The 57,671-nt window shown below is 44.5% G+C and carries 50 protein-coding genes (2 of these 50 cut by a window edge); 30 read left to right on the top strand and 20 right to left on the bottom strand.

All coding sequences use genetic code 11. The features are described 5' to 3' along the window. Window positions 1–198 carry the 5' end (the start) of a ferric reductase-like transmembrane domain-containing protein gene (locus MSMTP_RS14735; protein ID WP_231582807.1) on the bottom strand. It extends 288 nt beyond the left edge of the window, so only the first 198 of its 486 coding nucleotides appear in the window; it begins with the start codon at window positions 196–198; the stop codon falls past the left edge of the window. 578 nt (window positions 199–776) lie between these two features. On the opposite strand from MSMTP_RS14735, the gene MSMTP_RS14725 reads away from it, so the two are divergent. Next, window positions 777–965 (top strand): hypothetical protein, encoded by a 189-nt coding sequence (locus MSMTP_RS14725; RefSeq protein ID WP_048180925.1) that lies wholly within the window; start codon window positions 777–779, stop codon window positions 963–965. A 123-nt stretch (window positions 966–1,088) separates the two neighbouring features. On the opposite strand, the gene MSMTP_RS19455 is transcribed toward MSMTP_RS14725, so the two are convergent. Further along, window positions 1,089–1,250 (bottom strand): hypothetical protein, encoded by a 162-nt coding sequence (locus MSMTP_RS19455; protein ID WP_156153856.1) that lies wholly within the window; start codon window positions 1,248–1,250, stop codon window positions 1,089–1,091. A 111-nt stretch (window positions 1,251–1,361) separates the two neighbouring features. Then, entirely contained in the window at window positions 1,362–2,120 is a 759-nt protein-coding gene (locus MSMTP_RS14720) for a hypothetical protein (protein WP_156153855.1), read from the bottom strand. A 337-nt stretch (window positions 2,121–2,457) separates the two neighbouring features. On the opposite strand from MSMTP_RS14720, the gene MSMTP_RS18145 reads away from it, so the two are divergent. Both MSMTP_RS18145 and MSMTP_RS14710 read left to right on the top strand, forming a co-directional pair. After that, a complete protein-coding gene (locus MSMTP_RS18145; protein WP_052718421.1) occupies window positions 2,458–3,183 on the top strand; it encodes an isoprenylcysteine carboxylmethyltransferase family protein in 726 nt (241 codons plus the stop codon). Window positions 3,184–3,263: 80 nt separating this feature from the next. Then, a complete protein-coding gene (locus MSMTP_RS14710; RefSeq protein WP_048180918.1) occupies window positions 3,264–3,461 on the top strand; it encodes a hypothetical protein in 198 nt (65 codons plus the stop codon). A 50-nt stretch (window positions 3,462–3,511) separates the two neighbouring features. On the opposite strand, the gene MSMTP_RS14705 is transcribed toward MSMTP_RS14710, so the two are convergent. Continuing rightward, the gene (locus MSMTP_RS14705; protein WP_048180916.1) at window positions 3,512–4,336 is read right to left on the bottom strand and encodes a winged helix-turn-helix domain-containing protein; all 825 of its coding nucleotides are present in this window, start codon (window positions 4,334–4,336) and stop codon (window positions 3,512–3,514) included. Window positions 4,337–4,532: 196 nt separating this feature from the next. On the opposite strand from MSMTP_RS14705, the gene MSMTP_RS20255 reads away from it, so the two are divergent. The 10 genes from MSMTP_RS20255 to MSMTP_RS14655 all read left to right on the top strand — a co-directional run bounded on the left by MSMTP_RS20255 (window position 4,533) and on the right by MSMTP_RS14655 (window position 19,066). Continuing rightward, window positions 4,533–4,655, top strand: a complete 123-nt coding sequence (locus MSMTP_RS20255) for a hypothetical protein (RefSeq protein ID WP_255350986.1) — start codon at window positions 4,533–4,535, stop codon at window positions 4,653–4,655. 334 nt (window positions 4,656–4,989) lie between these two features. Next, entirely contained in the window at window positions 4,990–5,337 is a 348-nt protein-coding gene (locus MSMTP_RS14700; RefSeq protein ID WP_231582806.1) for a rhodanese-like domain-containing protein, read from the top strand. A gap of 481 nt (window positions 5,338–5,818) precedes the next feature. Continuing rightward, window positions 5,819–6,316: a hypothetical protein gene (locus MSMTP_RS14695; protein WP_048180913.1), complete on the top strand. Its 498-nt coding sequence runs from the start codon at window positions 5,819–5,821 to the stop codon at window positions 6,314–6,316. A gap of 110 nt (window positions 6,317–6,426) precedes the next feature. Further along, complete coding sequence (locus MSMTP_RS14690) at window positions 6,427–7,014, top strand: Maf family nucleotide pyrophosphatase (protein WP_048180910.1); 588 nt, start codon at window positions 6,427–6,429, stop codon at window positions 7,012–7,014. A 220-nt stretch (window positions 7,015–7,234) separates the two neighbouring features. Further along, window positions 7,235–8,653, top strand: coding sequence for a cysteine--tRNA ligase (gene cysS / locus MSMTP_RS14685; protein ID WP_048180904.1), 1,419 nt, complete (start codon window positions 7,235–7,237; stop codon window positions 8,651–8,653). A gap of 272 nt (window positions 8,654–8,925) precedes the next feature. Further along, entirely contained in the window at window positions 8,926–9,300 is a 375-nt protein-coding gene (locus MSMTP_RS14680; RefSeq protein ID WP_048180901.1) for a CU044_2847 family protein, read from the top strand. A gap of 415 nt (window positions 9,301–9,715) precedes the next feature. Continuing rightward, the gene (locus MSMTP_RS14675) at window positions 9,716–10,114 is read left to right on the top strand and encodes a hypothetical protein (protein ID WP_231582805.1); all 399 of its coding nucleotides are present in this window, start codon (window positions 9,716–9,718) and stop codon (window positions 10,112–10,114) included. Between the two features lie 74 nt (window positions 10,115–10,188). Further along, a complete protein-coding gene (locus MSMTP_RS14670; RefSeq protein ID WP_048180898.1) occupies window positions 10,189–11,046 on the top strand; it encodes a metallophosphoesterase in 858 nt (285 codons plus the stop codon). A 734-nt stretch (window positions 11,047–11,780) separates the two neighbouring features. After that, complete coding sequence (locus MSMTP_RS18140; RefSeq protein ID WP_369799645.1) at window positions 11,781–15,896, top strand: PAS domain S-box protein; 4,116 nt, start codon at window positions 11,781–11,783, stop codon at window positions 15,894–15,896. A 257-nt stretch (window positions 15,897–16,153) separates the two neighbouring features. Then, window positions 16,154–19,066 (top strand): DEAD/DEAH box helicase, encoded by a 2,913-nt coding sequence (locus MSMTP_RS14655; protein WP_048180896.1) that lies wholly within the window; start codon window positions 16,154–16,156, stop codon window positions 19,064–19,066. 110 nt (window positions 19,067–19,176) lie between these two features. On the opposite strand, the gene MSMTP_RS14650 is transcribed toward MSMTP_RS14655, so the two are convergent. From MSMTP_RS14650 to MSMTP_RS14620, 7 genes are all read right to left on the bottom strand, one after another. Next, window positions 19,177–20,628 (bottom strand): P-loop ATPase, Sll1717 family, encoded by a 1,452-nt coding sequence (locus tag MSMTP_RS14650; protein WP_048180893.1) that lies wholly within the window; start codon window positions 20,626–20,628, stop codon window positions 19,177–19,179. Between the two features lie 446 nt (window positions 20,629–21,074). Continuing rightward, on the bottom strand, window positions 21,075–21,866 hold the full coding sequence (locus MSMTP_RS14645) for a hypothetical protein (protein WP_048180891.1): 792 nt from the start codon (window positions 21,864–21,866) through the stop codon (window positions 21,075–21,077). Window positions 21,867–22,366: 500 nt separating this feature from the next. Next, window positions 22,367–22,657 carry a hypothetical protein gene (locus MSMTP_RS14640; RefSeq protein ID WP_048180888.1) on the bottom strand — a complete coding sequence of 97 codons (291 nt, stop codon included), beginning with the start codon at window positions 22,655–22,657 and terminating at the stop codon, window positions 22,367–22,369. After that, window positions 22,657–22,905, bottom strand: a complete 249-nt coding sequence (locus MSMTP_RS14635) for a hypothetical protein (protein ID WP_048180884.1) — start codon at window positions 22,903–22,905, stop codon at window positions 22,657–22,659. Before MSMTP_RS14635 ends, MSMTP_RS14640 begins: the two co-directional genes overlap by 1 nt. 1,180 nt (window positions 22,906–24,085) lie before the next feature. Continuing rightward, the gene (locus MSMTP_RS14630; protein WP_052718420.1) at window positions 24,086–24,574 is read right to left on the bottom strand and encodes a hypothetical protein; all 489 of its coding nucleotides are present in this window, start codon (window positions 24,572–24,574) and stop codon (window positions 24,086–24,088) included. A 429-nt stretch (window positions 24,575–25,003) separates the two neighbouring features. Next, the gene (locus tag MSMTP_RS14625) at window positions 25,004–26,476 is read right to left on the bottom strand and encodes an RNA-binding domain-containing protein (protein ID WP_048180880.1); all 1,473 of its coding nucleotides are present in this window, start codon (window positions 26,474–26,476) and stop codon (window positions 25,004–25,006) included. A 387-nt stretch (window positions 26,477–26,863) separates the two neighbouring features. Continuing rightward, a complete protein-coding gene (locus tag MSMTP_RS14620; protein ID WP_197076098.1) occupies window positions 26,864–27,133 on the bottom strand; it encodes a winged helix-turn-helix transcriptional regulator in 270 nt (89 codons plus the stop codon). Between MSMTP_RS14620 and MSMTP_RS18675 the strand changes: the two genes are divergently transcribed. The 3 genes from MSMTP_RS18675 to MSMTP_RS14605 all read left to right on the top strand — a co-directional run bounded on the left by MSMTP_RS18675 (window position 27,123) and on the right by MSMTP_RS14605 (window position 30,476). Continuing rightward, window positions 27,123–27,290, top strand: coding sequence for a type II toxin-antitoxin system HicB family antitoxin (locus tag MSMTP_RS18675; protein WP_082090645.1), 168 nt, complete (start codon window positions 27,123–27,125; stop codon window positions 27,288–27,290). The genes MSMTP_RS14620 and MSMTP_RS18675 overlap by 11 nt on opposite strands. A gap of 415 nt (window positions 27,291–27,705) precedes the next feature. Further along, on the top strand, window positions 27,706–28,896 hold the full coding sequence (locus tag MSMTP_RS14610) for a hypothetical protein (RefSeq protein WP_156153853.1): 1,191 nt from the start codon (window positions 27,706–27,708) through the stop codon (window positions 28,894–28,896). A 506-nt stretch (window positions 28,897–29,402) separates the two neighbouring features. Beyond that, window positions 29,403–30,476, top strand: a complete 1,074-nt coding sequence (locus tag MSMTP_RS14605; protein ID WP_048180871.1) for a hypothetical protein — start codon at window positions 29,403–29,405, stop codon at window positions 30,474–30,476. A 201-nt stretch (window positions 30,477–30,677) separates the two neighbouring features. Here MSMTP_RS14605 and MSMTP_RS14600 read toward each other — a convergent pair whose 3' ends face one another. Further along, the gene (locus tag MSMTP_RS14600; protein WP_048180870.1) at window positions 30,678–30,917 is read right to left on the bottom strand and encodes a hypothetical protein; all 240 of its coding nucleotides are present in this window, start codon (window positions 30,915–30,917) and stop codon (window positions 30,678–30,680) included. Between the two features lie 499 nt (window positions 30,918–31,416). Between MSMTP_RS14600 and MSMTP_RS14595 the strand changes: the two genes are divergently transcribed. Next, entirely contained in the window at window positions 31,417–33,225 is a 1,809-nt protein-coding gene (locus MSMTP_RS14595) for a histidine kinase N-terminal 7TM domain-containing protein (protein WP_231582804.1), read from the top strand. A 528-nt stretch (window positions 33,226–33,753) separates the two neighbouring features. Here MSMTP_RS14595 and MSMTP_RS14590 read toward each other — a convergent pair. Then, window positions 33,754–34,350 carry a class I SAM-dependent methyltransferase gene (locus tag MSMTP_RS14590; protein WP_048180868.1) on the bottom strand — a complete coding sequence of 199 codons (597 nt, stop codon included), beginning with the start codon at window positions 34,348–34,350 and terminating at the stop codon, window positions 33,754–33,756. Window positions 34,351–34,762: 412 nt separating this feature from the next. On the opposite strand from MSMTP_RS14590, the gene MSMTP_RS14585 reads away from it, so the two are divergent. From MSMTP_RS14585 to MSMTP_RS14565, 5 genes are all read left to right on the top strand, one after another. After that, entirely contained in the window at window positions 34,763–35,311 is a 549-nt protein-coding gene (locus MSMTP_RS14585; protein WP_082090644.1) for a cohesin domain-containing protein, read from the top strand. Between the two features lie 457 nt (window positions 35,312–35,768). Then, window positions 35,769–37,433 carry a hypothetical protein gene (locus tag MSMTP_RS14580; protein ID WP_156153852.1) on the top strand — a complete coding sequence of 555 codons (1,665 nt, stop codon included), beginning with the start codon at window positions 35,769–35,771 and terminating at the stop codon, window positions 37,431–37,433. 162 nt (window positions 37,434–37,595) lie between these two features. Then, entirely contained in the window at window positions 37,596–38,369 is a 774-nt protein-coding gene (zupT, locus tag MSMTP_RS14575) for a zinc transporter ZupT (protein ID WP_048180861.1), read from the top strand. 529 nt (window positions 38,370–38,898) lie between these two features. Beyond that, on the top strand, window positions 38,899–40,272 hold the full coding sequence (locus tag MSMTP_RS14570) for a tetratricopeptide repeat protein (RefSeq protein WP_197076097.1): 1,374 nt from the start codon (window positions 38,899–38,901) through the stop codon (window positions 40,270–40,272). Between the two features lie 356 nt (window positions 40,273–40,628). Further along, window positions 40,629–42,377, top strand: coding sequence for a histidine kinase N-terminal 7TM domain-containing protein (locus MSMTP_RS14565; RefSeq protein ID WP_048180857.1), 1,749 nt, complete (start codon window positions 40,629–40,631; stop codon window positions 42,375–42,377). Between the two features lie 47 nt (window positions 42,378–42,424). Here MSMTP_RS14565 and MSMTP_RS14560 read toward each other — a convergent pair whose 3' ends face one another. Further along, the gene (locus MSMTP_RS14560; protein WP_048180854.1) at window positions 42,425–42,730 is read right to left on the bottom strand and encodes a hypothetical protein; all 306 of its coding nucleotides are present in this window, start codon (window positions 42,728–42,730) and stop codon (window positions 42,425–42,427) included. 186 nt (window positions 42,731–42,916) lie between these two features. On the opposite strand from MSMTP_RS14560, the gene mtaA reads away from it, so the two are divergent. Next, a complete protein-coding gene (gene mtaA, locus MSMTP_RS14555) occupies window positions 42,917–43,942 on the top strand; it encodes a methylcobamide:CoM methyltransferase MtaA (protein WP_048180852.1) in 1,026 nt (341 codons plus the stop codon). Window positions 43,943–44,069: 127 nt separating this feature from the next. Here mtaA and MSMTP_RS14550 read toward each other — a convergent pair whose 3' ends face one another. From MSMTP_RS14550 to MSMTP_RS14535, 3 genes are all read right to left on the bottom strand, one after another. After that, a complete protein-coding gene (locus MSMTP_RS14550; protein ID WP_231582803.1) occupies window positions 44,070–44,987 on the bottom strand; it encodes a DMT family transporter in 918 nt (305 codons plus the stop codon). Window positions 44,988–45,580: 593 nt separating this feature from the next. Further along, window positions 45,581–46,696, bottom strand: coding sequence for a hypothetical protein (locus MSMTP_RS14540; RefSeq protein WP_156153851.1), 1,116 nt, complete (start codon window positions 46,694–46,696; stop codon window positions 45,581–45,583). 249 nt (window positions 46,697–46,945) lie between these two features. After that, window positions 46,946–47,548 (bottom strand): YigZ family protein, encoded by a 603-nt coding sequence (locus MSMTP_RS14535; RefSeq protein WP_048183723.1) that lies wholly within the window; start codon window positions 47,546–47,548, stop codon window positions 46,946–46,948. Between the two features lie 395 nt (window positions 47,549–47,943). Here MSMTP_RS14535 and MSMTP_RS18135 point away from each other — a divergent pair, with 395 nt between their 5' ends. The 5 genes from MSMTP_RS18135 (at window position 47,944) to MSMTP_RS14510 (ending at window position 52,723) form a co-directional block, all read left to right on the top strand. Next, window positions 47,944–48,240 (top strand): hypothetical protein, encoded by a 297-nt coding sequence (locus tag MSMTP_RS18135; protein ID WP_052718419.1) that lies wholly within the window; start codon window positions 47,944–47,946, stop codon window positions 48,238–48,240. A gap of 735 nt (window positions 48,241–48,975) precedes the next feature. Further along, window positions 48,976–49,824 (top strand): basic amino acid ABC transporter substrate-binding protein, encoded by an 849-nt coding sequence (locus MSMTP_RS14525; protein WP_082090640.1) that lies wholly within the window; start codon window positions 48,976–48,978, stop codon window positions 49,822–49,824. A 550-nt stretch (window positions 49,825–50,374) separates the two neighbouring features. Beyond that, a complete protein-coding gene (locus MSMTP_RS14520) occupies window positions 50,375–51,070 on the top strand; it encodes an amino acid ABC transporter permease (RefSeq protein WP_048180842.1) in 696 nt (231 codons plus the stop codon). Beyond that, window positions 51,054–51,776, top strand: coding sequence for an amino acid ABC transporter ATP-binding protein (locus tag MSMTP_RS14515; RefSeq protein ID WP_048180839.1), 723 nt, complete (start codon window positions 51,054–51,056; stop codon window positions 51,774–51,776). Before MSMTP_RS14520 ends, MSMTP_RS14515 begins: the two co-directional genes overlap by 17 nt. 53 nt (window positions 51,777–51,829) lie before the next feature. Next, window positions 51,830–52,723 (top strand): prenyltransferase, encoded by an 894-nt coding sequence (locus tag MSMTP_RS14510; RefSeq protein WP_048180835.1) that lies wholly within the window; start codon window positions 51,830–51,832, stop codon window positions 52,721–52,723. Between the two features lie 41 nt (window positions 52,724–52,764). On the opposite strand, the gene MSMTP_RS14505 is transcribed toward MSMTP_RS14510, so the two are convergent. The 3 genes from MSMTP_RS14505 to MSMTP_RS14495 all read right to left on the bottom strand — a co-directional run bounded on the left by MSMTP_RS14505 (window position 52,765) and on the right by MSMTP_RS14495 (window position 56,164). Beyond that, window positions 52,765–53,736: a dimethylarginine dimethylaminohydrolase family protein gene (locus MSMTP_RS14505; protein ID WP_048180833.1), complete on the bottom strand. Its 972-nt coding sequence runs from the start codon at window positions 53,734–53,736 to the stop codon at window positions 52,765–52,767. 128 nt (window positions 53,737–53,864) lie between these two features. After that, on the bottom strand, window positions 53,865–54,923 hold the full coding sequence (locus MSMTP_RS14500) for an L-histidine N(alpha)-methyltransferase (RefSeq protein ID WP_048180830.1): 1,059 nt from the start codon (window positions 54,921–54,923) through the stop codon (window positions 53,865–53,867). A gap of 158 nt (window positions 54,924–55,081) precedes the next feature. After that, the gene (locus MSMTP_RS14495; protein WP_231582802.1) at window positions 55,082–56,164 is read right to left on the bottom strand and encodes a radical SAM protein; all 1,083 of its coding nucleotides are present in this window, start codon (window positions 56,162–56,164) and stop codon (window positions 55,082–55,084) included. A gap of 366 nt (window positions 56,165–56,530) precedes the next feature. Here MSMTP_RS14495 and MSMTP_RS14490 point away from each other — a divergent pair, with 366 nt between their 5' ends. Then, window positions 56,531–57,157: a hypothetical protein gene (locus MSMTP_RS14490; protein ID WP_048180824.1), complete on the top strand. Its 627-nt coding sequence runs from the start codon at window positions 56,531–56,533 to the stop codon at window positions 57,155–57,157. A gap of 152 nt (window positions 57,158–57,309) precedes the next feature. Next, on the top strand, window positions 57,310–57,671 hold the 5' portion of the coding sequence (locus MSMTP_RS14485) for a DMT family transporter (protein WP_048180822.1). 538 nt of this gene lie beyond the right edge of the window; the window shows 362 of its 900 coding nt (coding positions 1–362); it begins with the start codon at window positions 57,310–57,312; the stop codon falls past the right edge of the window.

Below are 57,671 nucleotides of genomic sequence, written 5' to 3'. Positions count from 1 at the left end.
CAAAGGGTAAAAAACAGGCAGGAAAACCAGGATACTCTGTTCCTCGACTGCAAATGCCAGCGGATGAATGATTATCAAAAGGACCCCCAGCCTGGCCAGGGAATGGTGAGCTTTTATGAACCCCACTCCGAGCAGCTTATTCGCCCGGACAATGTACTCAGATGACAGGCTTGCCAGAAATATGAATAGGTAACCCAATGTGCCTGCAGCCCGGTCTATTATTTTTGTAGGGTCTTCAGGCTTTTGAAACAGAGCGTATAAAATTAAAGCAACAATGGAAGCAATTACGATATAGCTTATGTAATACTGTTTGTCTGAAGCTTTTTTATCTGAAATTTCCTCTCCCCCAAATTTATCCCCAAAAACTCATTTGGCATGAAAGTAGATGTGTACTTTCATTCTTTGTGTCTGTTATTCAAAGAATATCATGTACGTTTATTAGATGGTCTCAACCTATTAATATCATATTCTGTATATAATAATTGTCTTAAGTTCACCTGTATACCGTATTCAAGAGTATAAGGGTTTTTTTGCTTGCGGCAAACAAATGATATGCGCAGGGGGTCAGCCAGAGTGCACAGTTCTTTTTTCCATTATGCTCCTTGCAGCAAAATTCGGACTCTGGAAGGTGTATATAATCCCGAATTCCCATGGGCAGTCCTGAAAACAGCCTGTTTCTCCGATTTTTCAAAACGTTGAAAGGATATTTATTTTCGGGGGCAGACTGTTCTGATTTCATGCAAACTCTTATATTTTGAACAGATCAATTTCATATAATGGATTTTCTAATAGTCGTTTCAATAATTGCAGCCCTTCTGATTGTCATCGGAATTGGGGTTTTTCTGTATTTTAACCGGAACTTGCCCGAAGAAGAAATAAGGCTGAAGAAGAGGCTGGCTCTCGTTACTTTAAAACTTTTGATTATAGGTATCCTGATCTTCCTGGCTCTGGTCTTTCACAGATAAGTGGGCAGGCTGGGATTCAGGATTTTTTACTCCCTTTACTCTCAGTTTTTTATTTCCTTTCCTTTCCTGATTTTCCTTTTTTTCCCTTTTGATTTGCTTATTTCCGGACAGGATCCCTATTTTTTACATATCTACTTCGCCTTCGTGTCCCAGATGCTCTTTGTTGGTCTTTTTTTGCCTATTTATATCTCCTTGCGATGCTCCGTTCACGGTCATGTCGTCAATTATCTTGTCAGCGATTTGCTTGCGCTTTTTGTCCATTTCCTTCTCTTTATTTCCGGTCATTTTATTCCTCCTTTATTTCTCGGTATTGTTGTGGGTATCGTTTCGGCTATCGTTTCGGCTATCGTTGCAGCCATCGTTGCGGATTTCTTTTGTTTATCGTTGTAGATTTTCTTACGGTACGTACTTTTCCAGATTCCACCGGGAAACTGCCTGGTCCTTAAAGCCTTTGTAAGCTTTACGAAATTCATCATGTGTAAAGACCGTTACTTTGTGTTTGGAAGAAGAAGCCCAGATCCAGTACGGCGTATTGTCCCCCGTTTTTTTCCTGTAGCGGCCAAGAAAAATAGTGGTGTGAGGCAGATTTTTTATTATGCACATATCCCCCGTCTTCAGTTCGAGGCAGGGGTCTGTCATATCGGAGGGTCTGACCGATGTTTTGACCCTTTCGGTGTACGGGTATTTTCCCGTGTATTTTCCAAGGTTAAGGGCGTTTGTATCCGGAATCAGGGTGTTATCGTGATAGATGATTTCCAGGGCGTCCCGTATAGCCTCAATCGAAAGGGCGGAACAGTCTATAGCGTTTCCTTTCATCCAGACATTCCAGCCTTTTTCGAAGCCGTCGTTGTAGATGATATGAAGCATGTCATCGATCCCGGTGCGCTTGCCCTGAGCGCCCATTACGAAGTCCGTGCCGTCATACATGAGCAGGCGGTTTATGTATGCCTCCATTACCAGTGAATAAATCACGGCTTTATCGGGATGATGATAGGAACAGACCGGTGCAAAGCCTCCGCTTCCGTCTTCTATAAGGAAATACCGGCCTTTTGAGGGGCATACGGGTACTGACCTGAGGTAAGCCGGGACCAGTACGTGGACTGATTGCCAGCCTGTCGACTGGTAGTCGTCGAGTGCCCCCTCTAAATCGGCCATAACTAAAGCCGTCTCAATTGAACGCATATTTCGAGAGCAGATAGGTTTTGAAATGTCCATTGTGCTTCGACATCCTGGTATTTTGATTTCTTACGGTGGGGGAATTTTCACTTAGGGAATTAATGATAAAAAACGAATCCAACATTCTTCTTTTTTTAGAACACTATTCTTCTTTCATTTATTACAATATATTTATTTCTATTAAGTCTCTTAACCCTGGTGTCATCCGTACATTAATACTTTTTATATTCAGTATGACTTGCTGGTATTGTTAAAAGTGTGCCGAATATTTTTCAAAAAAGTTAATAAAGCCCCTATGTAAAATATAGGGATGGAAATGACAGTCCCGGGGCAGGAACCAGAAAAAGAATCCGGAAGAAAATCCGCCAGAGATAACGAAGGCTGGGTTTACCGGAGCATAGGTCTCCTGATACTTTTACTGTTCTTTAAAACCTGGAGAATCCTGGACGAAAGCTGGAATTCCCTTAACCAGCTGCCTCTCTACATTTACTTTGGAGTTCTTGCCGTCTACCTGCTGGCAGAAAGAATCTCATACCGGGGATTGGGTAATGGGCCAGACAATACGGGAAAACAGACGAAGAAATGGACCAGATACCTGCTTTTACTTTTCTGGTGGCCGCTGTTAATTCTGCCGGTTCTGGAATACAGTCTGGTTCCGGAATACGGTTTCTATCCGGGTTACAATTTTTCCATTGTTACCCTCGGTCTGGCACTGACCCTATTTGGGACGGGCCTGAGAGCCTGGGGCTTATGGTCCCTGGGAACGTATTTCTCAGCCCACATCGAGATCCGTGACGGTCACGAACTGGTCGAAACAGGACCTTACAGGTTCATAAGGCATCCCGCTTATGCAGGCAACATTTTGCAGGCTGCGGGGATACCCCTTATCCTGAACGCTTACTTCTCCCTTTCAATCTCTGCTGTCCTTATTTTCCTGTTCTTATACCGGCTTAAACTTGAAGAGGAGGTTTTGAGTCGGGAAGTAAAAGGTTACGAGGATTACTTAAAAAGAACGTACAGGCTCATACCTAAAATATGGTAACCAGTACCCGGTAATTCGGAGCTTGATTCTCGGTCAGTTGCAGGTCACGTTTATAACGTATCAACTTCATAAAAAAGTCTGTGACTGAAAACATAAACACCCTGGCAATAACGATTTCTTTGATGGGAATTGCTTTTACGCTGTACTTTTCCGCCACGAAGTATTATTTTTTCGGCCAGGACCCAACAGGCTTCAGCATGGGGACTCTGGGCATTATTTTTACTTTGCTAGCTGTCCTGTTAAGCGCTTATAACGTGATTTCGGGAAAAAAGGAATAAGTTTTTGTGAAAGCTTTTTATTTCTCTGCTATGTGTGCAAAACAATTCTTTCACTCTTTTTCTGCTGGAGTGAGTTTTTCAGCCGTTACCAGCAGGGCAGAAGAAATGTCGTTCAAGCCTTTCAGGATTTTGTACCCTTTCTCGGTAATCATGTAATCTCCCCTTTCGTGCTGCTGCAGGATAAGTCCGCTTTCCGTCAGCTTCTGGAGGTGGAAGAGGAGGTTTCCGCCCCGCAGGCCGGTAAGTTCGGAGAAGGCTGAAAAGCTCTTTGTTCCGAAGGCCACGGCTTTCAGGATTTCAAGGCGCTGGTTGTTGGCGACGGGTTCGACGATCTGGTTGATGACTGTGTCCGTTTCCAGGGTTGAAATATCCTGTTTCTGTTCCTGGTTATCCTCATAGATCCGCATGGAGCGCATCAGGTTTACCTGTTTTATAAAGAGACCCGATACTTCGGAAAAGCAGCGTTCGCATTTGCTGTAAGGAGCTCCGGTCCTCATTTCCTCAATCTGCTTCCTTGTTTTCGAAACAAGGGTTTCGTCCACACTCTTCTGTTTTATGAGCCCTGCGTTGTTCTGAAGGAGGGCTGTGAAAGAGGATCTGCAGTCCCCGTTTTCAGGGCATTTTTTGACCATGCCGCGGTCAAGCCCCGTATCAATATCTTCGAAAAGGTGGCTGAGAAGGACGTTGGAGTATTCGTTCCTGGAACTTTCCAGAGCTGACTCGAGGGTAACCCTGTTAGAGTGTTCCATAACTTTTTTTATGTCGTTGTGCATCTCGGAAAGTTTTGTCCTGATAGCTTTCATTTCAGCTATTTCGGAACCTTCTAAGGTTCCGGGAGCTTCGGAGTGGGCCTTTACCTTGCTGCTGTTTCCCATGTTATAACAATTCCCTGTTTTATTTGATATAGTTTTTGTTGTAACCTTCAAGGTCATTTCTTTACTTAAATCTCTCAGGGGCACGGGACTGTATTAAGTATATTTTTGTGCCGATTAAGTATATATCAATAACTGACTAATAGATGACATGAGGCATCTACTGCCTCTTAAGGCACGTAAAAGGGAGGTGAAATGAATGGTAAAGTGCGGAATTTGTGGTGGAGAAGCTCCGAAACAGCCCTGTATCACTGAAGAAGGGAAGTGCGACCTCTGCGGTAAAAAAGTAAAGCTTGCGGAAGAAGAAGAGAAGAAAGAATAAGGTAAATAGGAATAAGAGAAGGTAAAATAAGAGAAATTAAATTCCTTCTTTTTAGCAACCAAACCACAAGGAACTATGGATCTTCGAGCAGTACCTATCCCTCCAATAGTGAATTAATGACTTTTTACAAGTTGGGGGTGACTGCTCGCTTTTTCGGAAAAACCGGAACAAAACCTGTTTTGATTAACAAACATTTTTTGATTTATTAACATTTTTTAATAGAAACCCTTTTTGATAAAAGAAACACCGGTAAAAAGATAGCTTCAGATAAAAAGATAGCTTCAGATAAAAAGATAGCTTTTCATGTCTCAAACGTAGCAATGGGGGGTCTAGTTTGAACAAACAGAATTTGACGTACCTCGTCCTTTTTTTCGTGATTTTGGGTGTAGTATTGATTTTTGTATCAAAGCCGGAAACCAGTCCGCCAGGATTTGAAACTGTGAATGTGGACGAAGCCAGGGAAATGCTTGAAAAAGACGACTTTTTCCTGCTTGACGTCCGCACGCCTGTCGAGTTCAACGAATCGCATATCGAAGGGGCAGTTCTGATCCCGCTTGAAAATGGCTATGGGTCAAATCTGGGTCCTGACCAGCTTTTAGAAGCCCGGATAAACGAAGTTCCCAAAGGTGAAAAGATACTTGTCTACTGCAGGACCGGACGCAGAAGTGCTGTTGCGAGCTAGATGCTGGCAGATGCCGGCTACACTGATGTTTATAACATGGGGGGCGGCATCAATGAATGGATAGCAGCAGGGTATCCTGTCGTAAGCGGTCCTTGAAGGTTATATATGCAGGCGATATTGAAGAAAGTCTCCGCCGTCACAATTCTTCTGTGGAAAAGAGTTCTCCGTATGTGAAAATCTTCAGTCGGAAATTGCTCTTGGATAACTATGCAAAGGTATTAATTGGAGAAGTATGAGTTATATTATGTGGGTTATTTGATTACAGCAGGTCCTGATAAATCCCGAGGTAATAATTATGTGTAGTGTTGGAGATTCTTTTGATATCGAGTTGGAAGGTAAGCTGGCGCCTAAAAATTATGTGTGCAAAGACTGTGACAATAAATTCAAAGGTATTGGCAAGAATGTGAAGTGTCCTTCCTGCCAGTCTGCAAATGTAGAAGAATCCAAATAATCAACTGGATTTTTTAGATATTTTTTTACGATGAATAAATCGAGCTCTTCTAAAGACATTTCTAAAGACATTTCACTGAAGGAGAGTGAAATGCTTCTCCTGCGCGGTAGAGCAGGAACAGTGGTTATTGTAAAAGCAGGTTCGAATGGACAGTTTTTTCTGGAAACCGATAGCGAAGAGATTGTACTCGGACTGGAACCCCATGACCTGATTGTGGCTTCTGCATTTTCGGTGGATGAAAGAACCGAGAAAGGGCTTAAATGCGTTCTCTTCATGATTAGGGAAATCAGGTCCCCATTAATAGTTCTTCCGAAGAACCATCCTGCATCACCAAGGCTTCCGATTGTAGTGTCAGCTGGTAATAAGACTGTTTTAAGCTGCAATATCACACCTGGTACGCACCCGAATCAGGACGTACTATGCGGTTCAAATGAATTTAATGGCCTGGAGCTAACAGGAACACTGGAAGGCGTACAAATTAAAAATATGCCACAGTGTGAGGTATTAAAGGTTAACTTTGATATCTGACCGGCACATCCCTATCAGGGTTGGAACTGCGGTTAAGAACCGCGTTTAATTTTATTATCCTGGTGCCCGCCTCCATTAAGGTTAAATCTACCTTTCCCTGAGATCTTCTCATGCGCCGAATCATTCTCGCCTCTGAATCCCCCCGAAGAAAGGAGTTGTTAAACCAGCTTATCGGGGACAATTTTGAGGTATATGTCAGTTCTTATGAGGAAACCCCAATCCCTGAAATATCCCCCGAATCTCTTCTCATACGTCATTCCCTTGAAAAAGCCAGGGATGTGGCGAAATATTTCGAATCAGGGATAATTATCGCGGCGGATACTTCCGTAATCTGCAACGGGGAAGTCCTGGGTAAGCCCCACACCCCCGAAAGAGCTAAAGAGATGTTGGAAAAGTTAAGCGGGAAAACTGTGCAGGTCATTACTGGACTCACGGTGCTGGATATTGACCGGGGAGAGGAAATCAGTGAATCCGAAGTCACGGATGTCCGGATGAAGAAAATGAGTGAAAAGGAAATCGAGGCTTACATCGGGACAGGTGAACCTCTTGATAAGGCGGGAGCCTTCGGAATCCAGGACAAGGGGGCGGTGCTTGTGGAAAGGGTCGAAGGGGATTTCTTCAATGTGGTAGGGTTGCCCCTGTTCAAGCTGGGGAAGATTCTGGAAAGGCTTGGAGTGTCAGTTTTCGGGGAAGAATAATCACATCATATCACTTCATTTGGAGCGTTAATCCTCTGTGTACGTTGAACCGCTCTATTTACCTACAATTACCTTCTTTTCCTTTATTTGCAACCAGATGGTCTATTCGGGGCCTGCTTCGTTTTCTTTATATCATAGGGGTTTTATCTTAATTATAGAGTCATAAAATCAATTCAATTCGTAATCTCAACTCTATTCAAATTTTCATGTGGTGTTCGGAATGCTGCAAGTGTACAATACCCTTTCCAGAAAAAAAGAGTCTTTCAAGCCCCTGAAAGCAGGGGAAGTCTCGATTTATGCGTGCGGGCCTACGGTTTACAATTTTCCCCATATCGGGAATTACCGAACTTTTTTGATGACCGACAACATCGTGAGGACTCTTGAATACCTGGGCTATAAAGTAACACTTGTTATGAACATCACGGACATCGATGACAAGACCATCCGGGACTCGGGAGTTGCGGGGGTTTCCCTGAAGGATTTCACGGAGAAGTACACGCAGGAGTTCTTCCGGGGGCTTGACATGCTGAACATCCGGAAAGCCTCGTTTTATCCCAGGGCTACGGACAATGTTGACGGGATGATCGAGCTTGCCCGGAAACTGATCGAAAAGGGTCTGGCCTACGAAAAGGGTGGGTCGGTCTATTACCGGATCTCGGCGTTTCCGGAGTATGGGAAGCTTTCGAAAATCGATTTCGATGAGATCAAAATCGGGGCTTCGGTTGATGTGGACGAATATGATAAGGACAACCCCCGGGACTTTGCCCTCCTGAAAGCCTCAACGCCGGAGGAAATCGAGCGGGGGATTTTCTACGAAAGCTCCTGGGGCAAGATCCGTCCGGGCTGGCACACGGAATGCTCGGTTATGTCCATGAAAGAATTCGGGGTCACGCTGGACATCCACACCGGAGGTGTGGACCTTATCTTCCCGCACCACGAAAACGAGATTGCCCAGTCCGAGGGAGCTACTGGAAAACCCTTTGTCCGCTACTGGATGCATGGGGAACACCTGATAGTGGAAGGGGAGAAGATGAGCAAGTCGAAAGGAAACGTTTTCACCCTTCCCGAAATTGTCGAAAAGTACGGGGGGGAGGTTGTGCGCTTCATGTTCCTCTCGGTCCACTACCGCAAAAAGCTGGACTACTCGGAACAGTTTGCCGAAAACGCGAAAAACAATTATCTCCGGCTAAAAGAAACCCTGGATAACCTGGAATTTGCCCTCCGAAGCGCCGATGGAGGCGAATATCCCGGGAACAGGGAAATTCTTGAAACTCTCCCCGAACTGGAAACGCAGTTTAAGGAAGCCCTCGAAGACGATATCAACACCCCAAAAGCCATAACGGTCTTCCGGGAACTCTCCAGAAACGCTAACAGGTACCTCGAAAGCGGGAAAAACAGGGAGGTCCTGGAAAAATCCCGTGCCCTTTACCGCAGGTTTGCGGATGTCCTGGGGCTTTTCGCCTCTGCCGGGGAGGAAGAAAAGGTCCCTGACGCTGTCCTGAAACTTATCGAAGAACGTGAAGAAGCCCGGAAGAGAAAAGACTGGGCAACTGCGGATGCCCTCAGGGATGATATAAAGGCATCCGGCTATATCATCCAGGATACAAAGGAAGGGCCGAATCTCAAGAAAGTTGAGTGATTTTGATTTCAGATCTTTTCACGTGATTTTCAGATTATTTTCACGTGATTTTCAGATTGTTAGTTGAGTTATTAATTGGGTGAGTTATTGGGTTGTTAATCGAAAGTGTGTTTCAGGCTTCATTGAATATATCCTGATGAATGGTTCTTATAATTATTTATTTAATTATATGCAATTTTATTCATATAAATTTTATTTATTTCCACATGGGAATATTTTAACGCCGTATCTTTTTTGTTTGATACGTTTGTTGGGTCACTTTTGAGGGGGTTTTGTTCACGTATGGACTTAAGGCTAAAGAGGAAAAACCTGCTGTGATTGACGAAGATGACGAAGATGAAGACGAAATGCCAATTATGGTAGATCTGAGCCATGCTGACAGTCCGGTAAAGGTAGTGCTGGTATCTCCAAAGTCTGTTGAAGAAAAATCCAGGGAAGCTCTTAAAGATGCAATGCGTATTATTCATCAGGTCTCCAGAAGAGTTGTAGACACGGTGGAGGAACTCGATGCTGAGCATAGACCTTCCCAGGTTCAGGTAAATTTCGGGCTTAAACTTACAGCCGAAGGAAGGGCAGTAATGACCAGAGTTAAAAATGAAAAGGATACCAACATGAAAATAATACTAACCTGGAAGGGTGAGGAGTAAGCAAGCTCCCTTAAAATAATTAAAAAAGGTAATGAGGTTTTAAACTACCTGGAAACCATCATAACGCACTATATCCTTTCAATGCACTATATCCTTTCAATGCGCTGTAATCCTTTTAAATGCTCTAAAAAAACCCTGGTTTTTTTGTTGTGCATTGGCCGCCACTGTCTACTTTTTACAAATCCGTTTGAGGTTTTTTTGCAGGAAAAAATGTAATTTTTCAGCTTTACTTTTTGGTCCTGAAACTGTTTTCCTGAAATCGGACTGCTTGCCTGAAGAACTGGAAAGAGATATTCTTGTAAAAGTTGTCTTTTCTGTCCTACATATTTTAATATTATTAAAATGCCATAAAATTAATATCATAGAAGAGGCATTTCCGATAAACGGCTAAAATAAATACTGAAAGGTTACAATCGTGTTTTCCCGCATCATCCCCAAACAGCGCAAAATGTCCACCAGGGTCGGCGGTTTCCTGATCCTCATAAGTGAGACCATGTTCCTCTTTTCGATCCTGAACTTCCTCATGATCAGTCGCCTGCAGTACTACAGTTCGGGAGACTCTTACATCAGGGCTGTCTTCCCGCACTACCTTTTTTTCCTGGGAGCCATGGGCTTTGTCGGGCTGACTGCGATGTTTTTTATTTATACTTACATCCTGCCGAGCAAGCAGCGCTTTTCCCAGGAACAGGCGGTCAAGGATTCCCGGAGCCCGACCTATAACAAGCTACTTGAAGTACAGGAGGAGCTTTCCGAGATGCGAATGATGATGGCAGACCTGTCGGAGAAGGTAGAGAAGCTGTCGAAAGAAAAATAAAACCCTCAGACAATAAACCCTCAGACAACAAATTGCAAACTGCTAAATCCTGAAGCGAATCTTCCCCGGAAACCATGGCTCTCGAAATCACCCCAATCCTCAACGAACCCGCCCTCACCGTCACAAACACCGAAACCGCGCTGGTCATAGCCGATATCCACCTCGGGATCGAGTGGGACCTGTACAGGAGCGGGATAACCCTTCCCAGCCGGATGAAAGAGCGGCTGATAAGAATTGAGGGCTATATCGAAGAAACCGCTCCTGACCGGATCGTGCTCCTCGGCGACATCAAACACAACGTCCCGCAGGTCTCCTGGCAGGAGAGGGATGAAATCCCGCGCTTTCTGGAAGCCCTGGCAGCGCATGCTCCTGTGGATATTTTGCCCGGGAACCATGACGGAGGTATTGAGCTCCTTTTCAACAGAAATGCTAGGATAAGGGTCCATTCGGCAAAAGGCGCGGTCCTGGATGGGGTCGGCTACTTCCATGGGCATACCTGGCCTGCTCCGGAACTTCTAGGTGCAGGGTCCGTTGTCACAGCCCACAACCACCCGACGGTCCGGTTTACGGACTCCTTCGGCTATTCTACAAGCGACCCCGCCTGGATCAGGACGCGCTTCAATCCCGAAGTTCTCAGGGAACATTTCAAAAACCTGAATTTTGATGACGAAACGATCTGGACTGATCCCGAGGTTTTCATTGTGCCCGCTTTTAATGAACTCTGCGGAGGTGTGCCTTTTAACGAATCGACCCGGGAAGACCTGCTTGGTCCCGTGTTTTCCTCCGGCGGGGTCAAACTTGAGGATGCCGAACTCTATTTGCTGGACGGGACAAGGCTCGGGGTGATAAGGAACCTCCGGAAACTGGAGCACACAAGAGTTAGAAACAGGTCCGGGGGCAGAAGACGTAGAAATCCTGAAAGCCCGAAATGAGACGATCAGATGAAGATCTGATGTGAAGCAAGAGAAACTTCATTCAGAACCTCAAGCTTCAGTCGGCAAATAGTATTGTTTTCAACTCTCTATTCTAACTTTTCTTTTCGGAGTCTCCGTAGTTAAAATTTTTGTATCGGATCCAAATGTTTTTATGACGTCGGAGGTGTATTATTTACATTAGTATAAAATTTTTAATGGTTCCAGGAGAATATCTGAAAATAGAAAATAACAAAGGGTCTCAGAAACGTTAATATATATTTATTTTAATACTCTCATAATATTCATCTTCCATACAGATTGAATCTGTTTTTCCTGAAAAGCGATCAAATGATTACTCTGGTTAATGTCAATGCAATGGAGGAGTCCAAAAAAGTTCCGGGTCTCACACAATGATGACTTGCAGACGATTCGAATAAGTGAGCTTTTAATAATCAAGCTTTTAAATTATTTTTGGTGACTTGAGGGGATGGAATGAGGGAAAAACTGAAAAGTCCTGTTATCGGTCCATTGGAGATGTGCCATGGAGCGCACTTTTGCCGGTCCTATCCAATGAAAAAAGGATCTGGAGGACATACTGTTTCTTTTCTCTGGAGCAGGGCTGGAGAATTATGACTTCTAAGAGTCTGAGTGAGGACGAACTGGAGGTTCGTGTGCGGGAGCGGACTGCTGAGCTTGAAAAAGCCAATCAGGCTTTACGTGCCGAGATTCTCGAGAGAAAGCTGGCTGAGGAGATGTGGTGCCGGAGTGAGCATCAAGGCAGGGCTAAGCCGGGAAATGTTCTCTCGCCTGCCCCGGAAGTGACCAGGCTGGAGCTTGCTGATATCATTGATGCCCCGGCTATCCAGTCCCTCATGGATGATTTCTATAAGTTTTCAAACATTTCCATGGCCCTGATCGATCTCAAAGGCAATGTTCTGGTGGGCGTTGGATGGCGGGATATATGTACCAGATTCCACAGGATTCACCCTGAAGCCCGTAAACACTGCATAGAAAGTGACACACAGTTATCTGCGGGTGTTTCCCCGGGAGAGTTTAAGCTGTACAGGTGCAAGAACAATATGTGGGACCTCGCGACCCCAATCATGGTGGGCAACCAGCACGTAGGCAATCTCTTTTTAGGGCAGTTCTTTTTTGAAGACGAGCCTCTGGACTATGAGCTTTTCCGGTCCCAGGCCAGGAAATATGGCTTCGATGAGGAGGAATACATGGCAGCTTTTGAAAAAGTTCCACGCTTGAGCAGGGAGACTGTGGACACAAGCATGGCCTTCTTAACGAAGCTTGCTCACATGATTTCACAGCTGAGCTACAGCAATATCATGCTTGCCCGGTCGCTGGTGGAACGTGATGCCCTGGTTGATGCGCTGCAAGTGAGCGAAAAGAGGTGTCGAATGCTATTCGACCATAGCATGGACGCTCTTATCCTGAGTGACCCCAGGGATGGGGGGAAAATTCTCTCAGCCAATCCAGCTGCCTGCCGGATGCTTGGATGGGCGGAAGAAGAATTGATAGGAAGGGGGCGCGATGTGATGTTTAACCTTGAAGACCCGGCGGTATCCGACGTACTGGATGAACTTATGCGTACCGGATCAACAAAAGCCCAGCTCACTTACACCCGCAAGGACGGAACTACGTTCCCCGGAGAGATCAGCAGCGCCTTTTTTACGGATGGCAATGGAGAGCCTCGGGCAGTCATCATTATCAGGGATATTACGGAGCGCAAAAAAGTGGAAGAAGCTCTCAGGTTATCATATATTTATAACCGCAACCTTATTGAAGCAAACCTGGATCCATTAGTAACCATTGGGCGTGATGGTAAGATTAAGGATGTGAATAGTGCTTCTGAACAGATTACCGGATGTTCCAGAGATGAGTTGATAGGGACTGATTTTTCAGATTATTTCACTGAGCCTGAGAAAGCTGGTGCAGGATATCAGCAAGCATTTATAAATGGTGAAGTTCGAGACTATCCTCTTGAAATTCGGCATAGGGATGAGCATATAACCCCTGTTTTGTATAATGCTTCAGTTTATAAAGACGAAAATGGCAAAGTTATTGGTGTATTTGCTGCAGCACGTGACATCACCGAGCGCAAGCGGGCGGAGCACCAGCTCAGCAACGAACTGGCGCGAGCGACCGGCTTATACGAACTCTATACCCGATCATCGAACCTATCAGACCGCGAACTCTACGATTTCGCACTCAATCAAGCCATCAAGATAACCGATAGCACGATCGGCTTCTTCCACCTCGTCTCCGAGGACGAAAAAGAGATCATCCTCACCACCTGGAACCAGGAAGCATTGAGGTCATGCACGGCAGGGAAGGAAGGGCACTACCCTATTGAAAAGGCAGGTAACTGGGTCGATTGCGCCCGGCTCAAGCGCCCGGTGGTCTACAACGACTTTCCTTCCTCACCGAACCAAAAAGGGCTGCCGTCCGGACACGTTACAGTGAAGCGATTCATGAGCGTGCCGGTCACCGAGAACGGCAAGGTGAAGATCATCCTGGGTGTGGGCAACAAGGTGGATGAGTACGACGACCGCGATGTCATGCAGCTCCAATTGGTGGCTAATGAGCTTCACAAGATTATGAAGCTGCGTCGCATCGAGAATGAGGTCCGGGAGAGCGAGGCATTCCTCCGAGACATCATGGAAAACGTCTCAGACGCCATCTTCGTCAGGGATAGAGATGCCCGGATGATCCTGGCAAACCCAGCTTACTATAGGCTTATGGGCAAATCCCCTGAAGAGGTCCTCAATAAGACCGTTGCCGATTTTCACCCTCCTGAGATGGCCAGGAAGCTAGCGGAGGATGACAAACGAGTCATGGAGACTGGAAAAGGGACAACCTTGGAGGAGAGAATATTTACATCACATGGATTGCGCGTCCTCCAGACCGTAAAAGCACCTTACTACGATGGAAAGGGCAACATCATAGGATTGATAGGAGCGGCGAGGGACATCACTGAGCGCAAAAAAGCAGAAGAAGCTCTAAAAAGAGCACATGAAAATCTTGAGGGAATAGTTAAAGTACGTACAGCAGAGCTTGAGAAGGCTTATCACTCTTTAAAAGACAGTGAAAAAGGGCTTGCTGAAGCTCAAAAAATGGCTCATATTGGTAATTGGGAGTGGGATATTGCAACTGATGAAGCATACTGGTCCGAGGAAATGTATCGTATTTTCGGACGTGACCCCCGAGAATTGGCACCTTCTTACAATGAATATTTGTCTTACATACATCCCGATGATCGGGATTACTATTGTAATGCCACTAAAAAAGCCGTAACCGGAAGTCCCTTTGGTATTGATTACAGGATTTTCCGGGATAACGGGGAAGTACGCACAGTTCACCTGGAATCGGAATTTATTTTGAATAATAAAAAAATCCCTGTTCGAATAAAGGGAATAGTTCAGGATATTACTGAGCGTAAAAAATCAGAAGAGAAAATTCAGGTCTTAGCTAATATTGTGAAATCGTCAAATGATGCTATTGGCACTATATCCCTTGACGACATTATTACAAGTTGCAATGAAGAAGTAGAGCAAGTTTATGGTTATTCCGCGGAAGAACTTATTGGGAATCACACATCAATCGTGGCTCCACCCCATTTAGATAAAGAAACAAAAAAATTAAGTGAATTGATTAAACAGGGGAAAAAGATCCACCACCATGAGACTTCACGGTTAAGAAAGGACGGGCAGATAATAGATGTTTCAATAACTCTTTCTCCGGTTTTTGATAGTCATGGAAAGCTGACTGCGATCTCGTTCATTTCCAGGGATATAACCGAAAGAAAAAGAGTAGAAGAAAAACTTCGGGAGAGTGAGGAAAAGTACCGCAACATTGTAGAGACCGCCAACGAAGGTATATTCATAATTGATGCTGAATCCAGAGTCACTTACGCTAATGAGAAAATGACGGATATGCTCGGATACACTCTGGAAGAAGTTATTGGCATAGCGATATGGGACTTCGTCAGTGAAGATTGCAAGGCTATTGTCAAACTGAACCTGGAAAGGAGGAGGCAGGGTATCAATGAGATCTACGAATTGAAATTAATATGTAAGGGTGGATCATCCTTATGGGTGCTCATAAGTGCTAAATCCCTTTTTGATATGGATGGCAGGTTTATGGGCTCGATAAGCATGCTAACTGACATCACCAAGCGAAAAGAAGCTGAAGAAGCTCTGTCAAATATCGAAATTGCCCGCAAACAGGAAATTCATCATAGAATCAAGAATAATCTGCAGGTAATCTCCTCACTGCTGGATCTTGAGGCTGAAAAGTTCAATAACAGAGAGGATATTAAGGATTCGGAAGTTCTGGAAGCCTTCAGGGAAAGTCAGGACAGAGTAATATCAATGGCTCTTATCCATGAGGAACTGTATAAGGGTGGAGGGTTCGACACACTGAACTTTTCATCGTATATTGAGAAACTCGTTGAGAACCTTTTTCAGACATACAGCCTTGGAAATGCTGATCTCAGCTTAAACATGGGCCTTGAGGAAAATACATTCTTTGATATGGATGTTGCTGTCCCGTTAGGAATAATTGTTAATGAACTTGTTTCAAACTCTCTCAAACATGCATTTACTGAAAAAGAAGGGGAAATTCTAATCCGATTTTGCAGGGAAGAAAAGAATAAGGAAAGAGACAAATCTCTTTTTAGCCTGACAATTTCAGATAATGGAAAAGGAATTCCTGAAAGTATAGGCATGGAGAGGGTTGAATCCCTGGGGTTGCAGTTAGTAAATATCCTTATTGACCAGCTGGAAGGAAATATCGAGCTTAAGCGAAACCATGGGACAGAATTCAGAATCACTTTCAGTGTAGAGGAAAGCCCATAAACCCTGTGAATTAATAAGCAGAGCTTACTTCTGCGGCAAGGCTTGCGGGAGCAATTTTTCTTCGAAAACAATTCTATTTTTATTAATATCTACTCTTTTTCACTGTTTCATTTCTTTATTTGTACCCTTTGCTTTCAACTCCTGAATACAAGCATTTTGAATACAAGCATTTATATTTGTGCTTACGAACAAAACAAGCAGAAACAACAGGAATATTCTATCCTAAATATTCTAACCAAAAACCAGATCCCTGAAAAATGACGTTCAACAACACCTTCGACTCCTTCCACCCCAGGATTCAGGAAGCCCTTAAGACCCTGGGTTTCACCAAACCCACCGAACCGCAGGAACGGGCTTTTCCTTTCATCCTTGACGGAAAGAACACTCTCCTGATTGCACCCACTGGCTCCGGGAAAACCGAATCGGCTGTCCTGCCGGTCTTCCACGCGATTCTCAAGAAAAAGCAGAAAAAGCGGAGCGGGATTTCCGCCCTCTACATCACTCCTCTCCGGGCTCTCAACCGGGATATGCTCTCCCGGATTGAGGTACTGGGAAAGCTGCTCGATATCAAAGTGCAGGTCAGGCACGGGGATACCCCGCAGAGCGAGCGCCAGCGGCAGTCGAAAAATCCCCCTGACTTCCTGATTACAACGCCTGAGACCCTGCAGGCGATGTTTACGGGTTCCCGGTTGCGGAAGAACCTGGAATCCGTGACCCATGTTGTTGTGGACGAGATCCATGAGCTTGCAGGCTCTAAACGGGGAGCCCAGCTTGCTGTGGGACTCGAGCGGCTGGTGGAACTTTCGGGAGAGTTCCAGAGGATCGGCTTGTCTGCGACGGTGGGAAACCCCTGGGAGATTGGAAAGTTCCTGGCAGGATCCGAAAGGGATTTTACGGTTGTAATGGTGCCCCTGCTCAAGCTGCTGGAATTTGATGTAGTCAGCCCGCAGGTCTCGGGGGAAGCCGAAGATAGGGAGGGCATGGAAAGGGAGGTCCTGGAGATTGTAAGGAAGGTTGGCTGTGAGCCGGAATTTGCCTCCCAGCTCCGCTGTATCCGGGATATTGTGGAGGAGAGCCAGTCAACTTTGATCTTTGTGAATACGCGACAGAGTGCGGAGGCACTGGCATCGGGTTTCAGGAAAATGGGGGCTTCTATCGGGGTGCACCACGGCTCGCTTTCCTTCGAGGCGCGGATTGAGGCTGAGGAGTCGTTCAAGGGAGGGGAGCTCCGGGGCCTTATCTGCACGTCTTCAATGGAACTCGGGATCGATATCGGGAAGGTGGACCGGGTGATCCAGTACGGGTCTCCGCGGCAGGTATCGAGGCTGCTCCAGAGGGTCGGGAGAGCCGGGCACAGGATCCATGAGGTTTCCAGGGGGACGATTCTTTCTATTGAAGCCGACGACACTGCCGAGAGCATGGCGATTACGAAGGCTGCCCTGGAAGGAAGGGTGGAAAAGATTTTCCCGCACGCCAAATCCCTGGACGTTGTTGCAAACCAGATCGCAGGGATGGTGATGGACTTCGGGGAAGTGAAGGTCGAAAAGATCTATTCGATTCTCCGGCGGGCGTATATTTTCAAGGACCTCAGCCCGGAAGAGCTGCAGCGGGTGGTGGACCAGGTCTCCGATTACAGGCTGGTCTGGCGGGACGAGGGTTCGCCTTCCGTCAAGAAGCGGAAGAAGAGCTGGCAATATTATTACGATAACCTTTCCATGATCCCGGACGAGAAAAAGTACGAGATCTACGACATAGTGAGCGGCAAGTCCGTCGGGACTCTGGACGAAGCCTTTGTAGTGAACTTTGCAAGCCCCGGCGCCGTTTTCATTACGAAAGGGGACATGTGGCGGGTCGTGGAGATGCCGGATAAGGAGCGGGAGCCTGGCAGGGACCGGATAAAGGTGGAACCCGTGGAGGGCATGGGGGAGGTCCCGAGCTGGACAGGCGAAGAAATCCCGGTGCCTTTTGAGGTGGCTCAGGACGTCGGGAGGCTCAGGGCTGAGATTGCGGAGCTGATCCGTGGATCGGCTGGATCTGAAGAACCTGATGAACTTGAGGGGCTGGATGATGAAAAGGCTGCTGAAAAGCTCCGCGAAAAGTACCCGGTGGACGTGCGTTCCGTGCTTGAGCTGGTCAGGCTGGTCCGGGAACACGTGGAAGGGGGCTTTCCGCTTCCGGACGCGGACACGATCGTGATCGAGGACGAGGGGGAGGCTGTGACCCTGAACGCCTGTTTCGGGCACAATACCAACGGGACGCTGGCACGGGTTTTGACCTCGCTTCTTTCGGCACGCTTCGGGAGCAGTGTGGCTCAGGAGGTGGACCCGTACCGGATCAGGCTTACGCTTCCAAGGCGGGTTGGGGCTGTGCAGATCCGGGACATGCTGCTTGCGATCCGTCCGGAGCATGTGGAGCCAATCATCGAGATGACGCTTAAAAACACGACCCTGATGAAGTGGAAGATGGTCCACGTAGCCCGGAAGTTCGGCGCCCTTTCAAAGGACATAGAGTACGACCGGATCAGCATGAAGAAGCTGCTGGACATCTACGAGGGCTCTTCCATGTACGACGAGGTGGTCCGGGAGATTTTCCATGATATGCTGGACGTGGAACGGGCAAAGGAGGTGCTGGAAAGGATTGCTTCCGGGGAAATCGCAGTCGAGGTCTCGGGCCCTACCCCGATCGGCTCTGCGGGCTTTGCCATGAAAAAGGACCTGGTAGCCCCCGAAAAGGCGGACCGCTCAATCGTCCTTGCCTTAAAGGAACGGATCATGAACGACCGGGTGATCCTCTTCTGTACGACCTGCAAGAAATGGACCTCCCGCCGCCAGGTCAAGAACGTCCCCGAAGAAATCGTCTGCCCGGTCTGCGATTCCAGGTCTATTGCAGCCCTCAAGCCCTGGGAAGAAGAGGAGATCAAACTGGTGAGAAAACAGGGCAAAGGCAGCCCCATCTCAAACGAGGAGAAAAAGAGGGTCCAGCGGGTCTACAGGAACGCAAGCCTTGTGATGTCCCAGGGGAATAAGGCAGTAATTGCACTTGCGAGCAGGGGAGTCGGGCCTGAGACGGCTTCAAGGGTTATTGCGAAGTTGAGGGTGGATGAAGAGGCGTTTTACAGGGATATCCTGAAGGCTGAGAGGCAGTATGTGAAGACGAAGAAGTTCTGGTGAGGGGAGGAAATAAATCACATTTATGATCTTAATATAAGTTTTTTACAATTGTCGTTGACAAATTTTATGTTCTATATTTTAGTAAGTTTTTGATATATTTTTTAATTTTGTTAAGTTGCATTACTCAAATTCAATCCTTTTCTGAGACCATAATGTACCAATATATTTTGGTTTGGATTGAATTCCGCATATTGATTTCGATATTTGAATGTCACAAAGTTAGTTTCTTTGTCAATGTTACCTATTGCATTGGAGTCGAACAGAAAGTTCAAAATGTCATTTAAATTAAGTGATTTGAATTTATCATCGGATTCTATAATTTCTTCTAATTGGGATATGTCAAATTTATTTTTCTTTACTTTTACTAGGAGTTGAATCGTCTTTTCTATATCTTCGTCTTTTAAAAATCCACACAAGTGGTCTTTTATTTCTCCAACGAAATAATCTTTTGAATAAGTTGTCAATGCATATTTAACATTGGATTTTGAGGGTTTTTCGTTGTTTCCTGAATGTTTTTGGATTTCGTTGAATAGCTGAATTATATCTCGGGGTAAATGCCTTGTGTAGTCAAAAAGAACTTGTTCAATTTCTTTGTTTTGATTCCCGTGATAAATATCTGGAGGTAAATACATTTCAAAGACATCTATTTCCTCACCCAGTGATATTTTAGCACGTAAATTTACCAGTTTGCTTAAGTTTGTGGATTTCAAATCTATTTTATCTTGGTGCCAATCAAGTACTATTCCAGAGTTTTGTTTAATTTTGTTTTTATTTGGTTCTGATAACTTGTTGAAAAGGTCTGTTCTACACATTGTGATTATTTTTGCCTTAATACCTTTTTGATAAAACTTTTTATTTATCTTATCTGCAGTTGCAACAAGTGCAGAAAGGGACTTATACTGTTTCTCCCTCTGGGTCAAAACGTCATCTAGTCCATCTATAATGATGAAATGTTTAGATTGTAATTCCACTAAGTAGAAAATTTCTTGTAGTGCGCTATATAATTTTTTTACATTGGTAATTTTTTCTTGTTTTTTTGATGATTCATATCCAACTTTGCTCAGTCCAATTTTAAAGTTTTTGTCTGTAGTAGTTTTTACAATGTTCTCTAAGGATAGATCTTCTTTTACCGATAACAATCCGAGATCAAAAAGTGCTTTTAAAACAGTTTTTGCTTTTTTTGTGTTTGGATAGCGAAATCCTTTATCTTCGATGAAAGAATTTAGAGACGCAACCATCAAAATGAATTCCCAATTGTCTGGATATTTTGTTTCAGGTGCCTCTCTGCACGGAATTACTTCTGAAAATCGATTATATGGAAAGTTGTCAAGATAATAACTTTTGGTACAAATATCGCCTTCTTCCTGTGCGATTACTTCCAGTTTGGATCCAATTGCTGATTTGCCAGAACCCTTTGGACCCAGAATTAAAAATTTTTCACTATTGATTATGGAGTCAATATATCCATATGCATCTAAAAAACCGTCGATAATGAGTTTAGGAGAATAAGTTAATTCATACTCTGCGGCAATTCTCCCAAATTCAATATCTTTAAATTTCATACAGATAAGATTTCTTGTCACATATTTAAAATTTTCTTATTTAACTTTCTTTTCATCAGTTCCTGGACCCCCATACTCTCATTTTTTGCTGGAAACTTCTTGATTATTCAGTACTTTTTTTCGGAGTTTGAAAGACCGAGTAGGTTGGATATGAAATGATATCAAGGATGGTTAAAAGGTAATGGTGGATGAAGAAGTATTTTTAAGGGATATTCTGAAGGGTGAGAGGCAGTATGTGAAAATGGAGAAGTTCTGGTGAAAAAGAAAAATATGTCAAAAAACTAGACTATAGTCATTTACGCAAAGAATTACACTTGAGATTGGACTGACCCATTTTTTAGTCCGAAACATTGTGTTTTTAGTTCGTTATGAGAAATGAAGTGTAAATAGTTGCGTTCAAGACTATAATTTCGGTCAGTAATTAATTATAGATAGTTTCTTATATTTTATTGTTTTCGCAAAATGTTGCTTGAATATGTGTCATGTTTTTCATATCTTTCATTTTGGAATTTAATAAATTTTATTGCAAATAAACAAATTTTTTTGAATATATAATACTTAAACCACAGTTTAATATACTTAACATTTCTGTGAATTATATCTATTGATAAAAGTATGATAAAAAACAAGAAAAAGATTATCTTAAGGTAAGACTGAGCTATCTCATTTTTGAGGAAAAACATTAATATAAATAAACATGAAGCAGTAAAAATAATAAATAAATCAAGTTCTTGATAATTTTTTAAACATTCATGTAGATTTTTATTTTCTTTTTGTTTGATGATTTTTTCTTCAAGTTTCTTCATCTCATTAATAAGAGTTTCAATTCTTTCATTTTTTCTGTTGTATGAAACGGTAATTCGGTTTTTCACTTTTTGATTTAATACATCTGTTTCATTGAAATTCTTTGATTTTAGCTCATACTTTTTTTGTGAAATTTCCATCTCATTTTGTATTTCTAAAAGTGTGCTTTTGTCCTTTACAAATTCTAATCCTATACGATCCCTTATCTTTATTATAATCTTTAATTTTTCATCTAGATACCTATCGTAAATGAAATGGATTAGGAGTGTAAATAACACAAATGAGAAAAGAAAGTTATAAAACGAAAATTCTTCTGGGTATAGCCAATAAATGAAACCATATGGTGAAAGTATCGATAGATAATAAAAAAATTTCTGATTGTTTTGTAGTAATTCTTCAAGCCATATGATTAATTGAAGTTCATTACTGACCATGATTACGTATATGATTAAAAGATACTTAAAATTTTTACTTCTCGAATATTAAATTGATGACAAGTATACCCCTGTTTTTTTGGTGGAACATATTTTAGCCCTCAATTTTCTAGATTTCTTGTAGATTTGAAAAACATATAAGCAGCCCCTCAAAAGTTACTGAAAAATGGGTATCCACTTCTGCATCCTTTCGAAAGGCTGAGTGGATTTTTAGCGTCCCAGTTCTCGACCTGACGATTTTAGGGTGGGCGGTTGGCTGGAGGAAAAATATAATAAAACAGTTATTTCGGTTGCTCGGCTAAGTTCCATCCTTCAGTTGTTCTACGGAAAAATGGATCTTTTTCTGCATTGAGCTTTCGAAAGGTTAAATGGATTTTTAGCGTCCCCTTTTTCTACTTGCTGATTTGATGGTGGGCGGTTGGCTAGCAGATAAATATAATAAAACCGTTATATTTCATCACATCGACATTAAGCCGGCACTTCGCCAAAAAAGCAGGACTTCATTTATTTGATAATTTGTTGATAAGGTACCCAACAAGAACAGCTCCACCAATTAGTAACAATCCACCAACAAATTCGTCGCTGTTCTTTTCGTCCAAATGATCCTCGTAATCCTCTATAGAGTCATAACCAATTTCTCTAACGTATTTTTCCACAACGTTTCGGTTGTAGTCACTGGATTCTAAAATTAAATTAAGGTACCTCTTCATTTCGGCGCTAGTTGCTTGATTGTTGGCAATTTTATCTCTGAGTCTGTATATCTCATTGCGTTTTTCCGGTGATAACTCCATTATTTGTTTCCCCCTCTTATGTTGATTTCCAGTGAGCCTTCTACTATTCTTTGGAATGCGTTCAAACCAGCAACTTCCATTTCTAGTTTTCTTATTTTTTCTTTGCAGTCTTTTATTTCTTCAATAGTGTGGCTCTTTTCTAAGTGTTCTATTTTCTCCTTACATTCCCTTATCTCATCTTTATTTTTCGATGATTGTAAGCCATTTTTTATGGTATTTGTTACGATTTCATAAGCAGAGCCAATCATATTCAGTTTCTCTCCTTGATATTCTAAGTACCGTCCAGTTCACCATATTTTTAAAAAGGTGGTTAAATAATTATCTATTTTTATCAAATTGAGTTTTTCTTTTCAACTTTCAGTTTTTCTAAGATGAAGTAAGATTATTTAATGGTATTAATTTTTTGATAACTTTTTGCTGATTTGAGGGTGGGCGGTTGGCTGGCGGAAAAATATAATAAAACAGTTATTTCGATTGCTCGGGCAAGTTCCATCCTTCCGTTGTTCTACGGAAAAATGGATTCCCACTGCTGCATTCTTTCGAAAGGTTGAAATGGATTTTTAGCGTCCCGTTTTTCGACCTGCTGATTTGAGGGTGGGCGGTTGGCTGGCGGAAAATATAATAAAACAGTTATTTCGGTTGCTCGGCTAAGTTCCAGCTTTCCGTTGTTCCAATTAAAACTGGAAATGTAGAACCCCTGGCATATTACTTGAGATGGCCCTGGTTTTTGTTACGGAGATTACTACTGATTCCAATTTTGGGAATTTCTTTCTTTATTTCGATAACTAGGGCCCTCACCGTTTGCGTGAGCAAACGGCCTTTTCCTTAATTTCTGAAAAAAGGTATTGAAAAATAAGCTTCTGTTATTAGCTTTTCTTTTCATTCAACTCATTTTATGTCGATATTCTGTTTTTTAATTATAAACATACTTTTGGGAACTTACTCATTATTTTTATTCATTTTAATTTACTTTCTGGAAAAGCCGGTCGTCTTCGCCGACCGGTGAGAGCGCCGGTACCTGGAATGCAAATCGAAAAAAGGTTTTAGTGAATAGCTGATGGAGGAATTGTTCTTACCCGGCTCTATTTTTCTAATTCTATCCGTCATTCCGTTATTCTGCTGAAAAATGGATGTCCACTGCTGCATCCTTTCGAATGGTTGAAGGTGATTTTAAGGTCCCGTTTTTCGACTTGCCGATTTGATGGTGGGCGGTTGGCTGGCGGAAAAATATAATAAAACAGTTATTTCGGTTGTTCGGGTAAGTTCCGTCCTTCCGTTGTTCTGATGGAAAATAGGTGTCAACTGCTGCATCCTTTCGAAAGGTTGAGTGGATTTTTAGCGTCCCGTTTCTCGACGTGCTGATTTGATGGTGGGCGGTTGGCTGGCGGAAAATATAATAAAACAGTTATTTCGGTTGCTCGGATAAGATTAGATCCCTAATTCTTCCTTAAGTTTTGAGGGTGTCAGCAGTTTTACTTCTTTTTTTTGCTCACTTTTCTCTTTTATGATTCCGCCGTTTTTTGATGGATATTCCAGGATTCCTATCTTGACAGTACCTGGGTCCTGTGGTTTGATATGTACTTTGTAAGTTCCGTTTTCTTTTACTGTGAAATCCGGATGATAGGGAAGATAATCTCCTTCAGGATGCATTAGCATGAACGTGTCTTCATATGCAACGTAGGAATCTTTTCTCACTGATATGTTGATTTTTTCGGGGCCTATCAGGTCAACAACCCAGAGTTCATATTTAGTATTTTTACTAAGATTTACTTGAAACTCCGATTCGTTTGATATGTACTCTGCAAAAATGCACTCCCCGTTATCCAGAGCAATAAAGATTGCACAAATAATGATTGGAACTATGGTGACAGATGCGATCTTTGCAAGCAGCCCTGGTTCTTCTGACGTACTATGCACTCCCTATAATATCTTCTCTTTTCAGAGTACTTACTTACCTTAACTTTCTTTCTCCTTATATAATTTATTTTAATGTTGGGAGATATTCGGCTTTGATAGAATTTGGCTGATTTGTGGGTGGGTGGTTGGCTGGCGGAAAAATATAATAAAACAGTTATTCCGGTTGCTCGGATTAGTTCCAGCCTTCAATTGTTCTACGGAAAAATGGATTTTTGCTGCGTTAAGCTTCCGAAAGGTTGATAGGGATTTTAGCGTTCCAGTTTTCGACCTGCCGATTTGATGGTGGGTGGTTGGCTGGCTGAAAAATATAATAAAACAGTTATTTTGGATAACTAAATAAACTTCAAAACAGCGGTGAAATCTGAGGATTTGAGGGGATGGGTGGAGAAGGTTTGAGACTGAAAAATAATCCGGGTTTCCGGTGATTTTTTAGTTCTCCCTAGTTTTCTCCCTAGTTTTCTCCCTAGTTTTCTCCCTAGTTTTCTCCCCTGTCCAATTTTCAGTTATTTCCCAATGTCCGCCCTTATCGGGGCCTACCCTTCTAAGGATGTCTTTTTCTTTCAGGCTTTTAAGCTGCCATTCAATGCCTTTTACTGTAACTCCCAGTTCACCTGCCAGTTCTTTTGTAGTTATGGAAGGTTCTTCTTTAATCAGGAGGATTATTTTCTCCCCGGTTTTAAGTTCTTCCTGAACCTTTCGGGTGCTTTCCTTTACAGTTTCTTCTTTCGATAACGGGAAAACTATCTTGTAGTAATCAAGTTCTCCTGAAACTTTCGGTTCCACTTCATAATAGGACTTCCATCCTCCGAACATCTTATCGAATCCTGAACCTGCATTTTCCGAGAGCCGGATTACCCGGAAGATCCTCGCAACTGTCGGGTTCCTGGGCATTGTGAAGTCTTCTTTCATGATTGAGTCCAGGTCTTTTGGGAGTGCGCCGGGGTTCATGAACTCGATCCGGTCAAGGAAGACCCGGATTCTGGGTTTCATGGGGCTGAAGTAGTCGGAGTGCATAAGGAGGTTTACCAGGGCTTCCCGGATTGCTGTTAGCTGGGGCTGTCTGTCGGTTGCAAAGCCATCTGCCCGGAGGGTAAAGGGCAGGTCTATTTTCTTTATCAGGCGCTCGAATATGCTGAAATAGAAGCGGAAGAGGTTTTCTTCTTCAGAGAGTCGGTAGCTGTAGCGGGTTGGGGCATCTGAATATGAGGTGCCAGGGATTTCCAGGTAGTCGATCCTGAAATCGGTAAGCAGGCGGTTGATGTTGTCTTCGGTGCCGAAAACAAGGAGACCTCCAATGGTAACTTTCCCGTCAACTATGGCCTGCAGTTTCTCAAGAAGAGCTTCAGCTGAAAGCTTGTTGTACCTGTGTTCCGGATTTACGTTCCCGAGGTAGATTTTGTAATCTTCAATTGTCTTCGGGTTGAGATCTTCAATTGTGAAGTCCGTAAGTTCCTTGTCTTTTGTCCCAAAAGCGGAGTCCCTGTACATTGCATCGATTTCCGCGTCCGTGGCTCGCTGGTCCCCACTTCCGGTTCTTATGAAGGTGTTTTTCCTGGAGTTGAAGTAAACAGGTCTTTTTTCGGAAGTCTGGATATAGAAGGCAAGCACGTTTTTTCCTTCTATCAGGTATTTTTTACAGGTGGCTATTATTTTCTGGTTGAATTTCTCTCCTCTTAGAGCAGTTGTAAAATCCTGTTCGATTTTTTCGGCGTCTTCTACGCCAGTAATATTATACCCTCTTCTGTATTCTTTTATCCCGAAAACCAGCCAGCCGCCATTTGTGTTGGAAAAGGCGCTGACCGTCTCAAAGCTGCTTTTTGGAATGGAGGTTCTTGCTTCCTTTACCTCAAAGTCTTCCCACTCCAGTTCTTCCAGTTTATCCAACAGCTCTTTCTGATTCATATGGGTGGCCTACAACATTCGCTTAATTCTTTTTCCTGCTTTCCAGTTTTCATAAGAGTTCTTCGAGTACTTAAATTTCTGCCCTTTGTTTTTTTGATCTCGCTTCAGCTAATGTTTTTCTGGTTTTTGGAACGCCTTCTTATTTCTTGTAATTTGAATTTCAGACTGGCATCTCTTCTAAAGTTCTGATGAAAATTAATGTTTACTGCTGCGTACTTCGAAAGGTTGAAATGAATATTAGCGTCCCGTTTTTCGATTTGCTGATTTGAGGGTGGGCGGTTGGCTGGCTGGAATATATAATAAAACAGTTATTTTGGAAACTATATTAACTTCTAAACCGCGGCGCAACCAGCCGATTTCCCCAGTTTCTCATACTTTATTCGTATCTTATTTTCTGGTCACTACCCAGTGTCCTGTTTTGTCTGATCCGATTCTTGTAAGGATGTCCCCGTCTTTCAGTTTTTTGATATTTCTCATTATTGTTGTTCGGTTTTTTCCAAGGGATTCTGCGATAGTATCATAAGTGATATTGATGTCGTTTTTGATCAGTCCGAGAATTTCTTCTTCTGAAGTTGTCAATTTTACAGGTGCATTTACAGGTGCATTTTCCTTAAATACCCCCGGATCAATATGTAAACGGTTCAAAATGAAATTCAAAAAATCAGGTTTCACAGTCCTGGTTGAGCAGGATAAAGGCGGGATGTACATAGCGACAGTGCCGGACATTTCCGGTTGCTACACGCAGGGAAAAACCCTGGAACAGGCTATGGAGCGTGTAGAGGAAGCTATTCAGGTCTGCCTTGAAGCGGAATGATATGGAGATAACTTATCCTGCTTTTACTTTTTGGGCTTCTTTTGGTAACTTAGAGCATTTTTGGGTTTTTTGGGTAGGCTTATTGTCAGGCTGCCTGGAAGATATATTGAAGGCATCTTTTCTCCCTGTCTGCCGTGGAAAAGCCGCGCCAAGGCGCGGGGAAATAACCCGTGAGGACGGCTAATAAGGTTGCGTTGGCTTTGTAGAAATCCTGTCAATTGCTTGAAATGGCCCTGATTTTTTTACAGGGTTTAATTAAGAATTGAAGAAATTGAGTCTCTCCATTTTGTTTATAAATATGTTTTTATAATTTCCCGTTAATTTATCTGTGCATAGTAAAGGGTATCTTTTAAACCCGATGCTATCTTGAAAGCAAGAACGATCATCGTTTTTGATATTGGGTGGGGGTTAATGAGTGAAAACTAAAGAAATATTGAAACCGATACTTACTGGAATTTTTTTGCTTCTGTTTGTTTCGAATGTGGGTCTTGGAGCCCTGAATAGTTCATTGATTGAAGAACTCTCTGTGGTAGATGCATTCCATCCGCCCGGGGAGGGGGATCCTGTAAACCTTTACAACGAATGGCACTATTTCAACGTCATCGATGAGGAACAGAACCTCTCAGTAACGTGCACTTTTAAATTGAACGGTGCTCTCAATGCTTCCGAAGTCATGCTTGGGTATTCGGCTAATGCCACTAACGCCACTAATGTCACTACTGGCTTGTTTTATGGAGTTTATCCTCTCGTTCCGGGAGTGGTGGAGTATTCTTCCGAATCCCCGAACGTTACGATCTCTAACAGTTCGGTGACGTTAACGGATCAGGGATACGTCGTGTATGTTGAGTCGGATGACGGGACGAAGGTTTTTGACGCGCTTTTCGTACCTGAGGTGGAGCCCAGTCCTGCATACAATATATCAGGGGTGCCTGTGCCGGGAACGGAAACCAACGGGCTGATAACTTCCGCGAAAATGACGGTTAACGGGACACTTACTGTTGACGGGCAGACATACGCCTTTGATCAGAGGAGAGGATACCATGACCACAACTGGGGCTACTGGTCCTGGGATTCGGACTTTGGCTGGGAAAGGGGTCAGGTCATCCAGCTAAATTCCAGCTCGAATGAAAGTGAGGTAGGGGAATATTCCCTCAGTTTCGGAAACATTACCAACGCTTCCCATACGCAATCTGCATTCTCTCTCCTGAGTGTCTGGAAGGGAGAAAACATAACTGCCAGTTTCAGCGGGGATGAACTGAAAATAGAGCATAACCTGACATCCTTCAATGAAACCTTCCCGATACCGGACCAGGGTATTGGCCTGCCCATAGCTTCCTTCCCTCTTCCCGTGGATACGAGCATAAGCGCATCAAATGCCTTGTCTCCTGATGCCAATAATCTCGAAATCGGGTTCAACACGGAGCAGTCCGTACTTGTCCCGATAGTAATAGTCGATGAAAGCGGGAATGTCAAATTCCGGGTTCTCTGGGGAATGATCGGAAACTACCAGGTCAACGGGACGATAGGCGGAGATCCGGTTTCATACACTGCGGACGGGTTTATGGAATACGTATCTGGAATGCCTGTCTCGCCTGTAGCGTTGTAAGCGGAGCTTTCTGATGGATGATATTGGTCTATCAGGGTTTTAAGGTTGATTGAAAAACGATTTTTTAATTTTTAAACATCGTGTTCGATCCGGAGAAAGGGGAAACTCCGGGTTTTGCCTTATTAATCGTGATATTCTTAGGGAGTTTAGTCCGGATTTCCCGGGGTTTTGGCCCCTTTTTTCTGTAATTGAGTTATTTTTATCCAATTTGTCATGATTTATATTTATAATTTATTTTCAGTGCGAATATATTTATATACTTATGATATTTAGTAACCCCTGCACAGAACAATAGTTTCCTGTGCTCAACAGGCCGGATGGTAAAGGTTTTAGAAAACCCCGGGCTTTCGGGTTGTTCCAAAATCCTATCCGTAGCAAAAATAGCCTAAAAAGAGGAGTTTTCTCCTCCCCTCGTTTCCTTCAATAAAATCCCAACTAAAAATTCCCGTAAAATGTCCTTTATCATATATCTTTATTAATATATTTTATCCGAAGTGAGTATCAAAATGTTCTTGAAAAAAAACGGTCTTGTCGAAAAAATTCGTGAAACGCCGTTGACACTTGGAGACATCTCCGAAGACGTATTCGGAGGCATCAGCACCGGTAACATCTTTTTACACAAGGTGGGCTTCCCGGGGAATAACGACCCGCAGGCCATGTTCATGTGCGAAGGGCTCTGTGTGGCCGTAAACATAGAACCGGAACTGGTCTATCCCTATGTTTCCGGGACCCTTGCCGGAAAATTTGCAGTCCGGTCTTCACCTTATGGTTTTATGCTGCCTTACGAGTTTTCAGGCAGTGGAGTCCGAAAGGCTTGCAGGGCAATTCCTCCTTCCGAACTGCAGGAAAAATATCCGCTGGCTTACTATCAGGTGATGGATTTCAAGAAGCTTTTTCACCATGACGCCTCCCCGCTTGATTCTGCTGACTATTACAGCGTGAGGGGAAGAAAGGTCATGGAGTACCTCAACACCCCGAAAATCATCATTAACGAAGGCTACCGCCTGCAGGCTGCTTACGATCCCACCGGAAACCACGTTTTCAGGGAAGGCTGCGGGATTGTCCTCAAAGACCCTGAAAAGTACCTCTACGTAACGGCAGTCCTGAACAGTCCGCTTGCAAAGCTCTTCCCCTCGCTCTGCAAAAATGAAATGTCGTATCCGGTCTCCCTGACCCCTGCGGTCCTGAAGCGCTTCCCTATTGCATTCCCGGAAGACAGTCGCGTTGAAAACCTGGTCAGTACGCTTTCCAGCTACCTCATTTACCTCCACGGACAGCAGTATGCGGCGAAAGAAGCCGAAAATTCCGGCTGGCTTGACGAACTCACAGAACTCACAGGTTTCTACGAAGAACTCGCAAACCTCCTGGTCATGGACACCTATCTCGGAAAGGACACGTCCTTGCGCTTCCTGGAAATCCTGGAGGAAAACGTCCACCCGTTTGCCGGTGGCATGGAATTTGAAAACGACGGAAGCCTGCTGGCTGCAATGCACTGCATAAAGCAGAAGCTTCTGGGCACGCGCGATTTCGAAAAATGCAGGCTTGACGTCGGGTTTCCCGACCTCATGAGCTTCCCGTAAACAAGCCGGAGCTACTGAAAAAAGACACTAAATAAAGACGCTAAATAAAGTCCCCTTGCTGCGGGGATTTTTACCGGTTAGGGTTTCCTCCTTCCCTAACCATTTCCTCTGATTACTTTCAACGGGAGTTTTCCCGGAAGATCTTCTTTCACTCCTTTTGCACCCATTTTCTGGATTTTGGACTTCTTTCTCTATTGCCGTTCAACCTTTTCCAGATTCAGCTTGCCGTATCCCTTCCCTGAAGCGGTGGACCGAGACATACAGGAGGGTTATAATGCCTGTATTGATCATCAGGATCACAGAATACCCGGCTTCTGATCCCAGGTCAGGTCCTTTTCCCCATATCTCCATTATGAAGTTCATAAGGCCCATAATCAGAGGCGTGAATATAAGGATTCTTCCCATTGTTTCCAGGGCTCCCAGTTTCTCCTCAGATCCCATGTGTCTGTATTCCTTTTTATTCTTCTTTAATCTTTTTTATTCTCCTTTATTCTTCTTTTTTGCCTTTCTATCTCCTTTTTTCTTCTTTAATCTTCTTTCCTGCATTCCGTATTTTTAGGCGCATAAAGGCCTTCAGATGTTGAATTATGTGCTTAAATTATAAGCACATTATTTTTTTTGACTGGATCTCAAAATCGGCATCTATTGAGGTCATATAATGCTTATATGCGCTTAAAATTTGGGAACTAAGGTTCTTTATTCCCTCCCTTTACCCCTTTTTTCCTTTATTCTCTCTCATTTTTCTTTAATCTTCTATTATTTTTTCCCTCCCGCTCCATTTTTAATATTTAGTGCTTTCTATATATATGAAAGCTTTTATATACGTCGTTTCCGTATAACACTTATATTAATTGGGTAGTGTTTGGTCTCAATTTCCCGGGGCTTAATGCCGGTGCTTATGAATGAATAAAAAAAGGAAAAAGGGGGAAAACGTATAATTTTGCAAATCCATCCTGCCTCAGTTCCGTATATGGGCGCCCTGATTTTTTCGGCTTTTGTCTCACTTCTCCTGGCCTATAAGGCATACCTGACCTTTGACTACCGAAGGGTGCGTTTTGCAAAGTATTTCATTTTTCTCATGCTCTGCATGGCTGAGTGGACGGTATTTTACGCAGGAGAGGTGGGCTTCATCGGTGCGGAGGCCAAGTTCCTCTGTACCCGACTCTCATACCCGGGGAATGCGTTTCTTTCTGTGATGTGGTTTTTATTCGCGGCCGAGTACTGTGACATGGGCCGAAACTTCACCCGCAGGTTTGAAAAGTTCTTTTTTATCGAGCCTGTACTGTCGGTACTTGCAGTTAATACCAACAGCCTTCACTGGCTCTATTACAGCGGTTATTCCGTTGAAACTTTTGGGGAAGTTCCCATACTCATACTTGAACAAGGGCCACTTTTCCGTATACTTTATGTTTATTCCTTTTCTTTAAGCTTGCTCGGAATCTTTTTCTTTGCCATCAAGTTTATCCGTTCGAGTCCGGCTTTAAAGCCCCAGCTGGGTATCCTTACGTCCGGGGCTCTTCTGCCAATTTTTGGCAATGTGCTCTATGTAAAGAACATCGGTCCCTTTGCCTTCATTGACCCGACCGCTTTTTCCTTTGCCATTGCAGGTTTGTTCTTTTTCTGGGGGACCCGGGAGGAGGAGTTCCTCAACCTTGTCCCTATTGCCCGGGAAAATGTAATTGAGACCATGAAAGACGGATATATTGTGCTGGACACGGAAGGGAATATCGCTGATATCAACTCCGCGGTTCTGGACATAGCAGGCAAGAGCAGGAAATTCGCTCTCGGAAAAAGTGTGATGGAAATTTTAGGGGAGCATGTGGACTCTTTTTCAGGGCATGGTTGGGAAGAGGATTTTTCTCAGGAAGTCTCAACAAAAAAAGGCTCGAATGAGATCTTCTTTAACGTAAAAGTTTCTCCTATCCGTTTTGAGGGCCGTGTAGAGGGAAGACTGGTCATAATCCGGGATGTTACGGAGGCATACCTGTATAGGGAAGCTTTGAAGGAGGCTAATAAAAAGATAAACCTCATGAGCAGCATCACTCGCCACGATATCCTTAACCAGGTCAACGTGCTTTCCGGATATACGGAACTGCTTTCCGAAAGACTGCCTGCAAACCTAATAAACGATCCTAAAACCGAAAGATACCTGAACAACCTCAAAAAAAGCATTGAAACGATCCATTCCCAGATACTTTTTACCGGGGACTACCAGAACCTCGGAGTCGAGTCTCCGGTCTGGCAATCTGTCCGCAGCACGGCAAATGAAGCCGCATTTGCTTTTTCAAACGCCGGGGTTAAATTTTCCATACAGGAAGGGGATATGGAAGTATACGCTGATCCCCTTTTCCAGAAAGCATTCTATAACCTTTTTGACAATGCCCTTTCCCACGGGGAATCCGTATCAGAGATTTCTGTTACTTTCCGGGAAGCCGGGGAAAACGCTGTAATCGAAGTCCTGGACAACGGAGTTGGCATCCCCGCGGACATGAAAGAAATCATTTTCGAAAAGTCCGTCGGGAAAAACACAGGGCTTGGGCTCTTCCTCGTAAAAAACATCTTCTCAATCACGGGAATGGAAATCAGGGAAACAGGGTGCGAAGGAGAAGGCGCAAGGTTCGAGATCACCGTCCCGCCTGGAAACTGGAGACCGGCCGGAACTGACCTTAGCCCGGACTTGAGGCCAATAGAAAATGAACTTAGTTTTGAACCTGTTTTCGAACCGGAGTTAAGTCCTGATTTGACCTGAAGCTGAAACAAGCTCGAGGAATGGTTTCCTGGTCCGAGAAATATTTCACTGTCTTAAATTTCCCTGGCCCTTAAATCCGTTTTTCAATTAGAATTTCATAGGAGTGCCTCCGCCAGCTTGCCCGGCGGTCCTCACAAAAAGAAAAGAGATATTGGAAAGAATTATTGAAAAGAATATTTACAGATTGTTTTACAGATCGTATTTGTTTTGATTTTTTACTCTTGCCTTTTTTCTCACTGATTTTATTTTTTTGTATTCTCTATTCTTCTAACTTCTATTTTGCCTTTTTCTCTTCTTTTTATTCTGTCTAGACTTTTTTCTGGAAAAGCCGGCCGCCTTCGGAGCCCGGAACAAAAACGACGTGAGATAACCAGTTCAAGTTGTATAGGGCATAACCGGGAATTCAGAGCAAGCCCTTACTCTTTTTTACTTAAAGATTCAATCGAATAATGCAGGATGACCAATCTTTCAGTTTCGATCATCTTAGAATTCCGGGTTTCAGGATTCCATTTTTCTTTATTTCAGTTTTCAATTTTCAGTTTTTCCCGGACCTGGCTTGAAAACTCCCTCATAGACCGTTCCCATCCTCATCACTTTTCCCATCCCGAATTCCACTTCTTCAAGTCCCGCTTTTTTCGTCAGGGTCCTGATCTCTTCTACGGGAAGTTCGAATCCTTTTTCGTCAATTGGCTCCCTTATAAAAACTGTCCCGCTCTTTTTCAGTTTGGATGCCAGGGTATTCATGATATCCTGTTTTTCATGTTCGGATACATGGTGAAAGGCGAAGTGGATGAGTATGGCATCGAAAGAGGAAGCTGGTATCTCCATTTTTCGCAAGTCCCCTTCCAGGATTTCGATGTTATTGAATTTCTGCAGCCTTTTTCTGGCTTTTGAAATGTAGTATTCGGAGATGTCTATGCAGGTCAGTTTTCCTCCATTTGAAAGTATTTTTGCAAGGTGTCTTGAGCAGACTCCTCCTCCACTTCCGAACTCCAGCACTTTTTCGTTTCCTTTTAATGGAAGTTTCATGAGATACTTTTTGTACATGGGTGCATGGGACATTATCCGATATTCCAGGATTTCTTCCATTATTTTTTCTAAGAGGCCTGGATTTTCAAAATTCATTTTTTTCACCTTCGAAGTAAGCCGGGCAGAAAGCTGGTATCTCCTTGATTTTTAATTTGACTTATTCCTGTGTTCTTTTTTCCGGATAAGGGATAGCTTCTGTTAGGGATAGTTTCTGTTCATAGGTTTAATATTTTTTATATTTTCACACCCGGGTTGTTTTTTTGGACATTTGTTTAATTTTCTTCATAAGTTTTTATACTATATTTTATTTCTACTTTGTCAGTATTTATTAAGGTTCAAAACCAATTATATTTTAACGTTAAAGGTTGTGGTGACGTGAGTACAGGAAATACCCGATCATCTGGAATATTTCTTCTTTTGTTTTTTATTTTTGTTATTGTCACAACTTCAGTAGTTTCTGCAGCATCTGTGTCGCTAGCAGGCAGTCGGCACTGTCTGAGGTGAAAAGATGAGACAAATGAATCCTATGAAAATGCTCCTGTTCGGAGCAGCCCTGCTCTGCTTTATTTCTCCTGCATGTGCAGCCTCCCTGACTGTAAGCATCGCAGATGCCGGAGCCGCACCGGGGAACACGGTAATGATCCCGATCAAACTTCAGGGCGCCGATAATATCGGGAGCATGGATATCGTGCTTGCATATGACAGTTCTGTGCTCCAGGCGACCGGGGTCGAAGCCGGAGATCTGGGGAAAAACGCATTTATCGAGTCCGGAACCAAAACCCCCGGGAAAGTTGTAATAGCCCTTGCCGATGCTTCGGGAATAAACGGAGACGGCTCAGTAGTGCTTGTCTCTTTCCTTATGAAAGGGGAAGCAGGCAGTTCGTCCCCGCTCACCTTTGAGGAGGTTTCCGTGCACAACCTTGACCTTGTTGAGGTCCTTCCAACAGTCAGGGGAGGAAGCCTGGCAGTTTCCGAAACATCCCCTGCTGGCGGTTATGCCGATTCCTGTCTGCTGCTGCTTGCTGTGCTGGGGCTGGCTACTTTCGTGACCCGATGAACAAAGTAAGTAAATAAAGGAAGTACAATTCTTTTTTTCTTTTTTCTTTTATCTTTTTTCTCCTTTTTCCCTTGTTTTTCGATTTTTACCTTTCTTTTATTTTTACTTTGTTCTCTCATTTTACCATATGTTTCTATTTTTATATTCTTTGTTATATTTTATCGATTTCGACATCTTATATTCTGTAAAAACTTTATAATCTGTTCAATCTGTTTTTCCGGGTAATTATGGGCTTTTTTTAATGACATGAAGGTTTGTGAAGCTTTAAATTAATTTTAAAAGCTTTTTCATTCTTTACTATTTATAAACATCTCTGTATATATCCCACTTTATTAAAGTATCTTTATATTTTCACTCTGTCAAGAGTGAATTGATTAAAATTTCCTAAACTCAAGAAGTACTCCCTGTTTCCCTATTAACAAGGAGTTCTCCCTGTTTCCCTATGAGGAGGTATGAAATGAAAAAATTGAATAGTCTGTTCACAATGGCTCTTGTTCTGATAGCCCTGGTCCCTGCGGCTTCAGCACTTGAAGAAGTCGACCTGGTTGCAGGCCAGAACATAGACGCCGGAAACATAACAGTATGGAACGACCTGGAAAACCTTTCAGTTAAGTACGCCGCAGAAGACGGCTGGGTTATTACCGAAACACATCTCGCTGTTGCCAACAGCCTTGATGGGATCCCAACTACCAAAAAGGGCAGTCCTATTCCGGGACAATTTGCTCTCACCGACACCCATGACCCTGCGGTGACAGAGTATACTTACACAATTAGCCTGGATGAGCTCGGTATCGATCCGAATGATGTTGAGGATGACGATACTCTCTTCATCGCCACCCATGCAGTAGTTCAGAAAACCGAAGTTATTACTCCGGCTCCCTATGATGCATCCAGGGTTATTGATTATAACCAGGGACTTCAGAAGAACGGCAATAATGTCTCAGTTGCACGCTCTGTTCCGGAACAGGGACTGGTATATGAAACCGGGCGGGATGAAACAAATTTCTTCAGCCTCGGGTTTGGCGGCAATATCACCGTTGAATTCGCATGCCCGATCAGGAATGGTGAAGGCAATGACCTGAAGATCATCGAAGACACCTGGGGATCTTACCCGGTTGAAAAAGCTGAAGTCTATGCCAGTCCGGATGGAGAGGTGTGGACATATCTTGGTGAAGCCAACAACACTCAGAGAGACCCGGTTAATTACATCCACACCATTGCTGAATTCGACCTGGGGAGCCTGGAAGAAGCAAGATACATCAAAATAGTTGACACTTCCGATCCCTCTGAACATAACTCCAACGCCGACGGGTACGACCTGAACGCTATACAGTCCTTGCAAGATTGCATTGAAGTTACGGAGGAAACTGCCTGGGGCAATGGAACTCCCTTCCTTGAGAAAGGAAACTGGGCAATGTACTTCACATATGACATTGAAACCACTGTTTCCTTCCCGGCTGAAGGCAACGCATATGTTGGGTATGAAGATAGGCAGGGCGGCGATTTCGACTACAACGACTTTGGAATGAACATGCAGGTTGAGGAAAAGTATACCGGAAGCGCACTTTCTTCAATTTACATGGAATTTGAGGCTGTTGCCCACAAAGCCGGGGATAAGCACGACATCCACATCTTCCGTGAACTCTCCGACAGTACCGAGTATACCTACACCATTAGCAGAAGCACCGCTGAAGAGGGTTCAGAAACTCCAGAGGGTGTCTATTCCGGAGCCGGAGACTTTGACGCAGTGCTCTTTGACACTCTCCACTTCACTGCAGATGACAATGTCAGCATTATGATCGAAATCACTTCCAGTGACGACATGTATGACGAAAACCCGGCCGCTCCCAGGTTTGATCTTGATCCGCTCTTTGCGTTTTATGACCCCTGGATGAACGACCGCTCAATCGGTAATGTTGAACGCCACATCCCTGATATGCAGCCAGCAACTACAAAACTTCCTGAAGTCGGGTATAATGTCCCGTACATAGTTGTCGTGCCGTACACCGACTGGCCGGCCCCTGATGAATCAAAAACCATAACAGGTCCGTATCCTGAATTCGATGACTACTATCAGACTGAGGATTCAAGCTACGAAAACTGGTTCGTGCCTGCACCGTAACTGCTAACAGACCGGATAAACTCTTTAAAAGGAAAGGGCTTAATCACCCTTTCCAGCTTTTTCTTTTTTAATGCTTAACCCTGTGATTCCCTCTTTTCCCGTGATCTGTTTTTCTACTTCCTTTAAAGCCCATAAGCTCTCATTTCTTTATCGGGGAGAATTATGGATGGTGCAACCACCGCTTTTATCCTTACAACCCTTGCCGGTCTTTCCACTGGAATCGGGAGTCTGATCGCTTTTTTTATCCCGTGCCCGAAAAAGACCCATCTATCGGTTCTTCTCGGCTTTGCAGCCGGGGCCATGCTTTACCTCTCTTTTGCGGAACTCCTGGCAGACTCGGTGGAAAGTGCGGGATTTTTCCGGGGGAATGCGGCATTTTTCCTGGGGGTGCTCGGGATGGGGTTTCTGGACCGGCTTGTCTGGCACGTCCATCTGGATACCCTGCCTGATGGAAACTTTCAAACGGGAGTTGAGGCTGAAAGCCAGAAACTCCAGAAGGCCGGCTTGCTCACTGCTGCGGGAATTGCAATGCATAATTTCCCGGAAGGCATGGCAGTGCTGGTGACCTCTATGAGTTCGCCTTACCTTGGGCTTTCCGTGGCTGTGGCTATCGCAATACATAATATCCCCGAGGGAATTGCGGTTTCGGTCCCTATCTATTATGCAAGCGGGGACAGGAAAAAAGCGTTTACCTATTCCTTCCTTGCCGGGCTTGCCGAGCCTCTCGGGGCAGCGCTTGGCTATCTGCTTCTCTTTCGCTTTTTGAGCCCTGAAATACTCTCCCTTGTGCTGGGAGCGGTAGGTGGAATAATGGTTTTTATCTGTTTTGACGAGCTGCTGCCCATTGCCATAAAATATGGGGACGAGCACCTGACATTCTCGGGCCTTGTTTCCGGGATGGCTGTGGTAGCCCTGAGCCTCTACCTTCTGGGTTGAAATTTTCTAACCTGCATTGAAGGTCCGGATAATACTCGGATATCTTTTTTACCCCCCGGGCGTGCAGGGCGCTTTCCCGTGCCCAAGTTCAAAAAAATATTTACTTTCAAGTGATTTATTTTTTTATATATTTTTCAGTTTTTTTAAGCTTTTATTTTCAAATATTTTTCTCTGGATAAGCTCTTTAAATAATGTTTTCTGAATATTCTGGAATCCTGTTCCCCGTAAACCTGGTGATTATTTTTTTATTTTTATTATACAGACATTTAGTATATTATATGAATTTATTAAGAATATTTTAGTATTATAATTTCCATATATATTCATATCCATGTGGTATTTACATGGTTTATTCACCCGGTTCATTCGGATGATTTATTCGTTTGACCTGTGTGATTTTTGCTTTCTATACCTGGTTGGAGTCAATCGGTGCTTGCCGAATAAAAGGGGAAGGACTGGAAAGCTGTTATTCCGGAAAATAGCAGCCCCGGTAATACGGTTCGGTCCCGCCAGGAGGGCGGGGTTCAGCATGATAGGGAAGAAAAAAAGGCTCACTGAAAAAAGCAGGGAGGAATGGGACAACGAAGGGCTCTACTGGGCTCAGCGGGGCTTTCCCGAGAAAGCTATAAACTGCTATGACAGGGCGATCGGGCTTGACCCCCGCGACAAATTCCCCTGGCAGCACAAAGCCAACGCTCTCCGGCACCTGAAGCGTTTTAAAGAAGCAATCCAGTGCTACGACCGGGTGCTCAAAATCGATCCCCATTACCTGGCTGCCCTGAACTGGAAGGGCTGGTGCCTCTACTTCCTTGAGAAATACGAGGAAGCTTCTCCTTTTTTTGACAGGGCGCTTGAAATTGATGTTCGGGACGTAAGTGCCCTGGACGGGAAGGGCTGGTGCCTCTACCACCTCGGGCAATATGAATTTGCCGTGTCCTGTTTTTCCAGGGCGGTCAGGGTGGCCCCCTCCATCGAGGACGCTTTTACGGGCTTTGGCTGGGCTCTCTATAACCTCGAGCGGTATAAGGAAGCGCTTTCTGCTTTTGAAAATGCTGTCAGGCTCAACCCCATGTCCGTGACCGCTCTTTCCGGGCAGGCCTGGTCCCTGTACAGGCTCGGGCGTTATGATGAGGCAGTACCCTGTTTTTCCAGGCTGTTTTCCAGGGATGAGAGTTCAGCAGAGGTGCTTTCCGCACAGGGATGGTCCCTTTACCATCTTAAAAGTTATGAAGCGGCTCTTTCCTGTTTTGACGTTGCACTTGAAACCGACCGGAAGGATGCCAGTGCCCTGGACGGGAAAGGCTGGGTTCTTTTCCGGCTTGAATCTTTCTCAGCTTCCCTGCGTTGCTTTGACCGGGCTCTTAAAATCGAGTCCAACCGCTCAACAGCCCTCAACGGGAAAGCCCGGGTCCTGCACCGGCAGAAGCACTACAAAGAAGCCCTTCGTTACGTTGGCCGGGCGCTAAATTCTGATCCCGCCTATGCTTCAGCCTGGGACCACAGGGGCCTCCTCCTGCACAAACTGCAGCGATATGAAGAAGCAGTCCTGGCTTACGAGCATGCCCTCGAACTGAAACCCGTTTACCCTGAGGCCCTGGAGCATATGGGAGATGCTTATTTTGAAAGCGGGAATTATTCCGCAGCCCTCAGGTGCTATGAAAAATTCCTTGAGTACGGTCCGGTCAATGCAAGGGCAGCTGAGCGCAAGAGGCTTGCATTCCGGAAACTTGAAGAAGGTGCCGGGAACGAGCAGTTGGCCCGGCGTGCCGATCCCGTGTCCGAAATAAATGAGGTCCGAAGCCTGCAGGAAATGGCTGCGGTTTCAAATCCTTCCGGGACTTCCGGATCAGGTTTGAATTTTTTCTCCAGGATCCGCAATTACGTTAAGAATGTGGGCAAGTAATGGGTTTCAGGTTCAAGGCTTGCAGGAAAATTCCTGTTCATTAAGGCTTTAAACCGAGTTATTGCCCATATACACTCCTTCAGCTTTAGAATCTTGAATTTTTCCTCAAAATGCAGGGTAATAACCCCAACATAATTTTGAACATTTAAGCTTTCGTTTCTCTTTTCAGGATCGATATGTACGGAAAGACATACTGTGAGAAATAAATTTATATACAAATGTCCTATGTAACTAATAAAACATTTTGTAGTTCTAAATTCCCACATTTATTCCGGCACTAAATGTCGGCCAATGCATATTGAAAATAAGAAGGTTATTTTATAAGTCTGGAAATCCACCCCGTTGCACTTCCTTACATGGGAGCACTTATTTTTTCAGGTTTCCTGTCCCTTGCACTTGCTGTAAAAGCTTACAGGGCCTTCAATTACCGCAGGATGCCTTTTGCCAAATATTTTATCCTGATTATGCTCAGCATGGCTATATGGTCTTTTAATTATGCTTTTGAGGTCGGGTTCGTTGAAATCGAATACAAGTACTTTTTTGCCCGCCTGGAATATTTAGGAATGGCCTTTGCCCCTGTAGCCTGGTTTTTGTTTGCTGCTGAGTATTCCGGGATTTTCAGGACGTTTACGCACAGGCACGAAAAAATATTTTTTTTGATCCCCGTTTTTACAATCCTTTCTATGCTCACGAACAGCTTGCACGGGCTTCATTTCACAAGTTATTCCCTGGATACCTCCGGGGGTTTTCCCCTGCTCGTATTCCAGCACGGACCCTTTTTCTGGTTTTTCTACATTTACTCCTTCTTTTTAATTTCCCTGGGAATTCTTTTCTTTGTCAGGCAGTTTGTCCGCCTGACGGTCCCTTATCGGGCTCAGGCAGCAATAGCTCTTACTGCAGCCTGTATCCCGGTTCTGGGAAATTTGCTCCACATCGCAGATATCGGTCCTTTTGAGTTTTTTGACCCCACCCCCTTTTCCTTTACCATCACCGGAATGATTCTTTTCTGGGGGGCAATGCAGCACGAGTTCCTGAACATTATCCCGATTGCGAGGGAAAACGTTATTGAATCAATGAGTGATGGCTACGTTGTGGTGGATCTCTCCAATTTTATTGTCGATATCAATGAAGCTGCGCTTGTACTGAAGGGCAAAACGAGAAAAGAAGCAATTGGGAAAAGCCTGGATGAATTTTTCGGGGAAGAAATTACCCTCTTTTCCGGAGACGTGCCTGAGGGCAGTTTCAGCAGGGAATTTTCCCTTAAAGGCGGGGCACAGCCAGGGTATTTCACTCTCACCGTAACCCCTCTCGAGCACAAGGATGCTTCGGAAGGCAGACTGGTCATGATCCATGATATTACGGAGATCTACCGGTATCAGGAAGCTTTGAAACAGGCCAACAAGAAGATCAACCTCATGAGCAACATCACCAGGCACGATATCCTGAACCAGGTTAATGTGCTTTCCGGGTACACCGAGCTTATTTCCGAGATGCTGCCTCCGGATGTTAAGGAGGACCCCCGGATCAGCAGGTACCTGAAAAACCTCAATAAGGGCATCGAAACAATTCACTACCAGATCATCTTCACAAGGGACTACCAGGACCTTGGGGTTGTTTCCCCTACCTGGCAGTGCATAGCCGGGGCTACTAGAGAAGCTGCTTTTGCCTTTTCAGGCCAGGGGATTAATTTTTCCATAGAGGACAGCTCTCTGGAAGTGTATGCTGACCCCCTGCTAAGGAAAGCCTTTTACAATCTCTTTGACAATGCAAGGGCTCACGGGGAATCGGTAACAGAGATTTCCTGCAGTTACCGGATGGAAGGGGAAGGCATTGTGATCGAAATCCGGGACAACGGCGTGGGAGTTCCGGAAGATATGAAGGAGCTGATCTTTGAGAAATCAGTGGGGAAAAACACCGGGCTTGGGCTTTTCCTGGTAAGAGGAATTCTCTCTATCACGGGCATGGAAATTAAAGAAACCGGCAAAGAAGGGGAAGGGGCGAAGTTTGAAATCACCATTCCTGCCGGAAACTGGCGGCAAGTCAGTCCTGATCTGAAAACCGCCGCTGGCATCACCACTGGAATCACTGCTGAAAACCTCAATTAATTCAAATACAGAGAGTCCAGGTAATTCAAAAATCAAGCTTTATCAATTCAAAGATATAGGAATGTTAACAGGACCAGAAGTGCTGTTGATGCCACCACAAGTATCAAAAGTTTGTTGTGTTTTTTCTCAGTTGTTTCAGGGTTCTTTCTCACTTCAAGAATTGCTCCTATGCTTACGCCCGCGCCTGCCCCGATCGAAAGGCCTATTGCTACCCCTTCCGGGAGGCTGCTTATGGAAGGCCCGAGGATAAACAGTCCGTAGAGGAGCCCGAGGGCTGTACATGCTGCAAAAGACGTAACCATCCACTGTGGCTTTTCCGGTTTGCCTGGGTCCCGTTCATTCTGGTTTTTCATTTTCCCTTTTCCCTTTTCCCGCTCATTTGATTCTAATTTACTTCTGTGAGTTATTTTTGTAAGTTACTTTTTTGAGAGTGTCTTTATTTATATGTTTTTGCAGCTATTAACATATACTTGAAAACCGTGATCGTCTGAAAAGATCTTTTTGAAGCATCCCGTTTATCTTATTTCTCAGGAGGATATATGAACGAGTTTACCCTGAAAGAGAGATTCGAAAAAGTGCTAAAAGGAGAGTCAGTGGATAAGGTTCCTGTCTGTTCCGTAACCCAGACAGGGATTGTCGAACTCATGGAAATGACCGGAGCTTACTGGCCTGAGGCCAACTACGATGCCGAAAAGATGGCTGCCCTGGCCCTTGCAGGGCACGAGATCGCGGGGTTTGAAAATGTACGCTGTCCCTTCTGCACGACCGTGCTTGCGGAGACCTTTGGCTGCATCGTGGACGAGGGGACTGTGGACATCCAGCCTTTCGTGAGGGATTTCCCCATACAGAAGAAGGCTGATGTGAAGGATTTTGCAATTCCTGCCGATTTTCTCGAAAGCAGGCGGACAGCCGCAGTTCTGGACGCTGTTGAAATCATGACGAAGAAAGCAGGTGAGGACGTGCCTGTGATCGCGGGTCTTGTGGGGCCAGCAGGGCTTGCTTCCATGCTTGCCGGAATGAAGAATTACCTGATGTGGTTTGTGAGCAAACCCGAAGTCGTGGAAGACCTTCTTGCTGTTTTGATGGAAGCCTGCATCGAATATGCAAACGTCCTCCTTGAGCGGGGTGCCGATGCAGTTGTCCTGATCGATTCTGAAGCAGGTCCCGATATTATTGCTCCCAGGATGTTCGAAACTTCGGTATACCCACTGTACAGGAAATTCTGCAACAGGGTAGAAGGATTGAAAATTATCCATATGTGTGGGGATGCTACCGCTGTTCTGGGCACGCTGGCAGAGTCCGGTTTTGAGGGAATTAGCATAGAGGAGAAAGTGGGTGTCAGTTTTGCAAAAGAAATAGTGGGAAGTCGGGCGAGGCTTATCGGAAACGTCTCACCTTCGGATACCCTGCTGACAAGAGGACCGGATATCGTTGCCATGGAAGCCAGGGCCTGTCTCGAAGACGGGATTGACATCCTGGCTCCCGGATGCGGGCTTGCTCCCCACACCCCCCTGGAAAACATAAAAGCTTTTGTAAGAGCCCGGGACGAGTACTACTTGAAGTGAACCGTTAAAAGTAATCCGTTAAAAGTAAACTGTTAAAAGTGATCCTCTAAACTGTATACCTGGTGCCCTTTTAAACAGAGATCAGGTTAACCGTAAACCCTGAACCCTGGAAACTTTGAAGATCTTTTCAAATTGAACTTTCGGGAGTGATTTCCTGGGGCAGAGGTTCCTGGCTTCCTTTTTCCCTTTTTCCGGAATCTTTTAGGCTCACCAGTGAGGCCGATGCCATGATAAGGATGCACCCGATAAGGGTGTTTGGGGATAAGGCTATGCCCAGCACCGCGATGTCAAAAAAGACTCCGCTTACGGGTTCTATAAGGGCAAGCAGGCTTCCTGTCTGGGTTTCAAGGTTAGCAAACCCTATTATGGTAAAGATCTCCCCAAGGCCTATGGAGACTATCCCGAAGGCCATGAGTACGGGCACATTGTCCGAAAGGACAGCGGGGGAAACGTTGAATGCGAAAGGGCTGAGGAGCAAAAAAGCGATTCCCATAGGCCAGAAGACCATTCCCAGTTCCGGGTATTCCGTCTTCAGGATTTTTACATTTATAATCATGGCTGCAAAAACGATTCCTGAAAGCATCCCGGCTGCCATTCCGAGCATGTAGGTGCCTGTAAGTTCGATTCCTGAAAAGCCTCCTTCCGGTTTTACTATCAGGTAGACCCCTGTAATTGCAACAAAAAGGGCAGCTATGCTTTCCTGTCCTATCTTTTCGTTCAGGATAAAAGGAGAAGCCAGCATCACATAGATGGGGGCCGTATACTGGAGCAGGATTGCAATGGATACGCAGGTAATCTTAAGACAGGTAAAGTAGAGCAGCATGCAGGCTACGACCAGAGTCCCCTGCAGGAACAGATAGCCTTTCTTTTTCTTTTTTTTCAGCCGGAGGTCGGAGGTTTTTCCCCTGAGCACTATATAGGCGAATAAGAAGAGCAGGCCAAAGAGCAGCCTGTAAAAGACTGTGGAATATATGGACATGTCATGGATTCGGGCAATGAACAGTCCGTTCATGCTGTAAAAAACACAGCCGATAAGCACTGCCATGTGTGCCTTTTTGCTCTCCAGGAACATTTTAGATGAATATACATATAGCACTTATATATCTGTTGGAAGAGTGTTCATTGTCGGTTAACGTTCAGCAATGATGGCTTATCCCGGTAAAAAGTGGCCGGCCCAGTTCAAACCGGTTGATTCGGGATAAAACAGGAGAAACAGATGGCAGGAAGTCACTTCAAAGCGGTCAGGGACAGGGCCCCCGAAATTATTAAAAGTTCAGGTCTATAATGCACTTCTAAAGCCTTACCTGATTCTGAGTTCCTGCCTGAACTTGAAAAAAAGCTCTCTGAAGAACTGGATGAATATCTTGAGAGCAAGGACCTGGAAGAGCTTGTTGATCTCCTCGAGGTTATTTACAGGATCGCTGAATTGAAAGGCTTCTCAAAGGAAGAACTGGAAGCAATAAGGGTAAAAAAGAAAGAAAAGAGTGGTGGGTTTGAAACGAATTTGTTCCTGCAGAATGATAACTGAAATAGTAAAAATGAATGAAATAAAGGGCCCCCTGTAAAAAATCTGTCATTTTCCGGGACCGGTCCTTTTTTGCTTTTCAGTTCTATTCTGCCTTTAGTTCTATCCTGCCTTTAATTCTTCTTTTTTCTCCCTGCCACAATGAAGTATGCCATTGTTATGGAAGTGGCTGCAATAAAGCTTCCGAGAGGTGATTCTTTTGCCTCGCTTTCGCTTTCAGGAGTTTCCCCTCCTGAGGCTTCCCCTCCTGAGGCTTCTCCTCCCGCAGGCTCTTCTGCCGTGAAGAGGTAGATGTCCATTGACCCGCTGCGCTTGTCCTGCCAGACAATCTTGTTGCCGTCAATTGCCGGGTTGCTCTGGTATGCGGAAGCTGTAGAGACGGTTTTTAATGTTTCCGAGGAAATGTCATAAATGTAAATATTGGTGCCATCCCCTCTTGAATCCGTCCAGACAATTCTTCCTTCTGATATTGCAGGGTCTTTCTGGGCGGATGAATGGGTTGAAACTGCGATTTCTCTCCCTGTGGAAATTTCGTACATGTATATATCGAGGTTCCCGTTACGTCTATCTTCCCAGACTATATAATCCCCGTCAACTGCCGGTTTAGACTGGTCCGCAGTGTCCGTCACCACAGGGCTTTCTTTTCCCGTGGAGATGTCGTACATGTAGATATCATCGTTCCCGTTTCGGGTGTCCGTCCAGACGATTATGTTTTCCCCTACATCAGGTTGGGTCTGGTCATCGGTGTTTGTTGTTACCCGGGTTTCCGTTCCGGACCCAAGGTCATACATGTAGATGTCCAGGTGCTGGTTGCGCCTGTCTGTCCAGACGATTGTGTTTTCCCATATTGCGGGTTCTGTCTGGTCTTTGCTATCTGTGGTGATCTGGGTCTCTTTTCCGGATTCAAGGTCATACAGGTATATATCAAAGTTCTTGCGTCGGTCATCCGCAACAACCAGGTGCGTGCCTGAGACTGCAGGGTCGATCTCATCCCTGGAACCCGAAAATACGGGGACTTCCGTTCTTCCGGACTCAAGGTCATACATGTAGATGTCAAAATTGTCCTCTCTCTCATCCTGCCAGACAATGTAATCTTCCGTGATTACCGGGTAAAACTGGTTCCCGTACTCTGAAATGATCTCAGTTTCCGTTCCTTCCAGAGCTGCTCCGGCAGCGGAAGTTGAGGCCGCGGCCAATACGATTCCCGAAAAAACAAGTGCAATTAGCATAAATGTAACTCTATTCCGACTCAACTCAAACACTCCGTTATTCCCACTGGATAGTTTTTATAGCTGGTATGTCCAATGGGCAAAGTAATACCTTAGTAGTATATTCCGTCTATACTTTTTAGTAATTTCCCAAATATAACTGGAACGATATTCAAATTTTGTCGGAAGTAAAAGCTTTTGGAGTTGCAGAATAATTTTCAGGTCGAAGTTAGAGGTGTACCTTAATAATTAAGTTACAGTTTTGTTAAGTTACAGTTTTTTGATTTCTACCCTATTCTTTGTCAGGTTCCCCAGTTTTTCTAAAAACTCTTCTTCCATCCCCTGTATTATTTCAAAGGTGAATTCTACTACATCCGAATACTCTTCTCGCGAAATCTCCCCATACTTTCCTATGAGATTCCTTACTTTCTGGATTTCCGGATACCCTGTGCATATGCTGAACCGGACTTTTTCGAACACTTCCATAGTCCCTGCTTCCTCGATTGCTGAGGTTGCCGTTTCCCTGTATGCCCTTGAAAGCCCCCCGTAGCCAAGTTTTATCCCTCCGAAATAACGGGTTACAACGACGGCGGCATTCCGGATTTCTTTTAATTCCAGGACTTTGAAGATGGGTTTTCCTGAACTCCCTGCAGGTTCCCCGTCATCATCATATTTGAGGGCAAAGAAGTTCTCATTTTTTACGAGGTAGGCTGAAACGTTGTGGTTTGCGTTGGGGTGAAGTTCTTTAATCTCTTTGACGAAAGCTTTCGCTTCATCCTCACTTTTCACGGGCCTGGCGTAACCTATGAATATGGAGTTTTTGAATTCTTTTTGGACTTTTCCAGGTTCTTTCAGTGTTTTGTAACTGGCCAAGCATGAATCCTCATTTAAGTCTTTTGTGCTGCTGGATCGGAGAGTATCAGGTTCCAATTTGAGGGTGAGCATCTATTAAAAGCAAGATTGATGGGCCTCATAATTATTCTATATTATATAGCTGGTATGCCCATGGACCTCTAATAATTATGGATAAGTATTCGCTCTCGACACGAATCCGATGTATATAAATGAATTATGGAATAAATAAGTGTAATATTATCTAAGTCAAAATTATTAACCATTTTATTATTTCTCCCTCATTATTTAATCGCACCAGGGCTTCTCACTGATAAAAATCGAAAAGTTTTAATGTAATCGACTTCTCATGCCTAAGTGTCCCTTATTTTTTGAGTCGTTTAAATAAAAGGAAGAGAATTTTCAGAGGTTTGATTATGAAGAAAATGTTAAAGATCTTGGCCCTGCTCCTTGTTGTCACGACAGTTGTCTTTGCAGCTGGCTGTTCCGAACAGGCTGAAGAAGGTGGAGAAGAAGTAGTTGAAGAAGCAGCAGAAGATGTTGCCGCTGAAAACGTAACAGAAGATGTTGCCGCTGAAAACGTAACAGAAGATGTTGCCGCTGAAAACGTAACAGAAGATGTTGCCACTGAAAACGTAACAGAAGACGTTGCCACTGAAAACGTAACAGAAGACGTTGCCGCTGAAGATGCAGCAGAAGAAGTGGCAGAATAAACTGCAACTGAAGAAAAGTATACAATCGCTATTCAGGTAGCCTTTTTATGGCTACAATTTTCTTTTTTAGAAAATCGGCGTCATTTTTATTGACTCGTTTTTATTGATTCTATTTTTATTGATTCTATTTTTATTGATTCTATTTTTATTGATTCTATTTTTATTGATTCTATTTTTATTGATCCTCTTTTATCATGTCTGTTTTTATGTATTCTTACTTTTCTTAAATAAGGCATTGTGTCGTATTTATAGTAATCATAGTTTCTCAGGAAGATAAGTACTATGTAAAATAATTGTAATTTGCTGTTTGCATCATTTTAAAACTTGATACAAACTCGATTATCTAATAAAAATGGGTGTGGGTGTGACAATTAATAAAAAAAGTGGGGTTTGCTGGGGGCAATCCTCTCCGTAATTATTGTAAGCTTTGTTGCAATCTCAATGAGAGGTACGGCGATTTCTCAGGTTTTTCTCTCAGACCTTTTGGTGAGATTGGAGAATCAGCTGTATGTTTTCATTTCTTGAGGAAATATACAATCCGGGTGAATAGTCCCGACAAAAGAAGGTAACCATCAGAGGATAACCGTCATTCGGCACCTACTTATTAACCGTCCGAAATAATAAAATAATTATACAATAAAGGTGTATTTCTCTAATTAACTACTTATACATATATATTTTGTAGTTTTATTAAAGATTATTATATTTTAAGAAGAGATTTTCAGAGGTACGATTATGAAAAAAATGCTTAAGATCTTGGCACTTCTCCTCGTCATCACGACAGTTGTCTTTGCAGCTGGCTGTGCCGAACAGGGTGAAGAAGGTGCAGTTGAGGAGATGTCTACTTATTATGTAGGCACGGAAGCTCAGTTCCCTCCCTTCGAAATTGTGGATGATGCAGGTAATGTCATCGGTTTTGACGTTGACCTTATGAATGCGATTGCAGAAGACCAGGGTTTCAAGGTTATCTACCAGGACCAGGACTTTTCAGGCCTTATCCCGGCTCTTCAGACTGGAAACATTGACATTATCGCCTCCGGGATGACCATCAGACCAGACCGTGAGGAACAGGTCGACTTCAGTGAACCTTACATTAACGCAGGGCTGGCTATCGCAGTTGCAGTAGACAATGAAGATATCCAGGGTGTTGATGGCCTCCAGGGCAAGACCGTCGCTGTTCAGACAGGGTCCACCGGGTACTTTAAGTCAGAAGAACTCATGAACAACGGAACCATTGCCAAAATCAAGGACTTCCCCCACGTAAACGAAGCCATCGAAGAGGTTAAGATCGGCGGAGCAGATGCCATGATCAACGACATACCCGTGACCAACGCTTTCATTGCTGCACAGCCGGGTGTAATCAAGGTCGTAGGCGAGCCCCTTAACAGTGAGTCCTACGGTTTTGCAGTCCGCACCGGCAACACCGAACTTCTTGAGAAGATCAACACAGGGCTTCAGAACGTGAAGGACAGCGGCAAGTACGACGAGCTCATTTCTGATCTCCCGATGTACATGGAAGAAGAGGACACTGCAGAAGGGAACGTAACTGAAGAAGTCGTTGCAGAAGAGAACGTTACCGAGTAATTTTTTTAAGCATAACTTTTTGTTATGCTCACTTTTTTTTCTTTTCATTTTATTCTGTTCTCTTTACTTTTCATTTTATTCTGTTCTCTTTGCTTTCCATTTTATTCTGTTCTCTTTGCTTTCCATTTTATTCTGTTCTCTTTGCTTTCCATTTTATTCTGTTCTCTTTGCTTTCCATTTTATTCTGTTCTCTTTGCTTTCCATTTTATTTCGCTCTCTTTACCTTTTCCTTTTTATCCTGTTATTCGCTTCAAATGTCGATTTTCCTCAAATCATTTAATTTATATAATTGAAAAGTCTAAAGCACCTATATATTTCTGTAAAACAGGTATTTGTGAAAGTGGAAAAGTTTAGTGAAAAGTTTTCAATTAATAGGTGTTGCTGTGTTTTTACGGGATTTAGGCTCTGAAAAGGGTGCTTTGCCCGTTCGAGATTCATGGTCCCGGAAATCTTATCCATAACAGCTAATGCCGCAAAAGATGCCTTATTTATGGCAAGGTCCAGTTTGCGTAACGGAATTAAAAATTTATAAAAAGTTGAGGTCGGAGTTTTGTCTCTTTTAGTTTCTTACCTTGAACATGCCGCTGCTGTATTTCCAAGTTTGTTAAGGGGTGCGGTAATTACCGTAGAGGTCACAACCTTTTCAATCTGCTTTGGACTCATTCTCGGCACAATTGCAGCTTTTGGAAAACTTTCTAAAAGATCGTTTTTCAAAGTTCCCAGTATCGTATATATTGATTTTATCCGGGGGACTCCCCTCTTCGTACAGATCCTGCTTTTCTATTACGGAATTCCGGGGTTGATAACTGCTGCTACGGGGCAGATTTTCAGGATCGACCCGATCATTGCCGGGATCGTGGTCTGCAGTATCAACAGTGGAGCCTATAACGCAGAGATCGTACGTGCGGGCATAAAGTCCGTTGACAGGGGGCAAATGGAAGCTGCCCGTTCCCTGGGGATGACGGATAGGCAGGCGATGAAGGATGTCATCATGCCTCAGGCTGTAAAACTGATTATCCCCCCGCTCGGAAACGAGTTCATTGCGCTTTTGAAGGACTCGTCCCTGCTTGCAATCATTAGTGTGCACGAACTTTCAAAGAACGGGATGCTCTATGTCTCAAAGACTTTTGCGGCATTTCCCACATACATTTCGGTTGCCCTTGTATATCTGGCACTGACCATGGGAATTTCCCGTATACTTGCATATATCGAGAGGAGGCTTGGTGTAAGTGATAGAAGTGAATAATCTTCACAAACATTTCGGAAAGCTTGAGGTCCTGAAAGGGATCACGGAAAAGGTTGACGAAAGGGAGGTCGTCTGTGTGATCGGGCCTTCAGGTTCCGGAAAAAGCACTTTCCTTCGCTGCCTGAACCTTCTCGAAACCCCCACTGCAGGAGAAATCAGGATCGAAGGAGAACTGGTCACGGACCCGAAAGTGGATATTAACAAGATCCGCGAGGAAGTCGGGATGGTCTTCCAGCGCTTCAATCTTTTCCCCCACATGACCGCCCTTAAAAATGTGGCTCTCGCTCCTATGAGAGTAAGGGGTCTTTCCGAAAAGGAAGCCTACGACCGCGCCTATGATCTCCTGAAAAAGGTTGGTCTGGAAGACAAAGCCAACGTCTACCCCAGTTCCCTCTCAGGCGGCCAGCAGCAGAGGGTCGCAATAGCAAGAGCCCTTGCCATGCGCCCGAAAGTCATGCTTTTTGACGAACCCACCTCGGCTCTTGACCCCGAAATGGTAGGGGAAGTCCTGAACGTCATGAAAGACCTCGCAAAAGAAGGCATGACCATGGTCGTCGTGACCCACGAAATGGGCTTTGCCCGGGAAGTCGGGGACCGCGTGCTCTTTATGGACGAAGGTGTAATTGTGGAGAAAGGAACACCAGAAGATATCTTCCGCAACGCCCGGAACGAGAGGACAAAGTCGTTTTTGAGTAAGATTCTTTGATCTCTCTTTTTCCTATTTCCTATTTCGCATTCTTTTTTCCACGAGGACGCCCAATGATAAACACCCTTAAAGCCTACATCGACCTCATCCGCGCCCACTTCCTTCCGGCCTGGCCCCTGATCTTCTGCTCGGGCCTGGTCCTTGCTTTTGAGAACTACGGGGGCTTTTCCTGGCCTCTGACCATAAAGGCGGCTCTGATAGGAATTTTCGGTTTTGAAGCCGGTTTTGTTCTCAATGATTATGTGGACCAGAATCGGGATAAGCTGGACGTGGAACATACCCTTACAAAGTACTGGAGGCCTTTCAAGAAGAGACCCCTCCCTTCAGGGCAGATTTCTTCCAAGAGCGCCCTCCGGACGTTTCTCCTGCTCGCAGGGATTAGTTCCGCGCTGATTTTTACGCTTCCTTTCCCGAATTCCCTCTACGTCTTTGCCATCATGCTCTACTCTTACGGGATCGAAGCCTTTTACCAGGTGAAAAAAAGGGACCAGAAATACCCGATAGCCCAGCTCCTGGGAAGGACGGATTTTACCCTTTTCCCGGTTGCAGGCTACCTCTGCTACGGGCAGCCTGACATGACCGTGCTGCTCTACATGCTCTTCTTCTACCCCTGGACTATGGCGCACCTGGCAGTAAACGACCTTGCAGATATCGCAAATGACCGGGCAAGGGGCATGAATTCAATAACCGTGCTTTACGGGGCTAAGGGGACTCTCTACTGGATTGCAGGTTTTACGCTCCTGCACTTCCTTGCAGCGGTCCCGTTCCTGGGGCAGCTCGGGACAACAGCGATCTACGGTTTTATGCTGGGCGCTGGCCTGATCGTAATTGCTAACTATAAGCTCCTGAAAGAAAAGAGTCCGAAGGCGGGCCTGTTTGCCCTCCCCCTCTATCACGCCTCACTGCTTGTCTATGCGGTTTCGATTATCCTTGACTATGCGTTCTAATTTTTTTCTTATTTTCCCTTACTTCGTTTCCCCTACCTCGTTTAATCCTTCCGCCGGCAAAGCCTCAGGGTGTGGCAGCGCAGGCTTCCCCCTCCTGCGAGGATGGCTTCCGGGTGGAAGGAAATGATTTCCACTCCTTCTTCGGCCAGGGCTTCTTTTGTCTTGCCGTCAAGGGCTATGTCGTAGTGGAAGATAGTTCCGCTTTCCAGGGGTACGAAGGAACAGGCAAGACGACTTTGTTCGGAACCCGAGACCGGGATGATTTCCATGCCTCTCTGCTGCATGAATTCCTTGAAATCGATCTTTTCCCTGGAATCCCGGGTGAAGAGGCAGGTCTCTTCAAAGGCGGGCAGGTATGCCAGGGCAAGGTCTTCCCTTATCCTGTTGAAAATGGTATCCGGGTGCATGTAGCGGCGGGCTTTGGGGGTGCGGACATAGATCACTTCTTTAAACTCGTTGAGGATGTTTGAGACGAATTCCCTGACAAAAGGATAGGTGTGTCTCTCGGTTTCCGCAACGAATATGGTATCCCTTGAAAGAAGGAGACAGCCTTCGAAAAAACCGTTGCTGCTTTTGAACTCGTTCAGGATAGGTATGCCAAGGTTGTCCAGGGCTTCTTTTACGACAACTTCTTCGTTTTCCCTGGCCGGAGGGCGCATTTTTGAAATCATGGCCCCTTTTTCGGAGATTACCGCGGTATCATGCAGAAAAGTGAGGTTGGGCATTTTTCCTATCAGAGCTTTGTTTTCTTCCACATAATCGGAGAGTTCGTGGACCTTTACCCCGTTTGACTCGAGCAGTTCCCTGTACTGCCGGTGTTCTTCGATGTACGCAGACATTTCCGGGACTTCATCATAAAGCCAGTATTTATAGTTCGATTCGTTTATCAGGGAGAGTTCCTCTCCCGGAGTATGCAAAAGTACGCTTTTCAGTCTCCCCAGTTCATCGCAGCCATAGGCGATACATGATTCTGTTTTTTTCACGCTGTTAATCTTCTCTATCTGACAACCCATTCTCAACTCCCCATTTTCTGATTTTTCAGGTGTGTTATCAGCTGTGTTTATAAGGTGTGCTTATAAGGTGTGCTTATTAGAATCAGAGTTTCTCATTAGATGTGTTTTTTAGATTTGTTATTCTATGTTTACGAGGTACGCTTCTTTGCCAGGATTATGACATTGGTCCGGTCTTCACTCAGGAACTTCCTGAGGATTTCAAATCCTTCTTTATTCAGGAACGCGCAGATCTGTTCAAAGGTATATTTGTAGGTGAACCCCATCTTGATGACATCCCCTTCTTTGAATTTCACAGTGCCGGGGCCGACCCTTATCTCGGTATCATTGAGGATTTGCAGGGTCTTGCGAGTCCTGTACAGGGATCCTTCTGTCCCTGATTCTATGCGAGAGAGCAGTAGTTCGAAGTCAAAGTCTTCAGGGGCCATTCCGTAGTGGAGCAGCGGGTACACGTTGAAGAGAGCGTTTTCCCTTGAAGAATATGTAGCCAGGACCTTATTTCTCATGGACTTTGCGTCATCGCTTCCGTCAATGGCGGGAAAGATGTGTGCGTCGAACATGAAGAGGTCTCCTGACTCCAGGTTTTCCCCAACCAGTTTCAGGATAAAGTCCGGTTCATAGTTGCAAAATGTATTTCCCATGATGCAAAACAGGACCGGAAGGTGCCAGTGTTTTTTCAGGAGCGGCATATCTTCTATAAAACCTACGATTCCTTTTTTTTCCACAGGCAGGTCCTGCACTTTTTCGAGGGCTATATCGACCATCCGGGAATTTATATCGATGGGATAATAGTGGAGTTGCTTTTTTTTCCCGGATCCGAAGACTTCTTCTTCGGATTTGTTTTTAGCCTCTTCTTCATTTTTTTTTATCATTTCATTGAGGATGATTCTTTCCTTTTCCCCGCTTCCTACTCCGATGCTTACAAAGTTCATCCCTGTGGGAATGAACTTCACTATCGAGATAAGATTTTCCTCAAGCAGGTTTTTGAGCTTACGGGCTATGGGAAATGTCTTTGACTCGTCCAGATTTAACCAGTTTCTGGCTCCTCCGCTGCCCGTGTACAGGAAGTAGTCGGGAAGTTCATACTTTTTGAGGCTTTCATACAGTTTTTCTTCAAGGCCTTCCTCGTCGATCATTACTACCTTTGTTTCGTTCCCGGAATCCTTTCTTAATTGTCCCGTACCCTGCATCCTGTCTCTTCTCCTGTTCCGTCTTTATTTTCCTTTCCAGTCTATTTTCTCTTTAAGCCTATCTTCTCTTTAAGTTTTTCCTTTCAGTCCTTACTGTTCAGCTTCTCTGCAGGTCAGGCTTTTGTAATTCTGACGATACCCGCCAGGCCCTAGGTGTCTCATTCAAGTGAATCTTTAAAGCACTGCTGACATTCCATCCTGAGCGCTTCCAGGGGGTTCATTCCTTTGTTCACCCCCACGCTGTAAGCATAACCCCGGCACCCGATGCACTCGTTCAGGTGTTTGCAGTCCCCACACCTGCCTTCAAGGACTTTGTCAATATTCCGGACGTAGCTGAAGAGTTCGGAATCGAAAATCTCTTTCAGGCTCATTTTGTTAATGTTGCAGGGATATTCCCCGTTAACCTTCAGGGCAGGGTGCTCATCCAGCTTGGTCGGGGCGCAGGGCCTGACGCTTCCGTCTATGGTTATATAGAGGCTGTAGAGGTGTTGCAGGCAGCCGCTTGCGGTGATCGGCGTATAGGGCAGCCAGTCATATCCGTAGTATTTCCGGTCGATGTCAAGCAGCTTCATTTTGTAGGCCTGAATCTCATCGGCGGTGAGCATCTTGTCCGCAAGTTCTTCGTTTGCCCTGCCCGTGGGTGTTAGAATCTCCATGTTCGGGAAAATGTTGTTCCGCCGGCAAAAGTGCCAGATATCCTCTATTTCCTCGAGGTTCAGCCTGTTGCTCACAAAGGAAATCCCAAGCCTGAGTTTTCCCGGTTCGGCAGGTTCGTTAAAACCGGCATCCATTAGGTTTGAAAGCCCCCTGCGGATATCGACTGCCGAACCTTCCCGGCCTGCCAGGTAGTCCTGTACTTCAGGCTTGAGGGAATCGAGTTTTCCCATTACTGAGACGTTGTGTTCGTAAAGGAACTCTGCAAGGTCCTTCGTCATCAAAACAGTATTTGAAAACATCATGGGTATGATCCCGAGGGAGTCGATGTAAGCAATCAATTCCCTGAAATCCGGGTAAAGAGTAGGTTCTCCTCCCCCGATCACGACCACGGACCTTATCCCGAGTTCCTTTGCTTCGGAAATAACCCGTTTCAACACATCAAAATCAGCTATTTTTACCGAATCCCCTCCGCTCTGCGCATAGCAGTAGCGGCAGCGGAGGTTGCATGAAGTGTTTGTTTCAAGGCGTATCGCCAGAAGCCGACCCGAGTCCCTGGCTTCATAGGCTTCCTTTGCCCCGTACATGTACCCTCTCAGAATCGGAGGTGGTGAAAAAAAGTTTTCTTTATCCGGATTAATATGTTCATCCCCCAACATATTTTAAAATTATAAGTGACTGAAAAACATATGGGACTCATTAAATAATTTGTGTATCTTATTTAATAAGTTTTGCCCCTAAGAGAGGGAATATAGAAACTGCGTACTTATCAAGTTGTAAGAAACTAAGTGTTTCTTCCTAAAGATGGATAAATCTTTTTATTGTTTATTCGGATTCCAGGTTATTTCTCATCTTTATTTTTTTCCTATCGGGCTTTTCAATTTTATTTTTGTGTTGAAAATGAAAGACTTATATAATCCATTATCCTGCCATTCTCTTTAGAGGGATTTTCTGTGTCGTTTAAAGGCTTTAAATTCTCCCATTTTCTGCTCATGCTGGTAATGGTGGCGGCTATAACCCTTATTTCCGGCTGTGAAGAAAACGACGAGGCTCGAATTAATGAAAGTGAAGAAGCTGTCGATAATGCGGTTCTCGGGGAATATTCCCCTGAAGGGGGCCAGAATTCTCAGGAGCTGCCCTATTATTTAGAGGAAAAGTATCTCGAAGAAGCAATAATTAATGAAGAGGAAAACCGCAAAAGGCACGTTGAAGAACAATTGAAGAGGCTTCGGGAAGAAAACGGGGCTAAAATCAGGGCTATAAGCGGGGGAGGGACTCTGGACAATAGGTTCAGGTTTTACGGGGTCAGCACTCTTCCGGACGGGACCTGTATACGCACCCGGTTATTTTACGGGGACGAACCGGTAAGCTGGTGGCCTTCCGGGGAATGTGCCGTTGTTCAGGACGGGTACTGGGAAGTTTCGGTAACTTTCGGAGAAAACGGTGTTCCGGAAAAGCTGGAAACGGATGACGCTTACTATCTTGAAGCCTGGGTTGATGGTGATCCGGAAGAAAGGACGGAATTTGCATACGCTCCGGGTGGAGGGGCCATACCTGAAGAATCGGCAGCGGAAAATTGAGGTTTCCGCCCCTTTCCTTTTCAGCCTCCTTCCTTTTCATCCCTCTTTCTTTTCAGCCTCCTTCCTTTTCATCCCTCTTTCCTTTTCAACCTCTTTTTTCCCTTATTCTGGAATAAAATTATATACCCTTTTTTTCATCCTGAATTTGCACCATGGAGAAAAAAACGTTAGCATACCTTGCAGCAGTTTTTAATGCCGTTTTTATCGGCCTCACCTTCTTATTCACAAAACAGTCCCTGGCTTTCGCAGCTCCCTTCACAACCCTGGCTTTCAGGTTCGTGCTCTCTTTCATTGTTATGTCCCTGCTGCTCAAGTTGAAATTCATAAACGTAAAGCTTGATCTGAACAGGAGCCAGCTTAAAGACCTGCTTGTTTTGTCCACTTTTCAACCGGTTCTCTTTTTCTCCTTCCAGGCGCTTGGTCTGCTGTATATTTCCTCTTCAGAGGCAGGGCTCATTAATGCCTTAATCCCGGTATCCGTGGGGATCTTCGGGATGTTTTTCCTGGGGGAGAA

The sequence above is a fragment of the Methanosarcina sp. MTP4 genome, from assembly GCF_000970045.1.
Taxonomy (GTDB): Archaea; Halobacteriota; Methanosarcinia; order Methanosarcinales; family Methanosarcinaceae; genus MTP4.
Note: the sequence above shows the minus strand (reverse complement) of the source record. Positions and strands in the feature narration are given on the sequence as shown.

Bases quoted from the DNA above. Each gene is read 5' to 3' on its own strand.
- MSMTP_RS14725 (WP_048180925.1), top strand. From the start codon at position 777: ATGGATTTTCTAATAGTCGTTTCAATAATTGCAGCCCTTCTGATTGTC.
- MSMTP_RS19455 (WP_156153856.1), bottom strand. From the start codon at position 1,250: ATGACCGGAAATAAAGAGAAGGAAATGGACAAAAAGCGCAAGCAAATC.
- MSMTP_RS14720 (WP_156153855.1), bottom strand. From the start codon at position 2,120: ATGGCCGATTTAGAGGGGGCACTCGACGACTACCAGTCGACAGGCTGG.
- MSMTP_RS18145 (WP_052718421.1), top strand. From the start codon at position 2,458: ATGACAGTCCCGGGGCAGGAACCAGAAAAAGAATCCGGAAGAAAATCC.
- MSMTP_RS14705 (WP_048180916.1), bottom strand. From the start codon at position 4,336: ATGGGAAACAGCAGCAAGGTAAAGGCCCACTCCGAAGCTCCCGGAACC.
- MSMTP_RS20255 (WP_255350986.1), top strand. From the start codon at position 4,533: ATGGTAAAGTGCGGAATTTGTGGTGGAGAAGCTCCGAAACAGCCCTGT.
- MSMTP_RS14695 (WP_048180913.1), top strand. From the start codon at position 5,819: ATGAATAAATCGAGCTCTTCTAAAGACATTTCTAAAGACATTTCACTG.
- MSMTP_RS14690 (WP_048180910.1), top strand. From the start codon at position 6,427: ATGCGCCGAATCATTCTCGCCTCTGAATCCCCCCGAAGAAAGGAGTTG.
- cysS (WP_048180904.1), top strand. From the start codon at position 7,235: ATGCTGCAAGTGTACAATACCCTTTCCAGAAAAAAAGAGTCTTTCAAG.
- MSMTP_RS14670 (WP_048180898.1), top strand. From the start codon at position 10,189: ATGGCTCTCGAAATCACCCCAATCCTCAACGAACCCGCCCTCACCGTC.
- MSMTP_RS18140 (WP_369799645.1), top strand. From the start codon at position 11,781: ATGTGGTGCCGGAGTGAGCATCAAGGCAGGGCTAAGCCGGGAAATGTT.
- MSMTP_RS14655 (WP_048180896.1), top strand. From the start codon at position 16,154: ATGACGTTCAACAACACCTTCGACTCCTTCCACCCCAGGATTCAGGAA.
- MSMTP_RS14650 (WP_048180893.1), bottom strand. From the start codon at position 20,628: ATGAAATTTAAAGATATTGAATTTGGGAGAATTGCCGCAGAGTATGAA.
- MSMTP_RS14645 (WP_048180891.1), bottom strand. From the start codon at position 21,866: ATGGTCAGTAATGAACTTCAATTAATCATATGGCTTGAAGAATTACTA.
- MSMTP_RS14640 (WP_048180888.1), bottom strand. From the start codon at position 22,657: ATGGAGTTATCACCGGAAAAACGCAATGAGATATACAGACTCAGAGAT.
- MSMTP_RS14635 (WP_048180884.1), bottom strand. From the start codon at position 22,905: ATGATTGGCTCTGCTTATGAAATCGTAACAAATACCATAAAAAATGGC.
- MSMTP_RS14625 (WP_048180880.1), bottom strand. From the start codon at position 26,476: ATGAATCAGAAAGAGCTGTTGGATAAACTGGAAGAACTGGAGTGGGAA.
- MSMTP_RS18675 (WP_082090645.1), top strand. From the start codon at position 27,123: ATGAAATTCAAAAAATCAGGTTTCACAGTCCTGGTTGAGCAGGATAAA.
- MSMTP_RS14605 (WP_048180871.1), top strand. From the start codon at position 29,403: ATGTTCTTGAAAAAAAACGGTCTTGTCGAAAAAATTCGTGAAACGCCG.
- MSMTP_RS14600 (WP_048180870.1), bottom strand. From the start codon at position 30,917: ATGGGATCTGAGGAGAAACTGGGAGCCCTGGAAACAATGGGAAGAATC.
- MSMTP_RS14590 (WP_048180868.1), bottom strand. From the start codon at position 34,350: ATGAATTTTGAAAATCCAGGCCTCTTAGAAAAAATAATGGAAGAAATC.
- MSMTP_RS14585 (WP_082090644.1), top strand. From the start codon at position 34,763: ATGAGACAAATGAATCCTATGAAAATGCTCCTGTTCGGAGCAGCCCTG.
- MSMTP_RS14580 (WP_156153852.1), top strand. From the start codon at position 35,769: ATGAAAAAATTGAATAGTCTGTTCACAATGGCTCTTGTTCTGATAGCC.
- zupT (WP_048180861.1), top strand. From the start codon at position 37,596: ATGGATGGTGCAACCACCGCTTTTATCCTTACAACCCTTGCCGGTCTT.
- MSMTP_RS14570 (WP_197076097.1), top strand. From the start codon at position 38,899: ATGATAGGGAAGAAAAAAAGGCTCACTGAAAAAAGCAGGGAGGAATGG.
- MSMTP_RS14565 (WP_048180857.1), top strand. From the start codon at position 40,629: ATGGGAGCACTTATTTTTTCAGGTTTCCTGTCCCTTGCACTTGCTGTA.
- MSMTP_RS14560 (WP_048180854.1), bottom strand. From the start codon at position 42,730: ATGAAAAACCAGAATGAACGGGACCCAGGCAAACCGGAAAAGCCACAG.
- mtaA (WP_048180852.1), top strand. From the start codon at position 42,917: ATGAACGAGTTTACCCTGAAAGAGAGATTCGAAAAAGTGCTAAAAGGA.
- MSMTP_RS14550 (WP_231582803.1), bottom strand. From the start codon at position 44,987: ATGGCAGTGCTTATCGGCTGTGTTTTTTACAGCATGAACGGACTGTTC.
- MSMTP_RS14540 (WP_156153851.1), bottom strand. From the start codon at position 46,696: ATGCTAATTGCACTTGTTTTTTCGGGAATCGTATTGGCCGCGGCCTCA.
- MSMTP_RS18135 (WP_052718419.1), top strand. From the start codon at position 47,944: ATGAAGAAAATGTTAAAGATCTTGGCCCTGCTCCTTGTTGTCACGACA.
- MSMTP_RS14525 (WP_082090640.1), top strand. From the start codon at position 48,976: ATGAAAAAAATGCTTAAGATCTTGGCACTTCTCCTCGTCATCACGACA.
- MSMTP_RS14510 (WP_048180835.1), top strand. From the start codon at position 51,830: ATGATAAACACCCTTAAAGCCTACATCGACCTCATCCGCGCCCACTTC.
- MSMTP_RS14505 (WP_048180833.1), bottom strand. From the start codon at position 53,736: ATGGGTTGTCAGATAGAGAAGATTAACAGCGTGAAAAAAACAGAATCA.
- MSMTP_RS14500 (WP_048180830.1), bottom strand. From the start codon at position 54,923: ATGCAGGGTACGGGACAATTAAGAAAGGATTCCGGGAACGAAACAAAG.
- MSMTP_RS14495 (WP_231582802.1), bottom strand. From the start codon at position 56,164: ATGTACGGGGCAAAGGAAGCCTATGAAGCCAGGGACTCGGGTCGGCTT.